At 63.0% G+C, this 57671-nt stretch carries 44 protein-coding genes and 1 tRNA gene (2 of these 45 cut by a window edge); 30 read left to right on the top strand and 15 right to left on the bottom strand.

Annotated features, from left to right (window positions below; genetic code table 11):
* The 3 genes in view from OKA05_RS22285 to OKA05_RS22275 are tightly spaced (at most 17 nt apart) and all read left to right on the top strand, a layout consistent with a single transcriptional unit that may run on beyond the window.
* A protein-coding gene (locus OKA05_RS22285; RefSeq protein WP_264489409.1) for a hypothetical protein crosses the window boundary here: on the top strand, positions 1 to 478 show its 3' end. Its footprint begins 1082 nt before the window's first position; only the last 478 of its 1560 coding nucleotides appear in the window; the start codon falls outside the window, past its left edge; its stop codon occupies positions 476 to 478.
* Positions 479 to 495: 17 nt separating this feature from the next.
* Positions 496 to 1845 (top strand): hypothetical protein, encoded by a 1350-nt coding sequence (locus tag OKA05_RS22280; RefSeq protein ID WP_264489408.1) that lies wholly within the window; start codon positions 496 to 498, stop codon positions 1843 to 1845.
* A 4-nt stretch (positions 1846 to 1849) separates the two neighbouring features.
* Positions 1850 to 3247: a hypothetical protein gene (locus OKA05_RS22275; protein WP_264489407.1), complete on the top strand. Its 1398-nt coding sequence runs from the start codon at positions 1850 to 1852 to the stop codon at positions 3245 to 3247.
* A gap of 13 nt (positions 3248 to 3260) precedes the next feature.
* On the opposite strand, the gene OKA05_RS22270 is transcribed toward OKA05_RS22275, so the two are convergent.
* Genes OKA05_RS22270 through OKA05_RS22260 form a run of 3 tightly spaced genes read right to left on the bottom strand, consistent with a single transcriptional unit; the run spans position 3261 to position 9165 of the window.
* Positions 3261 to 5534, bottom strand: a complete 2274-nt coding sequence (locus OKA05_RS22270; protein WP_264489406.1) for an FAD-dependent oxidoreductase — start codon at positions 5532 to 5534, stop codon at positions 3261 to 3263.
* Positions 5535 to 5542: 8 nt separating this feature from the next.
* On the bottom strand, positions 5543 to 6919 hold the full coding sequence (locus OKA05_RS22265) for an MFS transporter (RefSeq protein ID WP_264489405.1): 1377 nt from the start codon (positions 6917 to 6919) through the stop codon (positions 5543 to 5545).
* Positions 6916 to 9165 carry a discoidin domain-containing protein gene (locus OKA05_RS22260; protein ID WP_264489404.1) on the bottom strand — a complete coding sequence of 750 codons (2250 nt, stop codon included), beginning with the start codon at positions 9163 to 9165 and terminating at the stop codon, positions 6916 to 6918. The genes OKA05_RS22265 and OKA05_RS22260 overlap by 4 nt, the downstream gene beginning before the upstream one ends.
* 97 nt (positions 9166 to 9262) lie before the next feature.
* Between OKA05_RS22260 and OKA05_RS22255 the strand changes: the two genes are divergently transcribed.
* The 3 genes from OKA05_RS22255 (at position 9263) to OKA05_RS22245 (ending at position 14352) form a co-directional block, all read left to right on the top strand.
* Entirely contained in the window at positions 9263 to 10393 is a 1131-nt protein-coding gene (locus OKA05_RS22255) for an AraC family transcriptional regulator (protein WP_264489403.1), read from the top strand.
* A 279-nt stretch (positions 10394 to 10672) separates the two neighbouring features.
* A complete protein-coding gene (locus OKA05_RS22250) occupies positions 10673 to 13324 on the top strand; it encodes a beta strand repeat-containing protein (RefSeq protein ID WP_264489402.1) in 2652 nt (883 codons plus the stop codon).
* A gap of 125 nt (positions 13325 to 13449) precedes the next feature.
* Positions 13450 to 14352 carry a YceI family protein gene (locus OKA05_RS22245; protein WP_264489401.1) on the top strand — a complete coding sequence of 301 codons (903 nt, stop codon included), beginning with the start codon at positions 13450 to 13452 and terminating at the stop codon, positions 14350 to 14352.
* On the opposite strand, the gene OKA05_RS22240 is transcribed toward OKA05_RS22245, so the two are convergent.
* The 3 genes from OKA05_RS22240 to OKA05_RS22230 all read right to left on the bottom strand — a co-directional run bounded on the left by OKA05_RS22240 (position 14353) and on the right by OKA05_RS22230 (position 19427).
* Positions 14353 to 14994, bottom strand: a complete 642-nt coding sequence (locus OKA05_RS22240) for a response regulator (RefSeq protein ID WP_264489400.1) — start codon at positions 14992 to 14994, stop codon at positions 14353 to 14355. It lies immediately after the preceding gene.
* 4 nt (positions 14995 to 14998) lie between these two features.
* A complete protein-coding gene (locus tag OKA05_RS22235; protein ID WP_264489399.1) occupies positions 14999 to 17506 on the bottom strand; it encodes a histidine kinase in 2508 nt (835 codons plus the stop codon).
* Positions 17507 to 17642: 136 nt separating this feature from the next.
* A complete protein-coding gene (locus OKA05_RS22230) occupies positions 17643 to 19427 on the bottom strand; it encodes a family 78 glycoside hydrolase catalytic domain (protein WP_264489398.1) in 1785 nt (594 codons plus the stop codon).
* A gap of 248 nt (positions 19428 to 19675) precedes the next feature.
* Here OKA05_RS22230 and OKA05_RS22225 point away from each other — a divergent pair.
* Both OKA05_RS22225 and OKA05_RS22220 read left to right on the top strand, forming a co-directional pair.
* Positions 19676 to 19751, top strand: a tRNA-Thr gene (locus OKA05_RS22225).
* A gap of 562 nt (positions 19752 to 20313) precedes the next feature.
* Positions 20314 to 21012: an OmpA family protein gene (locus OKA05_RS22220; protein ID WP_264489397.1), complete on the top strand. Its 699-nt coding sequence runs from the start codon at positions 20314 to 20316 to the stop codon at positions 21010 to 21012.
* A gap of 69 nt (positions 21013 to 21081) precedes the next feature.
* On the opposite strand, the gene OKA05_RS22215 is transcribed toward OKA05_RS22220, so the two are convergent.
* Positions 21082 to 21477 (bottom strand): hypothetical protein, encoded by a 396-nt coding sequence (locus OKA05_RS22215; protein ID WP_264489396.1) that lies wholly within the window; start codon positions 21475 to 21477, stop codon positions 21082 to 21084.
* Between the two features lie 557 nt (positions 21478 to 22034).
* On the opposite strand from OKA05_RS22215, the gene OKA05_RS22210 reads away from it, so the two are divergent.
* The 3 genes from OKA05_RS22210 to OKA05_RS22200 all read left to right on the top strand — a co-directional run bounded on the left by OKA05_RS22210 (position 22035) and on the right by OKA05_RS22200 (position 24181).
* Complete coding sequence (locus OKA05_RS22210; protein WP_264489395.1) at positions 22035 to 22826, top strand: nuclear transport factor 2 family protein; 792 nt, start codon at positions 22035 to 22037, stop codon at positions 22824 to 22826.
* A 321-nt stretch (positions 22827 to 23147) separates the two neighbouring features.
* On the top strand, positions 23148 to 23738 hold the full coding sequence (locus tag OKA05_RS22205) for a lipid-binding SYLF domain-containing protein (RefSeq protein ID WP_264489394.1): 591 nt from the start codon (positions 23148 to 23150) through the stop codon (positions 23736 to 23738).
* A 29-nt stretch (positions 23739 to 23767) separates the two neighbouring features.
* On the top strand, positions 23768 to 24181 hold the full coding sequence (locus OKA05_RS22200) for a hypothetical protein (protein ID WP_264489393.1): 414 nt from the start codon (positions 23768 to 23770) through the stop codon (positions 24179 to 24181).
* A 20-nt stretch (positions 24182 to 24201) separates the two neighbouring features.
* Here OKA05_RS22200 and OKA05_RS22195 read toward each other — a convergent pair whose 3' ends face one another.
* Positions 24202 to 24579 carry a VOC family protein gene (locus tag OKA05_RS22195; protein ID WP_264489392.1) on the bottom strand — a complete coding sequence of 126 codons (378 nt, stop codon included), beginning with the start codon at positions 24577 to 24579 and terminating at the stop codon, positions 24202 to 24204.
* A 238-nt stretch (positions 24580 to 24817) separates the two neighbouring features.
* On the opposite strand from OKA05_RS22195, the gene OKA05_RS22190 reads away from it, so the two are divergent.
* Positions 24818 to 25384 (top strand): hypothetical protein, encoded by a 567-nt coding sequence (locus OKA05_RS22190; protein WP_264489391.1) that lies wholly within the window; start codon positions 24818 to 24820, stop codon positions 25382 to 25384.
* Between the two features lie 270 nt (positions 25385 to 25654).
* Here the strand turns inward: OKA05_RS22190 and OKA05_RS22185 are convergent, their stop codons facing one another.
* Entirely contained in the window at positions 25655 to 25828 is a 174-nt protein-coding gene (locus OKA05_RS22185; protein ID WP_264489390.1) for a hypothetical protein, read from the bottom strand.
* Positions 25829 to 25971: 143 nt separating this feature from the next.
* Here OKA05_RS22185 and OKA05_RS22180 point away from each other — a divergent pair, with 143 nt between their 5' ends.
* Positions 25972 to 26301, top strand: a complete 330-nt coding sequence (locus OKA05_RS22180; protein WP_264489389.1) for a hypothetical protein — start codon at positions 25972 to 25974, stop codon at positions 26299 to 26301.
* Positions 26302 to 26401: 100 nt separating this feature from the next.
* Here the strand turns inward: OKA05_RS22180 and OKA05_RS22175 are convergent, their stop codons facing one another.
* Complete coding sequence (locus OKA05_RS22175) at positions 26402 to 27616, bottom strand: App1 family protein phosphatidate phosphatase (protein ID WP_264489388.1); 1215 nt, start codon at positions 27614 to 27616, stop codon at positions 26402 to 26404.
* Positions 27617 to 27938: 322 nt separating this feature from the next.
* On the opposite strand from OKA05_RS22175, the gene OKA05_RS22170 reads away from it, so the two are divergent.
* From OKA05_RS22170 to OKA05_RS22160, 3 genes are all read left to right on the top strand, one after another.
* Positions 27939 to 28208, top strand: a complete 270-nt coding sequence (locus OKA05_RS22170; RefSeq protein WP_264489387.1) for a hypothetical protein — start codon at positions 27939 to 27941, stop codon at positions 28206 to 28208.
* A gap of 155 nt (positions 28209 to 28363) precedes the next feature.
* Complete coding sequence (locus OKA05_RS22165) at positions 28364 to 29833, top strand: hypothetical protein (RefSeq protein ID WP_264489386.1); 1470 nt, start codon at positions 28364 to 28366, stop codon at positions 29831 to 29833.
* Positions 29830 to 31197, top strand: coding sequence for a hypothetical protein (locus OKA05_RS22160; protein WP_264489385.1), 1368 nt, complete (start codon positions 29830 to 29832; stop codon positions 31195 to 31197). Before OKA05_RS22165 ends, OKA05_RS22160 begins: the two co-directional genes overlap by 4 nt.
* Positions 31198 to 31305: 108 nt before the next feature.
* Here the strand turns inward: OKA05_RS22160 and sucB are convergent, their stop codons facing one another.
* Together sucB and OKA05_RS22150 are read right to left on the bottom strand one after the other, a co-directional pair.
* Positions 31306 to 32784, bottom strand: a complete 1479-nt coding sequence (gene sucB, locus OKA05_RS22155) for a dihydrolipoyllysine-residue succinyltransferase (protein WP_264489384.1) — start codon at positions 32782 to 32784, stop codon at positions 31306 to 31308.
* 93 nt (positions 32785 to 32877) lie between these two features.
* Positions 32878 to 35658, bottom strand: coding sequence for a 2-oxoglutarate dehydrogenase E1 component (locus OKA05_RS22150; RefSeq protein WP_264489383.1), 2781 nt, complete (start codon positions 35656 to 35658; stop codon positions 32878 to 32880).
* 139 nt (positions 35659 to 35797) lie between these two features.
* Here OKA05_RS22150 and OKA05_RS22145 point away from each other — a divergent pair, with 139 nt between their 5' ends.
* Positions 35798 to 36730 carry an ABC transporter ATP-binding protein gene (locus OKA05_RS22145; protein WP_264489382.1) on the top strand — a complete coding sequence of 311 codons (933 nt, stop codon included), beginning with the start codon at positions 35798 to 35800 and terminating at the stop codon, positions 36728 to 36730.
* 270 nt (positions 36731 to 37000) lie between these two features.
* Positions 37001 to 40324: a PVC-type heme-binding CxxCH protein gene (locus tag OKA05_RS22140; protein WP_264489381.1), complete on the top strand. Its 3324-nt coding sequence runs from the start codon at positions 37001 to 37003 to the stop codon at positions 40322 to 40324.
* A gap of 100 nt (positions 40325 to 40424) precedes the next feature.
* Here the strand turns inward: OKA05_RS22140 and OKA05_RS22135 are convergent, their stop codons facing one another.
* Together OKA05_RS22135 and OKA05_RS22130 are read right to left on the bottom strand one after the other, a co-directional pair.
* Positions 40425 to 42617, bottom strand: a complete 2193-nt coding sequence (locus OKA05_RS22135; RefSeq protein WP_264489380.1) for a sulfatase family protein — start codon at positions 42615 to 42617, stop codon at positions 40425 to 40427.
* A gap of 34 nt (positions 42618 to 42651) precedes the next feature.
* Positions 42652 to 43752, bottom strand: a complete 1101-nt coding sequence (locus tag OKA05_RS22130; protein WP_264489379.1) for a DUF1206 domain-containing protein — start codon at positions 43750 to 43752, stop codon at positions 42652 to 42654.
* A 77-nt stretch (positions 43753 to 43829) separates the two neighbouring features.
* On the opposite strand from OKA05_RS22130, the gene OKA05_RS22125 reads away from it, so the two are divergent.
* The 11 genes from OKA05_RS22125 (at position 43830) to secA (ending at position 56033) form a co-directional block, all read left to right on the top strand.
* Positions 43830 to 44945 carry an MGDG synthase family glycosyltransferase gene (locus tag OKA05_RS22125; protein ID WP_264489378.1) on the top strand — a complete coding sequence of 372 codons (1116 nt, stop codon included), beginning with the start codon at positions 43830 to 43832 and terminating at the stop codon, positions 44943 to 44945.
* 225 nt (positions 44946 to 45170) lie between these two features.
* Complete coding sequence (locus tag OKA05_RS22120; protein ID WP_264489377.1) at positions 45171 to 45992, top strand: methyltransferase, TIGR04325 family; 822 nt, start codon at positions 45171 to 45173, stop codon at positions 45990 to 45992.
* Between the two features lie 156 nt (positions 45993 to 46148).
* Positions 46149 to 46748, top strand: a complete 600-nt coding sequence (locus tag OKA05_RS22115) for an HAD family hydrolase (RefSeq protein ID WP_264489376.1) — start codon at positions 46149 to 46151, stop codon at positions 46746 to 46748.
* Positions 46749 to 46835: 87 nt separating this feature from the next.
* Positions 46836 to 47594: a transporter gene (locus OKA05_RS22110; protein WP_264489375.1), complete on the top strand. Its 759-nt coding sequence runs from the start codon at positions 46836 to 46838 to the stop codon at positions 47592 to 47594.
* A gap of 36 nt (positions 47595 to 47630) precedes the next feature.
* The gene (locus OKA05_RS22105; RefSeq protein WP_319800662.1) at positions 47631 to 48575 is read left to right on the top strand and encodes a metal ABC transporter substrate-binding protein; all 945 of its coding nucleotides are present in this window, start codon (positions 47631 to 47633) and stop codon (positions 48573 to 48575) included.
* Positions 48572 to 49465 carry an ATP-binding cassette domain-containing protein gene (locus tag OKA05_RS22100; protein WP_264489374.1) on the top strand — a complete coding sequence of 298 codons (894 nt, stop codon included), beginning with the start codon at positions 48572 to 48574 and terminating at the stop codon, positions 49463 to 49465. The genes OKA05_RS22105 and OKA05_RS22100 overlap by 4 nt, the downstream gene beginning before the upstream one ends.
* Complete coding sequence (locus OKA05_RS22095; protein ID WP_264489373.1) at positions 49462 to 50331, top strand: metal ABC transporter permease; 870 nt, start codon at positions 49462 to 49464, stop codon at positions 50329 to 50331. Before OKA05_RS22100 ends, OKA05_RS22095 begins: the two co-directional genes overlap by 4 nt.
* The gene (locus OKA05_RS22090) at positions 50318 to 51157 is read left to right on the top strand and encodes a metal ABC transporter permease (RefSeq protein ID WP_264489372.1); all 840 of its coding nucleotides are present in this window, start codon (positions 50318 to 50320) and stop codon (positions 51155 to 51157) included. Before OKA05_RS22095 ends, OKA05_RS22090 begins: the two co-directional genes overlap by 14 nt.
* A 284-nt stretch (positions 51158 to 51441) precedes the next feature.
* Positions 51442 to 51855, top strand: a complete 414-nt coding sequence (locus OKA05_RS22085) for a PIN domain-containing protein (RefSeq protein ID WP_264489371.1) — start codon at positions 51442 to 51444, stop codon at positions 51853 to 51855.
* 64 nt (positions 51856 to 51919) lie between these two features.
* On the top strand, positions 51920 to 52708 hold the full coding sequence (locus OKA05_RS22080) for an SDR family oxidoreductase (RefSeq protein WP_264489370.1): 789 nt from the start codon (positions 51920 to 51922) through the stop codon (positions 52706 to 52708).
* A gap of 151 nt (positions 52709 to 52859) precedes the next feature.
* A complete protein-coding gene (gene secA / locus OKA05_RS22075; RefSeq protein ID WP_264489369.1) occupies positions 52860 to 56033 on the top strand; it encodes a preprotein translocase subunit SecA in 3174 nt (1057 codons plus the stop codon).
* A gap of 227 nt (positions 56034 to 56260) precedes the next feature.
* Here secA and OKA05_RS22070 read toward each other — a convergent pair whose 3' ends face one another.
* The gene (locus OKA05_RS22070; protein ID WP_264489368.1) at positions 56261 to 57514 is read right to left on the bottom strand and encodes an NAD(P)/FAD-dependent oxidoreductase; all 1254 of its coding nucleotides are present in this window, start codon (positions 57512 to 57514) and stop codon (positions 56261 to 56263) included.
* Between the two features lie 112 nt (positions 57515 to 57626).
* Here OKA05_RS22070 and OKA05_RS22065 point away from each other — a divergent pair, with 112 nt between their 5' ends.
* Positions 57627 to 57671, top strand: partial view of an OmpH/Skp family outer membrane protein gene (locus OKA05_RS22065; protein ID WP_264489367.1) — the 5' end (the start) only. 597 nt of this gene lie beyond the right edge of the window; only the first 45 of its 642 coding nucleotides appear in the window; the start codon lies at positions 57627 to 57629; its stop codon lies off the right edge, out of view.

The raw sequence follows: 57671 nt of genomic DNA, 5'->3' as shown, positions 1-57671 counted from the left end.
CAGCGGCATCGGCTTCATCGCCCAAGGAAACTCCGCGCCCGTCCGCATCTCCGACATCATCGTGGCCGAATGGAATGGCCTGACCGACTCCGCCCGCAGCATGGAAAGCGATCACCGGGACATTGCGCTGCTGGCCAATGGCACCGACCGCTTCTCCGGTCGCGTGCTGGCGATCCGCGGCGGCATGGCCGAGATCGACGCCAGTTACGGTCCGCTGAAGGTGCCGATGGCCGACATCGCCGAAATCCACTTCGCCCGCGATCGCCGCCGCAAAACCAACGAAGCTCCAGCCTCGGAAATCGCCGTCCACCTGCAACCGGTTGGTCGGATCAGCGGCACCCCGCTTGCCTCCGCCAACGGCCGCATCCAGCTTGAATCAGCGCTGGCAGGAAAGATCGACCTCGATCTCGCCCCTGCCGTCATCCTCGAGTTCCAGGCCGGCGGCGGTTTTCTCGACGAGTGGGACGACGAACAGTGACTACCCCTCTTCTTCCCGTGATCCGCTCCGCATCCATCCTCGCGCTCCTGCTCCTGCCCGCCGCTGCGGACGAGGTGATCCTTTCCGACAACTCGCGGTTGAATGGCACCGTCACCGCCCTCGCCGACAGCGGTCAGGTGCTGCTCCAGAGCGACCTCGCCTTCGAGCCTTTCCAAGTCCGCGCCGATCATCTGCGGAAAGTGGTATTCTCCGCTGGCAGTGAGAAGGACGACCAGCACGACTGCATGGTCACCCTCGCCAATGGCGATCAATTTCCCGCCGATCTCAGCGGAATCGACGATAGCGCGGTGACGGTTCGCACCGATTTCGCCGGCGAAATCCGCATCCCGCGTGAATCCGTCGGCACCGTCCAACTCGGCGTCCGCCCTCGCAAGACCATCTATCGCGGACCCGACAACGACACCGGCTGGACCATCAAGAACGGCTGGCGCTACGACACGCGCCGCTTTTCCGCGGACAGCACCGGCACCCTCTCCCGCGAGTTCGATATCCCCGGCTCGTTCGCCCTGAAGTTCCGCCTTACCTGGCGGAACTCGCCGAACATCCAGGCCTACTTCGCCTCCGATTCCTTCGAGACGACCGGCAAGGCGAACCGCTATTACATCCAGCTCAATGCCTCCGGCTTCGAGCTCAAGCGCCAGGATTCCAGCGGCAACAACGGCGCATATTACTCGATGGCGACCATCCCGCGCGACGCGACGGACTTTGAAAAGTCCGCCGTCGAGGTCGAGCTGCTGGTCGATCGCCATCTGGGAAAGGTCTACGTCCTGCTCGATGGCGAGGAGGCCGGCCAATATCCCGATCCCGCAAAGTCCGCCCCCACCGGCCAAGGCATCATGTTCCGGAGCCTGATCGGCGGGGATGACCTGCAAACCGTTTCCCGCATTGAAGTCCGCGAATGGGATGCCTCGGCGGCCCGCCATGGCAATGAGGAGCGCGGCGACACCACCCGCGACGTGGTTATCACCCGCAGTTCCGACCGCGGCACCGGCAAGATTCTCTCCATGACCGCCGCTGCCGAAGGTGCCACCCTCCGCTACAAGGGCCCGCACCATCCGGAACCGGTGGAGCTGCCGCTTTCGGAGATCTCCACCATGTTTTTCACGAAGCCCGGCAACACCGAAAGCCCGGCCGCCACCGACCCGCCCCTCACGCTCGGCCTGCGTGGCCGCGGCTCGCTCGGCGTCAGCGGCTGCGCTTTCAACGGCGAACAGATCGTGACCAAGCATCCCCTGCTCGGCGAACTCGCCGTCCGCCGCGATGCCGTGGCCAGCTTGCAGCGCGACCCTGAGAAACCCGGGAAAAAGGAAGTCGAGGAACCCGAAGAAGAGGAAGAGGAGGAATGACGCCATGAAAATTCCCTCCGCTCTTCTGCTTCTCGCCGGTTGCTTCCCGCTCACCGCACAGGAAACGGAAATCCTTTGTGTCGACGGCAGCCGCATCCGCGGCTCGCTGCTCGGCGTCGAAGTCGATCGACTGCAATTCGAGGCCGCCTTTCTTGCCGCGCCCGTCCCTCTGCGACTGGAAAAGGTTCTGGAAGTCAGCTTGCCCATCCATCGCGGCGATTCCAAGGGCGACCACGTCGCCACCATCACCCTGACGAATGGTGATGTGCTGCGGGGTGAACTCATCGGCATCGACAAGGATTCCATCAAGCTCCGCACCTGGTATGCCGGTGAACTGACTTTCCGCCGCGCCATGGTGGACAACCTGGAAATCCAGGATCGCCCGGATCTCATCTACAGCGGGCCCGACGGAATCGACGGCTGGACCCAGAGCGAACCCGGCACCTGGCAATTCGAGCACGGCTGGCTGCGGGCGAAAGGGGCCGGAAGCATCGCCCGGAATTTCGAGCTCCCGGCCAAGGCGCGCTTCGCCTTCGACCTCTCGTGGCGTTCGAATCCGCGCTTTAACTTCCTGTTCTATACCGACGACATCACCAAAGCTCACCCCGAAAACGCCTACGAGCTGATCATCCAGGGCGGCCGCTACGTGCAACTCCACAAGCGCTGGTCCAAGGGCGACAAATCGGGTAGCAACACGCTCGGCAATTTCGCCAACGTGCCCGAACTCGTGAACAAGGAGCGGTGCCGCATCGAAATGCTGGTGGACCGCAAGACCGGCCTCATCCGCATGCTCGTCAACGGGCGCGTCGCCCAGGATTGGACCGATCCCGATCCCGATGCCGGCCTGCATGGCGGCGGCATGCATTTCAGCACCCAGGACAATGTCCAACTGCGGGTCTCACGCATCGAGGTCACCTCATGGGATGGCGTCCTCGAGGGCAAGCCGCCGGAACAGGATGAAGGCTTCATGGATGAGGATGACACCCCGCAGCCCGAGACCGATGTCCCCGTCGATCCGACCCGCATCCGTCTCCGCAACAACGACCAGATCGCAGGAGAGATGCTCGGCATCGAGAACAGCAAGGTGAAGCTCAAGACCGCCTTCGGCGAAGTCAACCTGCCGGTCTCCCGCCTACGCACCTTTGCCCTTCACACCAAGGAGCAGCGCGAGAATTGGGACCTCTATCAGATTCCCAAGCGCTACAATGGCGATGTCCGCGCATGGTTCCCCGACGGTGGCTGCATCACCTTCAAGCTGGAGGATGCCGGCGGCGGCAAGCTGGAAGGCAGCGCACAGAGCTTCGGCAAGGCGAGCTTCGAGCAGAAGGCCTTCGCCCGCATCGAATTCAATCTCTACGCGCCGGAACTCGACGAGCTTCGCAATCGCGGCGACGCGTGGTGAACCGCCGCGGGGCTTATCGTCCGAAGCAACGCACCCGAAACACTGCCGCGGGCGCGCCATGAGTGGCGAGGATGCGCAGCGTGAGACCTTTCGTGGCAACGCTCCCCCGCCATTCAAAGCGGGCGCCGTGATGATCACGGGCGGCATGAAGGACCTTCCCCTGCCCGTCTAACAAGTCGAAGTCCTTCGCCATAAAAGGCACCACTTCCTCCGGATGGGTCATGAGCACCGACTCCATGGGATGATCCCAGTCGGGATCCAGCTCCACGATCACGTGGTCGAGTTGGACCGCTTCATTCCACTCGAGGTGGAGCTCGGGTTGCGGGTCGGCGGGATCAGCGACCCAGGCATTCGGCATCTCGACCGGCCTCGAATGACCGGCCACGACATTGGCCGGAGAAAACACATCCAGCGGAGGTTCGAAGCTCATCGCCAGGTTCCGCCCCTCGGGTCGGCGCTTTGGAAGCCAGAACTCGAAGGTGTCGATGCCGATCCCCGGCGGTGGGCTTTGCACGTTCGAGCTGGCGACAGCCTTGTTGAAGGCATTCGTCACCGCGAGCACGCCTGTCACGCGATCGTCGCTGACCCGCACCCGCACGGCGGAATCCTCGCAGAGCTTGATGAAATGATAGCCCTCGCGCTCGACCGGTTGCGCGAACACGGCGGTGACCAGAGACTGGCCGGCGCTGAAGGGAGCTTCCAGCGCCTCGATCTCTTCGTCGGGGGTGAAATTTCCGGGCTTCGCTGAGCGGCGCAGTTCGATCCTCAAGGCTCCCGCCTGCTCGGCTGAAACCTCAAGCGTGATAGTGGGGCGCGTTCCTTGTCGGAGCGGAACCAGCATCGCCCAGCCGCTATCGAGGCGGACCCAAGCCATGTTAGAATGAAGCTCGGAAAGGATGAACTGAGAACTGGCGGTCACGATCGCCTTCGGCGCCAGATCGGTGGAATCCTCCAGCACCTTGCCCGGCAGGAATTGGCCGCCGCGTTGGAGCCGGACTTGGAGTTCCCGGAGCTTCTCACCCGACGACAAGTCCGCAGGCAGGCTGCCGGTCTCGCGGCACAGCGCTGCCGCGGTGCCAACTGCCTGTCCGCCGGCCGCGCAGGTGGCCATCACGCGGGTCGAGCCAAAGGCCACGTGACTCGCACTGATAATGCGTCCGGCAAGGAAGAGGTTCTTGATATTACGACTGTAGTAGCAGCGCCACGGGATGCCGTAGACCCCCTTGGCATGCCATTGGGTGCAGCCGTTGAGCTCGGAGTAAACGCCATCGGCCGGATGAAGATCGACCGCCCAGCCACCGTGGGCGACCACGTCCTCGAACTCCCGTTGCTTCACCAGATCCTGTTGGCGGAGGAGGTAGTCCCCCTCGAATCGCCGGCTCTCGCGCTTGCCGGGGATGTGGCCGACCCATTCGAGCGTCAGCGTTTCCGCCTCGGGAAACTTACCGGAGTTCTTGATGTAGTCCCACACGCCATAGACGACCTTCCACAGTTCCCATTTGATCTCCTCGGTCTGATGGACGGTGTCGAGACGGCCGCCGTACTCGATCCACCAGAAGTTGCAGCCCTGCAGGTTGGTGTGGAATTGCCGGTAGCGCGGGATGCGGGTGATGTCCTTCAGCGCCCAGCTCGGTGCGGTGAACTTGACCGGCGTGCCCGTGTCCTTGCTGTAAAAGTAGATCGAGTGCCCGAGCATCTCGCCGTAGCTGGCGTCCGGTGCGAAGCCTTCGCCGAATTCGTCCTTCGACTCGGCACCCATGCGGAACGCGGCACCCGCCATGAAGCCGACCAAGCCGTCCCCGGATGCATCGCAAAACAACGGAGCACTCAGCAGGTAGCGCGTCGAGTTCTGCGAGCAAAAGGCGTGGACCGCGGAGATCGTGTCGGCGTCGCTCTTCTCAAGGTCGAAGACGGCGGTGTTGAGCAGCAGCGTGAGGTTCGCCTCCTCGCGGCATTTCTCTAACAAGATGGTGTCGAAGATCAACGCATTGCCCTGGCGGTTGCGGAAGAGGTTCTCCTCGAGGATCTCGTTGATGATGCCGCCCTCGCGCGCCCAGCGGTTGTTGTTCCCCATGTGCGAGGTCGCGCCGAGCACCCACAGGCGGACTTCGCTGGAGGCATTACCGCCAAGCACCGGGCGATCCTGGACGAGCACGACCTCTGACCCACTGCGTGCGGCTGCGATGGCCGCACAAACCCCGGCGAGGCCTCCGCCGACGACAACAAGATCGGAGTCGAGGGTGTCGGTGCGGAGCGGGCGCTTGTCGGATGGCGGTTGGAGCAGCATGAAGAAAGTCAGATTTTCGCCGGGCGCAGGCGATGGATGCCACCGGCCCACAGCAGCAGCAGCGCGAGCGGATGAAGGAAGGCCATGGCAAGGAACCACGGCTCGTAGCCCTTGCCCTCCACCGCACCGATCAGCGGTCCGAAGAGAGCTTTGAAGCCTTGGTCGAGGAAGCCGGCCGGCTTTGACGACGGGCCGGACACCATGGCGGCGACGATCATATTCATCGCGATGCCGCCGAGCGTGCTGCCCGCGGCGACGACGCTGAACACCGTGCCGATGGAGTGCTTCGGCACCACATCGACGACGATGGCGCTGATGTTGATCAACCAGGCAAGCGCGGCAAACACGGCGCAGACGGTGAGGGTCATCGTAACACTCAGCCCGGCGGCCTTCGCGATGAACGGCGACACCGGCATCAGGCAGGCGCAGCCGAGCATGATCCACAGGCGGGCTTGCACGGGAGCACAGCCATTCTTCACGAGGACGCCCGATCCCCAACCGCCCACCAGGGAACCCACGCCCGCAGCCGCATAGACGACCCAGGTGATCGTCAGCGAGCCTTGGTCAAGACCGCGGCCGGTGTTGAGGTACTTGGCAAACCAGAACTGATAGAAATACCAGACTGGATCGGTGAGCAGACGGCCGAACAACAGCAGCCACACCGGACGGAACGTGAGCACTTGTCTCCAGGTCCAGCCCTTCTCCCCTGCCTCCGTGGGCGCTTCGCCGTCTTCGATCAGGGCGAGTTCCCCGGCTGAGATCAGCTTGCTTTCACGAGGCCGGCGATACAGGGCGAACCAAGGAATCAGCCATAGGATGCCCGCAAGGCCGGTGATCACGAACGCGACGCGCCAGCCGGCACCGTGACCGAAGAGCCCTTCGATGAAGGGCAGCTTGCCGGCGTAGTCATAGGTCGCCAGTGGGATGACGAGATACGGCGCCACCGTGGCGCCGATGGTCGCGCCCATCGTGTAGAGACCGATCGCCAACGCGCGCTCGCGGGCCGGGAACCACTCGGACACGGCCTTCGATGCCGCGGGCCAAACGCCGGCCTCGCCCAGTCCTAACAGAAATCGACACGCCCCCATCGAGCGAAGTCCTTGCGCCCACGCGGTGACGATATTGGCCAGTGACCACCAAACCACGAAGATCGCGGTGCCGGACCGGGTTCCAAGCCGGTCCACCAGCTTGCCCGAGATAAGATAAGCCACGGTGTAGGCGACCAGGAACAGGTTGACGATGTTCGCGTAGTCGCGGTCGTCCATCCCGAGGTCGGCCTGGATGGTCGGTGCCAGCGCCGACAGCGTTTGCCGGTCGATGTAGTTCAGCACCGCCGCCAGGAATACTAGGACAACGATCCACCAACGTAGTCCCCGGATGGTCATGGCTTGGAGTTCGTGCGATCGAACTCAAGGTAGGCGAGACTGATGCACCACGTCGCGCCATAGTTCACCCAGCCTTCGGCATGGCGATAGGAGCCCTCGGGATTGAAGGGATACATCTCGCTGCCGGGCCCGGAGGAGATCGATCCGCGGCAGAGTTCAAGGCGCGCGCAGTGGTTGTTCGGGAACTTCTTCGGCCACGGGCGATCGATCCCCGTGAACCCATCGAGGAGCTGGGGAGCCGCCGCCAAGCGCGGGTTGCGGCCGAAAACGGCGTCGGCATGAGTGACCGCGAGTTCCTGCATCCGCGCCTTGAGTCTCGGATCGTCGATCACCCATGAGGCGGACAGCGCGATGGCGGGCGTGCCGAGCCAGTTGCCCACGTCGTTGAGCTTGGGGATCGTCCAATGCTTGCCGTCATCGAAGCGGCGGAAGTCCCACAGATTGTCCGAGCGCTTGGCAGCAACCTCCGCCCACGCGGTGATCTTCTCCTTCAAGCCGGCCGGCGCGTGGTTAGGATAGCGTTGTAGGAGCCAGACGAGATTCGGGATTGTCCGGTGCTCGCTCATTCGGTGCCCCTTGGTGGTACGGGGATCGTTCCAGTCGAGCTTCTTCACGATCCACTCAGCCTGCTTCACCGCGGCATCCAGATAGCGGTCGGGCTCGGGAAGCTTGTCGCGCTTGGCGATCTCATGCATCAGCAGGTTCGGCACGATCGAGTGCCCGGGCGCGTGGCGGCCCTTGTAAGGATGAAGCAGGCCCGCATGCGGATTGTCGCCGACGAGCTGCTCGGGAGTCAGATAGGTCTCGGGATTCCACCATTTCGGAATCTCCAGCGAGCGACTCCAGTTCTCGACGCAAAAGGTACGACACTTCTCGTAGAAGGTGCGCGGCAACCACTTCTCCAACTGCGGCCACGCCCACACCACATAGGCGACCTGCTCGACCGTTTGCGGGTGGATCTGCCGTGGATCCGGATCACCGCTCGGGTCCTTGGTGGCCGGATTGACGAGATAGTAGCCGGCACCCCAGTGGATGAGCTTCACCACATCGGGCGCGTCGGGCTTCGGCGGCTCCAGTTCGGTGAAGTACTTGCGGACGGCATCCATGACGCCCTCGCTGCACGGGTTCTTCGCGTCGAACTTGAAGGCCGCGTCGAGCACCCGGCGCTTGTCGGCGTCCCAATCCATCTGCCGCGGCATCGCTTCAATGCGGGCGGGAGCGGCACGGTGCAGCAAGACCAGCGACGGGACGATGGCGTCGTAGTTGGTGCCATCACGCCACGGACAACCGCCGTAGGCGCTCGGATGGGTGCCAACGACGCTCCGTGAATCGATGAGGAAATCGACCGCCGGCTGCCAGAAGAGATCCTGATAGAGATCGGGCTGGATCAGGAAGCGATCACTGGTGCCGGAGCGCAGGCTGCCGCCCCTGACTTCGATCACGTATTCGGTGGCCGAACCGGCGGGCTTGAAGACGGAGAAATCACCGACGTTTCCGCGGATCTCGGCTTGATAAAGCGGATCGCCGCCGTCCGCAGCGCGCACGACGAACCTCGAACCATCCGGAGACAGGGGCGCGGTGAAACGCTTCGTCCTCGCGGTCTCGAACCCCACTTCATTGAGCGCGATCTGATGCACGCCACGATCCACGGCGCGGGTGCCGAGACGCTCCCCGGTCAAGCCGACGCCCATGGCGGTCTTCGCGTCTGCATACACGGCGATCTCGCGGAGCCGCGCGGGGGACTTCTCCGGCACCACCAGCTTCAACGCGGTCACCCGGTTCAGAGACACCAGCAGACGCTTCGCGGGATCGATATTGCCCCGGACCTTTCCCGTTTCGGGATGCTGCCAGCGCCCGTCGGTTTCAAAAGACACGTCGAAGCCCGCAAGCCCCGGTTGATCTTCCCAGCCCGTATAGACATCTATCGCGCCGATCGACACCGGCCGGGCGAAGCGGATCTCGATGGAGGGCTGCTTGTCCGTCTCGGAGGCGAGCCAGCGAGAACGGTCATCCACCACACCGTCGATCGCATAGGAGGCCGGATTCAAAGGGCGCACGCTGCTGGAGGTCGCCTCGGCACCCACGGCCAGGTTCGGGCTCTGCGCGACTGCGCTTGCGAGCGAGATCGCCGCAAAAGCGGCGGCGACCAGCGAACTTGGGATTCGGCACTCCATGGCCGCGACCATGCCACGGGCTGCCGGGCAGGCAAACCTTTCCTGCGCATTCGTGTAATTTTCTTTCGTCATTTAACAATCTGTAGTGCGTCAGTGCAATTTCATGAGACCGCAGGTGATTTTATCCTTACGCATTTACAACAGGTGAGTTCGCGCAATGCTCGGGCGCGTGAACCCTCCCTTTCGCATCGGCCTGATGGTCGAGCCCCTGAGTGGCTATGGCAGCAAGATTCTCGACGGAATCAGCCGGTACGTGCAGCAGAAACATAACTGGCGGGTCGCCTTCTTCGACCGCGAGCGCCGCGAGCTCGCGGAACTGGTCGAGACATGGGAAGGCGATGCGATCATCTGCACCGTGGTCGACCAGCGCTTCCACGACGCGGCGGCAAGCCGCAAGATCCCGGTGGTGAACGTCGCCGGCCTGCTGGACGAATCGGACGTAATGAGCGTGCTGAGCGACGACGACGCGATCGGCAAAATGGCCGCCGAGCACCTGCTCGACCGCGGCTTTGCCAACTTCGCCTTCGTCCGCCGTCGCGACGGCACCCGTTACTCGCAGGACCGCGGCGAGGGTTTTCGCAAGCGGATCGAGGAAGCCGGCTGGAAGGTGAACATGATCAACATCACTTCCGCCCACGGCGACGACGAGCTCATCGGCAAGCTCGCGAACTTACCCCGACCGCTGGCCATCTTCACTTCGCTCGACCGGGTCGGCGCGATGGTGCTCGAGGCGTGCTGGAAGGCCGACATCAAGGTGCCAGAGGAGATCGCCCTCGTCGGTGCAGGCAATCACAAGCAGCTCTGCGAACTATGCTCCCCCACCCTGTCGAGCGTGGAGGTGGATTTCGAACGGCGCGGCTACGAGGCGGCGGCCTTGCTCGACCGCATCCTGGAGGGAGGAAAACGCCCGAAGGAACCGCTGCGCATTCCTCCAGCCCACGTGATCGAGCGGCGTTCCACGGATGTCTTCGCCTTCGACGATGCCGACGTGGTGGCCGCGCTGCGTTTCATCCGCGAGCACGCCGACACCACCATCAAGGTTCGCGACGTGGTGGCCTCGACCACCATCTCGCGGCGTTCGCTGGAAGGTCGCTTCAATACGTTGATCGGCCGCACCCTCCATGACGAGATCTGGCGGGCACACTTCGACCTCGCCATGCGATTGCTGTCGTCGTCCGATCTGTCACTCCAGGAGGTGGCGGAGCGCTCCGGCTTCCGTACCGCCAGCGCACTGGTGAATCTCTTCCGCCAGCGGCTCGGGATCACGCCGAAGGAATTTCGCGTGGCGAACCGGAGATAACCCACCGCAACGAGGTCGCGGCGCAATGCTGCGCGATATTCGCTGGAGGGTGCCCTCGTGGAAACACCCGCGAAGTCCCTTTGTGATTTGTTAGAAAGGGGTTCGGGGCGGGCTGGAAATCCTTTTGTCACGGGGAATCTTGCGCTCCTCCACACCGGCCTTGAACACCTCGCAGGCGGAGCGTGGAAAAATCCATATTGCTTTTTCACGTTACTATTTTTAATCAGTGCGCAACCAAGAATGACCCCGCTTGGTTTTCAACGCTCCTTCCAACCCATCATGAAACCCCATCGTTTCGTCCCTATCCTTGCCCTGTCCGGCTTCACCACGCTTGCCGGTCACGCCGCCGTCCACACCTTCACCGGCAGTGACGGAGATTGGAACAATGCCGCCAGCTGGAACGCCAATGGAATAGCCCCTACCACCGGCAACCATCTGCTCCGGCTCAACGTCAACGGTACCGCCAACTTCAACCATGGCACGACCATCACCTTCACCGGCACCCCCTCCCCTTCAGCGGAAGATCGCGGCCTGGTGATCGGCGCCGGAAGCGACGCCGCCAACTCCTACACGCTCACGATCTCGAGTGGCACGGTGATCGTCACCAACCCGAGCGGCTCCTTGATCGGAGCCGGCAATGGCAACTCCTTCAATGGCCAGGCCAGTCTTGTCCTGAGCGGCGGAAACCTCCAGGCCAACGGAGAAGTCGGTGTCCTGGCGCGCGGCATGTCGACTGCATCCGGTACGCTCACCATCAACAGCGGCTCAACGCTCACCGCGGATATCGTTTCCTTCGGCACCCTCGCCAGCACCACCGGGGCCGCCACCGTCAACGTCAACACCGGCGGCACGCTCAAAGCGCGGGCCATTCTCGATCGCTTCACGGCGGCGAACTCCACGCTGAACATCGACGGCGGCACCATCGTTGCGAATGACACCAACCACGACGAGAAGTGGCTCCGCGACGACAACGGCGGCATGACCGTAAAGCTGCTCGCCGGTGGCGCGACCTTCGATACGAATGGACAAAGGAACCAGCGCATCGCCGTCCCTCTGAGCGGTGCCGGAGCCCTCACCAAGGCGGGCGAAGGCGAGCTGGTCCTCGCCACTGACAACACCTACCTCGGCACCACCCAGGTCCTGGCCGGAACGCTCCAGCTTGGCGACAATGGCACCATCGGCAGCATCGGAGCCGGGGCCTTGACGCTGGCCGAGGGCACCACCCTCGCGATCAGCCGCTCCGACAACCAATCGCAGAGCACCTTCACCGGCGCGGGAGCCAGCTTACCCTCCGGACTCTCTGGAAACGTCGCCTTCTCCAAGCGCGGCAATGGCATTCTCTGGATGGACGTCGCCAATAGCCACACCGGCGCGACCACGATCACCGGCGGGGCATTGAAGATCACCGATGCTTCGTTTCTTCCGGCATCCTCACCGATCGCCGCCTCCGCGACAGGATCGCTCGCCCTCGCCGGACTCACCCTGAATCGCGACCTCACCCTTGGTGGCACCGGCATGACGATCACCCATGCCGGGACCGAATTCCTCGCCGTGCAACGGGGCGCACTCCAAGGAGCCAGCGGCACCAGCACGCTCAATGGAAACATCACGCTCTCCGAGGCCTTCACCCGCATCGGCGTGCAGGACGGGGCCACCTTGGTCATCAATGGCGACATCAGCGGCACCTCCACCCAAGCCCTGATCCTGCGCGGTGGCACGACGAATCCCGGCCTTGTGGAAATCCATGGCACCGCCAGCGGCTACGGCGACACCCACATCTACGGCCGCACCATTCGCCTCGGCACCGTGGACGCGCTTCCAGAACAAGCCATCCTCACGGTCGGCACCATCAACGTGGGCACCAGTATCCTCGACCTGAATGGCCTTTCCCCTGCCATCAATGGCCTCCGCTCGGAATCAAATTCGCCCAGCGGCGTGATCACCAACGATGGCATCGCTGACAGCTTGCTCACGATTCACAACACCATCGCCGACCGCAGCTACTTCGGCGTCATCCAGGACGGCATTACCCACAAGGTCGCCGTGGTGACCGACGGCCCCTTCCGCCAGACCTTCGCGGGGAACAACACCTACTCGGGAAGTACGACCGTCAACGGCGGGACGCTCTCCATCATTGGCGACCTGCCTAACAGCCCCGTCACTGTAAGTGCAGCCGGCACACTGAGAGGCACCGGGAATCTCGGCGCTCCACTCACCGTCGCAGGCACCGTCGCTCCCGGTCTTTCTGCAGGCACGCTGCTCCTCGCGGATACCTCTCTCACCGGCACCTATGCCTGTGAGATCGATGGAACCGAAAACGACGTACTCGATGTCGATGGCGACCTCAATCTCACCGGTGCCTCGCTCGCGGTATCCATGCTGGACGGAGGCTTCCCCGAAAGCGAATACGTCATCGCGGTCTACACCGGCGAACTCACCGGCACCTTTGCCACGGTGACTCCCGGCTATGAAGTGGACTACGACACGCCCGGTCAAATCAAGCTCACCTCCACCGCGAACCCCTACGACACATGGGCCGCGACAACCGGCGTGACTGCCGGCACGCCGGATACCGACTCGGACGGTGACGGCATTCCCAATGGCATCGAATTCGTCATCGGCGGCACTCCCGCTCCCGGTGCCGGTTCGGACTCCAGCGCCTTGCTTCCCACATTCACCACCGATGCCACGCACTTGATCTTCACCTTCCGTCGTAGCGTTGCCTCCGTCTCATTCGCGCCGTATGTCCAGTATGGATCCACCCTCTCTGGCTGGACTCCGGCGGTCCACAATGCACCGGAGGAAACTCCGGTGATCGTCTCGACGGAAAGCAACGTCGCTCCCGGCATCGACCGTATCACGGTCAGGATTCCGCGTGCGCTGGCCAGCGGCAACCGGTTCTTCGCCCGCCTCGCGGTGGACATCCCCTGATCCCGCTCATTCCATTTCCTTGGGGCCTTGGGGAGCCGGCATCCGCGATCCATGCGGCTGCCGGCTTTGCCGTTCCGATCACGGCCCGTTGCTTTCCAGCCCGGGTATTGTAACTCGTATGGGTAATGACGACTCCCCTGCTCACTCCGGCCACTCTCGTGGAACTCCTCAAGGGAATCCGCCCTCCTATGCTGATCGACGTGCGATTGGACGAAGACTACAAGTGCTGCCGCATTCCCGGTGCCGCAAACAACTGCGTCTTCGAAGTCGCGTTCACGGACCGCATGCCTGCCGTGGCACCGGATCTGACCGCCCCGGTCTGTCTCTACGGTGCGGATGAGACCAGCATCGAAAGTCACATGGCCGCGGAGAAACTCCTCCGGCTCGGCTACACTGCGGTCCATGAACTGGATGGCGGGATCAAGGCATGGCGTGAAGCCGGGATGCCGGTGGAGGAAAGCCCTGCGGCTCCCAAGCCCGCACTGTATGACGGGCGCTATCGCATCGACCTCGGAGAGAGCCGCATCCAATGGATTGGCCGTAATCTTCTCAACCATCACAGAGGGCGCATCGCATTGAAGTCGGGAGAGCTCATCATTGCCCATGGCCGCCTCACCGGTGGCAGCTTCGTCATCGACATGACGAACATCAATTGTGACGACCTCGCGGGGGATGCCCTGCACGACGTGCTCATCCACCACCTCTGCGACCACGATTTCTTCGATACCGAGCTCTATCCTGAAGCGCGCTTCGAAATCACGCATGCCGAGCCCGTCGAAGATGCCACGCCTGGAGCGCCCAATCTGCACGTCTCGGGAACGCTCACCTTGAAGGACGTCACCGCCCCGCTCGACTTCCTCGCGAGTGCGGGGATCACCCCTGAGGGCAAGCCCGCAGCTCAGGCTACGCTCGCCTTCGACCGCACGCTCTGGAATGTCCTCTACGGCTCCGGCAAGTGGTTCCACCACTTGGGCGGGCACTTGGTGAATGACCTCATCGAGCTGCAGCTCCGCATCATCCCGGAGTGATCAAGTCCCTTTGCCGAGATACTTCACCACCGCCTCGGTGCGGGTGCGGACGTGGAGCTTGGCGTAGATGTTGTGGAGGTGGGTGCGCACCGTTTCCACGCCGATTCCCAGGTCCCAGGCGATCTCCTTGTAGAGCCCGCCCTTCACGAGCAGTTCCAGGATCTGCTTCTCCCGTGGAGTCAGGTTGTGGTCCTCATTCTTCGATGGCGGCGTGGCTTGGAAGTGCTGCACCACCTTGCGGGCAATCGCTCCGGACATCGGCGAGCCGCCGGTCAGCAATTCATCCAGCGACTCCAACAGCTTCGCCGGTGCGTCGCGCTTGAGCAGATAGCCGGAGGCTCCGGCGGCGAGCGCGTTGAAGATGCGGTCGTTGTTGTCGTAAACGGTGACCATCAGCACCTGGGCCTCGGGATGGAGTTCCTTGAGCTTGGCCACGCACTCGATGCCGGACATTCCCGGCAGCTGGATGTCCATCAGCACGACTTCCGGGCAAGCGGTCTTCATTCCCTGGAGCGCGGCTTCGGCGTCCGGATAGGTGCTGGTCAGGGTCCACTTCGTGGAGGCGGCGATGATCTCGGCGAGGGTTTCGCGCAGCAGTTCGTCGTCCTCCACGAGAGCGACGGTGTGGATGTCGTTGGCCATGGGTTCAGGTCGGGGTTTGGGGAAGCCGGCAGATGATCACGATACAGGTTCCGCGACCGGGAGACGAGTCAATCGCGTAGCTGCCACCGATTTCGCGGATGCGAGCCGGAGCGTTGGAGAGGCCGTGGCCATTGCCGTGGGCCTTGGGATCGAAGCCGCGGCCGGTGTCGCGGATGGTGACCGTGATCTTTTCGCCGTCGAACTCGAGCGAAAGGAAGACCTCGCACGGCCCGGCATGCTGCAGGACATTGTGGAGGGATTCCTTCACCGCGAGCGAGAGGTGGTGGCGGAACTCCGCACCCAGCGGCCGGGCTGGCAGCACCGCGGGGATGTCGAGCCGGCACCGCACCTGGGAATCACGGAACATTTCCTCCGCCAGCCGCGTGAGGTGGGATGCGAGGTGGTCGAGCGTGTCGTGCGCCGGATCGACGGCCCACACGAGATCATCCATGGCGACCACCAGCTCCCGGGCGGCATCCGTCATCTTGTCGAGATGGCGGTGAGCCTTTCCAGGATCGCTGTCGAGATCGCGCTTTGCCAGCGCTGCGGTCACGTTTAGTACGGTGACTCTCGTACCCAGGTCATCGTGCAGGTCGCGGGCGATGCGGGTGCGATCCAGTTCGAGGGCATTCTGGAAGCGCAAGATTTCGAGACGCCTTTTCGCCCGGCGACGCAGGCGCACGACGATGCCAGCGGCGACCAAAGCCACGGAGCCGGCAGCGAGCATCGGCCCGAACCACGGACGCTGCCAGAATGGCGGTTCGATCACGATCGGCAGCGAAATGCCATCGCCGAGCGGATCACTCTCCCCAGCCAGGCCCACGGCGCGAAAGGTGTAGTTCCCCGGCGGGACATTCACGTAGGTTGCCCGATGGAGGCTGCCACTGCTCACGTTATACGCTTCTTCCCACGACAGGACGAAGACGCCGCCGTGGCCGGGCGCGATCGACTGCACCGACGACCACTCGCCGTGATGCTGCTGGTCGCCATCGACCAAGGCGAGAAATCCCCCTCCCCCACGAAAGACAACGCGGGCGATGGCCGGGTCGCTGCCGTCGCGCCGCCACCCTTCCGGAGCACCGGCGGCCCGAGCGGTCGTCTCGCTGAGCGCGATGCTGCCGTCTTTCCACATCGATGTCTCGGACTTGCCTGGAACGGTGATCGCGAGGTGATCCACCGTCACGAAGCCCGTGGTATCCGGCGACCCTGAGCTCAGGGAAAGCCGTAGCGCCGCGGTTTCCGCCGGCACGTAAACCGGCTCCACCCGGCGGGTCATCGAGGAATCCTCAAGTGCGGTTTCCCAGCCATTGCTGGTGCCGATGAAGGGAAAGCGGCTCTGCGAGATCACGCGGTTTTCGCGATCGAGCGCCTGGCACACCAGACTCATGCCCCGCTCGGTCTCCTGCCAGCGATCGTCGATCCCTTCGAGCTGACAACGCAGCTTGATCGATCCGCCGGGATTGTCCGGCTCAAAGCCAAAATCGAAGTCGAGCCGGTGCAACCCGGAACCCAGCCTCAAGACGCCGGAGGGAGCGCTGGGAAGCACCGCGGACGAAGCATTGACGAGGACGTTCTCCAAACGAAGCCGGAAGTCCGGGCTCCCTGCCCCATTGCTTCGGCGCGCAGCCACTTGCTCCGGACTGGCGCGGCGAGCCGGGGGCACGAAAAAGAAGTCGCTGGGATGCCGGGCCACGCCGCTGATGCGGACTTCATCGATCAAGCCGGGAAACGGCTCGGCCTCGGCATTGGCGGCAAAGGTGCGGGCCTCATTGCCGATCGCGAAGTCACCGCTCGCCCCTGAAAAGTCGGACGACAAGATGCCGCTGCCGATCCGGTTGGCTTCCGTTAGGCCGGGCCCCAGCTTGGTCCAGTAGAGCTTCAGGTTATTGGCCACGCCCTCGTTGCCATCGTAGGATACCGCGGCGTGGAACCAGTGGGTGGTGTCGATCGCGTGCGGGCCGTTGGTGGGAATGGTCGCCAGTGCGAGACCGCCGGCCCCGCCATCGGGAAGCGGGATGAATGAAAGGAAGCCTTCCTTCTCGATACGGAAATTGAAGACGCGGTCTTGGCCGTCCCCATCCATCGACATCAGCCCGCAGGCAGCCACGCCGGCGTCCTTGGGCAGGATGTCGAACTTCAACACCACCTCGTAGGTAAAAGCACCGCCCGCTCCGAAGTAGCGGAAGCCGCCGGGCACATTGTCCTGTGGACCGCTGACGGTCTTGGGCAGGGCGAGCAAGATCGCGCCGCGCAAATCCGACGTGCTCGGTGCCCCGCCGGCGTTGGCATTGAAAGAGATGGCCGAGCCCAGCCCCGGTAGTGACGGTTGGCCGGCGGAAGCTCCGTTGAGCAAGCCCTCAAGATTCTGCGGTGGCACTCCGAGATCGGCAAAGGGTGCCTCCAGCTCATCCAAGTGCCACAGGTGCAGGGTGTGCCCGTCCGGCACATTCGACGCAAGATCCGCCGCCAAGGCGGGAACCGCCAGGCAGGGAACAAGCAGTGGGCGGAGCATCACAGGATCGGTCTATCAAAAAGGCCGCTCTCTTGCGAGGTGCCGGCTTGGGAAAAACCAGATAAGCCCCGGAGAACGCTGCCGTCTCAATCCGAATCCCTCTCTCCCACGTTATGGGGATGAGCGCGAAGCCTCGCTATTTCAACGAGACCACCCAGTTCCCGGGCCCGAGCCCCAGGACCTTTCGCCCCTTTTCCTCACGCAGGATGCGCGGTGTCGCGGACTTGCCGGCGGAGGACACCGTCGCCTCTCCCGGATGGGGAAGATGAAACTCCGCCTCCGTGCCGGCCGGCACGATCAGCTTGGCCGACCACGACGACGCATCCTTGCCCTTCAGTTCCAGCACCACCGGTCCCTTCGGTGTTGGCAGCTTCAGCTTCGCCTGCTCCAGAGCACCGGTCTGCGGTCGCACCCGGAATCGCTTGAAGCCGGCCTCCAGCGGCTCGATGCCCATCAGCCCGCGCGGGATCAGATTCGCCGGAGCGGCCCCCCACGCGTGATTCCAGTCAAGATTCGGCTTCAGCGACGGGTCCCACGCTTCGAGCGTGATGGTCGAGCCAACCTTCTCGCTCATGTTCCGCCATGAGCGCAGGTCACCCGAGGAAAGCAGGGACAGCGCATGCTCCCCTTCCCCGGCTTCGTAGAGTGCCTCCAGCAGGAACTGCGAGCCATAGACGCTGCACGCCATCCCCTTTGGCTTGATAAAGGCCGCCACACGGGCGACGCGATCGTCCGGCACCAGACCCAGCGCCAGTGGGAAGAAATTCGCATGGGCGGAGGCGTGGCTACTACGGTTGCCGGACTTCGGGTCCAGTCCATCGACATAGCAGCCGCGGCTTTCATCCCATAGCTTCTCGTTCACCGCCTTGCGGGTCGCCTCGGCCATCGCGGCGAATTCCGTGGCATCCCCGGTCTTGCCCAGATGGGTCGCCATCTTCTCCAACAGCACCAAAGCCCGGTAGTGAAAGGCGGTGACCACGGTCTTCACCGCCGGCTTCATGTCATAGCCATCGCGCTCGCCAGCCGGCCAATCGACGATGTCGGTGATGTTCCCTTGGTTCCAGCCTTCGAAGAATCCATCGGGGGTTCGGCGCTCGATCATCGCGCGGCCCTTCAGCGTGGCGTAGTGCTTTCGCAACGAGCGGTCGTCGCCCGACCACAGGAAATCGTGCCACGCCAGGATCACCGACTGCAGCCGCCATTCGGTCGGCCAGGTCGGCTTCTCTAACAAATACTCATGGGTCAGCCGCGCGGTGTCGTAGCGGGCATCCACGCAGTAGTGGCCGAGCTGGTTGATCAGCACGTCCGCCTCATAGGGTTTCCGTTCGCGGTCACCATCGACGTACAGGCCCATGAAGGTGGTCGCCTTGATGCTGTGCTTGCACAGGTCCCACACGGCATCGAGATCCGGGCTGGAAGACTGGAACGCCGAAGCGCTGTCATCGAAGGGCACCGTCCACGAGACCCTGCGGATCTGGTCGGCGGAGAATGACGGCGGCGCGCCCTCGATCTCCACGTAGCGGAAAGGCATCATCTCCGGGCAGCCTTTCGGCAGGGACAGCCAGCCCTCCTTCATCCAGCCCGGCGGCTTCCAGGAAAGCTCCGGACTCACCGGTGTCCGCGCTTTCAGTGTCACCTCGCCGCCCTGATAGCGGACCGTGCCGGATGGCTTGCGGTTCACCGCGGTGGGACCCGCCAACGCCTCTCCCAGATGCACCGTCATCTTGCTACCCGCCTTCGCGTCCGGCGAGGTGATCTCCACGGTTCCGAAAGTCGCCTTGCCGAAGTCAATGAACCAGCGGCCGTCCGCCTGCTTCTCCGCCTTCACCGGCGCCTCCTTCGACGCCACCACCGGGCTCCGCTCTTGCGCCGGAAGGCAGGAGCACGACATCGCGACAACACAGGCAAGGGAACGCAGCATGGAGGGTCAAAAATGGATTCGAAACGCGGAGGATCGCCAGCACGAAGTCCGGCAGATCAAAACGGGTTTGCCAACTCTGACATCCCAGACTGCCAGCGTCTGCCACGAACTTCCCAGCCCCCCGAAAAGGGGGAGCCTCCACGACTTTTCACCGCACCGAAATTTCAGCTTTGCCCACGCCTCAAATGCACGCTACACCGCCCCCGGCCGGCGCGCTCCTCGCGCCTCCGGCCGACGCCCTCGGTGCCGCCGGCTTAGCTCAGTTGGTAGAGCAGTTGATTTGTAATCATCAGGTCACCAGTTCGAGTCTGGTAGCCGGCTCCAGGGCGACCGAGGGGAATTCCCACGTGGGAACGGCTGCCCGGATCGGCCTGACGATTCCCCCTGATCCCGTTGGCACACCACCTGCGAGAAGGCGCTTCAATGAATAGCATCTTCTACATTATCGGCGTGGTGGTCGTCATCGTCATCGTCCTCAAGTTGCTCGGGTTGTTTTGAACCGGCGTACCTTCAGGGCTCCTCCCCTGATGATTCGCTCGATCCCCTCGGGTTGCTCCTTGACTGGCCGCAGCGGGGGCTTTTGCCCGGTTCTTGATGCAGGGATTGTAGCGGCCAGCCACTGCGTGTTCAAAGGAGCCGGCCTGACTTGACTTGGTGATTTGGGCAACGAGACGTTGTCCCCGCCTGGAGATCCGTCGTGAGTTTTTCGAGTCCCCCATCGTGCAAAGTCGTGTCTCCTGCCTTTGCAGATTGCCCGCGCTGCGCCTTGGGGACAGCCCGCTCCCCTGCTGGAGGCTACGCACGCCCTCGCGAAGGTTAGGTCCAAGACATGGGCACGCCTACTGCGAAGAAGCCCTCTCCGCAGACAATCTCAAATTCCAGACTCATGAAACCACGTCACTGCATCGCACTCGCTCTCGTCGCCCACGCTGTTGCCCAAGAGCCCGCTCCACCGGTGGTGGTCCGGGAAGAAGTCGTCGTCCCGGCCACACCACCAGTCGTCATCGAGCGCGTCGTGCCCAGGGCGATCCCGCTTGATCCCGCCCTCGTCCGCCGTCAACTGGCTATTGCGCCCAAGATCATCGAGGTCCGCGAGGAACCGGCCGTGGTGATTCCGCCCGGAGCCAAGGTTGAGACCACCGAGACCCGCACCATTGTCGAGGAACCCGGCCTGCCACCAAGGGTCTACAATGTGGAGCGCAATGTCGTCATTGTCGAAGGCCGTGAGCTTCCTTATGTCACCATCCCGGTGTTGTTCGTGAAGGAAACGGCCGAGCTTCTCGACTCTGAGTCGCGTGTCGCGCTGGAGGAAACCGCCAAGGCCATTCTCGAGGTGCTCGCGACCAGCCCCGACGCCGGCTTTGATGTCGAAGGGCATACCAGCATCGAAGGCACGGAAGACTTCAATTTGAAGCTCTCGGCCGACCGCGCCCGCCGGGTGTACGACGAGCTGACCAAACGCTACGGCGTGCCCGTCTCCGCGATCGGCGCCCACGGCTTTGGCGAAAAGTATCCGAACTACCCCAATGGCAACGAAGCCGAATGGGCCCTCGACCGCCGGGTGCTGGTGGCCCGGGTGAAGTGAAGTCGTCCCAGTGCATTCGTCGATGATCTCCCATAAAGGATCATCGACGACTGCAGTCTCAGTAGCGCGCTAGGACACCCAGTATTTCTTCAGCGGCCTCCAGCGGACGTAGCCAAAGGTCCATAGCACCAAGCGGCGTCCCCCAAACCCGGATAGCGGGTATTGCTGCCAGGCCGCTTGATCCACGATGACAAACGGGGCGACCGCCAGCCCCGCGGACCTGCACTTCCAAGGTTGGTCGGACACGCGACCTTCAAGATCCTCGGGATTGGAGATGTTGAAAAATTCGATGCGCCTCACCGGAACCTCGGCGATCCCAGTGTCCGCAAACTCGAAAGATCCCATCGCCAACTCCCGCTCAAAAGCCTGATCCACCTGCGGCAATCCCACCAAAGCCGTAATCGACCAGAGGAAGAGATAGATCGATGCTCCGATGAGCACCTGCTTCCGGCGTCGTGGCTTCATGGCTCTGTCGCGTCCTCCCTTCCGTCCGACTTCGCGGATCCGGCGTCTCGTCCTCTGACCCAAGCAACCCCTATCAAAACGATCATGCCGCTGATCAAAGCGAGGTTGGCGATCCACATGGTCATAGTAGGTTCGCGCCCTCCATTCATGAGCACGACCGAAACATAGATCTCCGAAGCTCCTGCGCATGCCACCCATCCCAGCGCCGCTGTCGATCCGCCAAAGATCAGTGACGACACCGGAGGAGCCGTTCGTCGGGTCACTTGCCAGTAGAGGCATCCAACAAGCACCGGCACGATGAATGGCGTCAAACCGAGTGGAGCAACCGCAAGGATCGTCTTTGAAAAGACGTTTGTCCCCTTGAGTGGCAGACCATCGTGGTAGGCCTCGGAAAAGAGGGACCACACGTACAAAGCCTCGAACGACAGGAGCACCGCAACGACGACTCCACCGGCTCGCAACAGCGCCTGTGAGGTCATCGTCGTCCGATCCGGGGAATGGTTAATAGGCCACATGCATTGATTCCTTTTCCAAGCGTTGCTGGAACATCTCACGAAATGGTGCGAGGATTCAAGATGGACCTCTATCGCGTGCTGATCTGCGCTTATCTGGCGGCTTATGAAAAGAAGGACCGGGCGGCCTTGGAAAACCTGCTGACCGACGACTTCACCTTCAGCAGTCCGGTGGACGACCGCATCGACCGCGAGCGATACTTCGAACGTTGCTGGCCCTTCAGCCAGCGGGTGGAGACGTTCCGGATCGAGAAATTGTTAGCCGACGATGAAGAAGCCTTCGTGCGCTACGAGGCGTTGACGAAGGATGGATCCGCCTTCCGCAACTTGGAAACTTTCACCGTCCGCGAGGGCAAGATCCAACACGTGGAGGTTTACTTCGGCAGCGACACGGCGGACTCCGTTCGTGAGAGCGAGATCACAGCCCTGGTGGATTCATGGGCAGAAGGAATTCGGACCAAAGACGTCGAGGCGGTGGCGAATTTCTTCACGGACGATCCGGTGGGCTTCTATCTGGCCCCGCCCTTGCAAGCGGATGAACCGTTGCGCGAGAACCTAACCGAGTGGTTCGCAACCTTCGACGGGCCGATCGGCTATGAGGTCAAGGAGCTGGCCATCTCCGCCAGCGGCGAGGTCGCATGGTGCCATGCTCTCAACCACCTAACCGGCACTAGGACGGATGGCGAGCGAACCGACCTATGGTTCCGCCTCACCCTCGGCTTCAAGCGATCCGGCGATCATTGGAAGATTGCCCACGCTCATGAGTCGGTCCCCTTCCTGATGGATGGCAGCGGCAAGGCATCGTTGGACCTGGAGCTGGCGAAAAATGACGACTGACAGAAGGTGTTAGGCAGCGGGCAGCCACCGGCTCACGCCGCACGGGTGTTGCTCAATCTGCACTTGTTAGAGAGAAATCCATGCAGCTTGCACAGGCTGACTGCATGGAGCGGCGTCCACACGGCGACACAGCCAATCACCCCGTGCCGCAAAAGCCTTTCTCCTACAGCACGTTACATTCGAGGCTTCGGGGGTAAATCCTCGTCCTGATTCCGGTGGCACGTCGCCTGATAGAGAGTTGAGTCCGACGTCGCGCCAAACGTCTGGATGGCGATCTCATGACGGGCGCGACGCCGGGATCTCAACCTGATTCAACTGAATATGAACACTACGATTCCACTCTTCTGCCGCGTGGCCCTTGCCTTGGCAGCACCAGCCTTCCTTACCCAATGCGCGTATGAGCCCGTGACCCGCGCCAATGCCGCGAATGCGAGCCGTGCGGACATCTCGGGCGACGCTCGCGCCGCTTTGGAAGACCTCTATTCTCGCGATCCGGGTGCGCGCAAGCTGGGTCGCTCGGCTGCTGGCATCCTCGTCTTCCCGCACATCACCAAGGGTGGTCTCATGGTCGGAGCGGAAGCGGGCAACGGCGTTCTCTTCGGTCGTGATGGGGCGACCAAAGGTTACTACCAGACTGCCGGCGCTTCTTACGGCCTGCAAGCCGGCGTACAAAAGTATGGCTACGTGCTCTTCCTGATGAGCTCTTCGGAAGTGTCTCAACTCAACCGCGCCGCCGGCTGGGAAGTCGGCAGCAGCCCCGGCCTCGTCGTCGTGGATCGCGGCATCGCCGGTACCATCACCTCGCGCACCGCGGACCGGGGAGTGTATGCGTATGTCTTCAACCAAAAAGGCTTGATGGCCGGGCTTAGCTTCAAGGGCACCAAGATCACCCGCATCCAGCCCGGCCGCTAATTGTTCCCCGTGCTCCCCTCTTACCCTAGATGAATCCGACCTTGATTGGCGCTTCCAAGGCAAGCATCTCGCGAGCCGCTGACTTATTGGAACTCGGCATGTATCGCGAGGCCATTGCCGTTGTCGAAAGCCTGCCGGACGACTTGCGCAATGTTTCCGCCGCGCGGCGAATCTTTGTCCGCGCGGCGACCGGACTAGGTCGTTGGAGGGAAGCCTTGGAGGAGGCCAAGATGTTGCTCGACGGAAATGAGGCAGACCGTGCAGCGGCTGCCTCAGCTTTCCAATCTCTTGCTGCGGAAGCCTTTAATCGCGGCAGGGAAGATGACGCCAATCGCTTGCTGCGAGCCGCCATCCGCACCCGGCTGGAACAGGTCGACGAGATTCTGGTGGACCAGCGGTTCCCGGAGAAATTCCGTGAGAAGCTGGCTCAGAAGTGGCGGTAAAGCGAAGCCTTCTAGGGGAACTAAACCACTACCCGGTGGCACACCTCGAAACGGTTGCCGAAGGGATCCTCGAAGAAGACCGCATAATAACCGGCTTCGTAGGGCATGGGGCCCTCGACATTCCGGGCACCGGCGCGCAAGGCGACCTCGGCAAGGCGATCCACCTCGCCATCGCTTTCCGCCCAGAAGGCGATGCGATTCTCGTTGGCGACGTGGGTCGGTGATTCGGTAACACCAAAAAAGGCACCCGCCGGTTCACCTGTGCTTTCGTATTGCAGCCAGTCTTCCACGTCCACGAGGCGAGTGAAGCCGAGCGCGGGAAGCAAAGCTTCATAAAAGGACGCCGCATCTCGAAGTGAAGGCACGCGCAGGTCGATGTGATCGTAGAGGCGAGGCATTGCCTTACGATCGCGGCATAGCTTCGCGGGAGCAAATGAAGAAGTTCGGCCTACGGATCCAGACGGCGATATCTTTGGGAATGGCCTGTTAACGGCATGACCGGCTAGCATCCAAACCGTGCACCGGATCCCTCTATACATTCAAGGACTTCCCGGCCTCCAAGTTCCCCATATCTCGTCGTGGAAGGTCTTGAGATGGCTGATACCCGATGGAGGAAGGATCGATGGGCCAGTGATCGTGGCCGAGCTTGAGTGCGACGTTGCGGTCGTTGATTACGAAGTCTTTTGCTCCGGAAACTTGAAGCATCAGGTTGCGGCGGGAGAATGGTTCACCAGCACTCATCGCATTGGAGAGATCGAGTGCACGGAGGCCGAGTATGAGTCGTACCTGCAGTTGGAGCACGCGAGGCGAATATGTATCAGGCTAGCTCCCGCGAAGCTTGGGCTCGTCGAAAACCTCAAGGCAGGAGAAACGAATGAAGATTTCGTCCTGGCTCTCGTCCGCAAGGAACTCCGGCGTCTTGAGACCGAGCGGAAAGACTCGGGTGCGGCGATCCAGCCCATTGTTTGGCAGGGTAATTTGGACGACGACTGCACGGCCATTTGGATGGGCCTGATGCTTCGCGCCGAAGCGATGGATGATCATTGCTGGTGGTGGGCCGTGTCCCGCAACGATGGCACGTCCGATCAACTCGCTTCTTCGAATGACAGCAAAGACCCCTGTCGATCGGGTGCGATCGCTCGTCAGCGGGCGGAAGCAAGTGCCCGAAGTTATCTGACAATTTCTCGGGGCTCTTGCGACTAGACTCAGTCCGACTCTTCTTCCCCATTCAAGACATCTGAGCCGGCTTTCGTTCCACCAGCCCGCTGCCGTTCAAGCCAAGAATGAGCCGCTCTGCGACTGCCCCGGGGGGAAGGATCCGGGGCAGCCGCGTCGAGGTCTGGTGGGAGGACCCACCCTCGGTAGCTCATGACCAACTACGGAATGTGCCCTGCCCGAGGGCGGTTTAAGAAAATCCCGGAGAATTTTTCGCGGGCAGATCCGGGAGGTGCCCCGGTCAGCCAGCGGGCGGGATCACTCTCCCGACTGCCACGGCGTCCATTGCCAGCGGCGGTAGAGGAGGAGCTTCGCCGCGAGCCGGGCGATCAAGCGGTCAGCTTCGTCTTCGGAGATGCAGGTGCCGAAGATCTGGGCGCGATTGTCCGGGCCAATGGCGGAAACCACGAAAACGGATGTCGTTGAGGTCATTGCTCGGGAGGTGCAGCGGAGTGAAACCTTTCAGAACGTACGCAGGATGTCCGATTTCCAGCACCTTTCGAATTACGCGATCACGTGAGAAGTCGTCCCTTCGGCTTGCACGGGTTTGCCCCGCTTGTTAGGCGAGCAGCGTCATGAGCACATCAAAAGTCAACGCATCGAAAGGTCGTCGCTACACTACCAAGGAAAAGGCCGAAATCCTGGCCTTCGTGGACAAGGTGAATGCGGAAAAAGGCCGCGGTGGTCAGATCGCCGCCACCAAGAAGTTCAAGCTATCCCCGCTGACGATCGCCTCGTGGATCCGCAGCGGAATCACGGCCAATGGCGAAACGCCGGTGGTCGCCACGGGCCCGATTGGCAAGAAGCTCGCCGAGCTCCAGTCCCTGCACAGCCAGATCATCAAAGCCGAGAAGGAGCTGGCAAAGATGCAGAGTCAATTCGCAGCCCTGAAGTCGGGTCTGTAACCAGGGCCGCCTTCGTAGCACACCGCAGGCGTGGTGGTGAGGATGCAGGCACTCCCCTTCCCTCACCGCCACGTGCCGCGCATCGTATCGTATGCCGCGGTCAACCGCCGCCGGGATCCTCGAGCAAGGACTGTAGCGCCTGCTGCATCGCTTCCTCACCCGTCCCGGGACGCTGGCGATCTGCTTCGACTTCCTGGACGACGGCAGACACGGGAGCCAGCGGCATGAGGCCGCTGCGGCTGGCATGCTCGGCGATCATCAGGCTATCGCGGGCCAGCACCATCGGCACGTTCACCGCGGCAGCGCGGTCGACCGCGCGATGAACCGCCGTGTCCAGAAGCGAGTCGGCCTCTGGATCAACATCGCGGATATAAATCGCACGGACCCGCCCCGGCCGCTGCTCGGCCACAGCCGCATAGATGGCGGGATCCTCCTGGCCGGAATCGCCGATGAGCACGAAGGGCAAGTCCGGATAGGCATCCAGCAAGCGCAGGGCCTTCGCCTCCTTGTGACCGTGTCCCGCTTCCTTGATGAACTTGGTGCGATCAAGACCCACATCGCGCAAGAACAGCGGCCCCGGCGGGACCTCGTTCAGACGCAGGAAATCCACCAGCAGGTCGTGCAGGTTCCATGGCGAACTGGAAATGTAGAACAGCGGATTGACCAGTCGCCCGGCATGGCCGTGTTGGAGCGCTTGATAGAGCGAGGCAACGCCATCGAGCGGTTTGCGGGTCTTGGCATTCTCCAGGAAGGTCAGCTTGGCCGCCAACAGCAGACTGGTGATCCCGGTATGGATGACCGTGTCATCGAGATCGCTGATGATCCCGAAGGCGGCATCGGCCGGCGGCACCATCAGATCGTGGGTGGCCAGGATTTCTTCTCCGCCGCCTGGAGTTGTCGCCGTCGCGGTGAACCACATCAGTCCCTCGTGATCCGACTCGGGCAGGGAAAACTCCGCTTCATAGTATCCCTCCTCATCGGCGATGACCGTCTGCTCTTGATCCTGGAAGCGCAGGGCCACGCAGGCCCCCGGGACCTCATCGCTTTCCCAACGTCGCCACGTATTGACCAGATTGTCCCACCAGCCGTGATCGTCGAGTGGACCGCCAGCGGGCCGGTTGGCCAGGACCCGGCCACTTACATGCACTGTCTTCGCGTCCGCCCAGCCTTGGTAGGCAACGATGTGGCGAGCCTGACGGCGGCCGGTGGCTCGCCAAAGATCGCGGCGAGCCTGATCCACGGTTTCCTCCCCGGAGGCGGCGGCCCGGTGAAGCAGACGAAGGAAATCCCCGGAGGTCATTCGCGAAGCTGCCATGAATCGGCGGCGAAGTCCCGCGACGATTGAGCCGCGCCTCGGAGTCCACTCGTAGATTCCCTAGCCGCCACTGATTTGCGTTTTCTCCGGGGTGCTGCATTAGTTTTGCCAATCGCGGAAACGCGTCGGTGCCCGTGGTCCTCGGGGGGGGAGCTGCGGGCACCTCCACTTTCCAGGCAGAACGTGTAATTCATGGTAGCTGGTGCCCGCGGCCGGGAATTCAAACCTCCCTGCCGCGGGTATCCTGCCTCCTTCCAAAAGATTCACGAGGGAGCACGCCGATCGTTCGTTGCACCCTTGCCACCTCGGACGATATTCCCGGATGAACGTGGTCCTCAACTCAAGGGTGCTCATTGGCGAGAAACACGACGCCGCCGCGGATTTCGCCCGCCATTGGAAGTCGGACACCTCATCGCAAATCGAATGGCTGCTTAGCCCGTCGGACCTCTGCGTCCTCGACATCACGGCCTCCCCCGGTGAGGTCTTACCGACCGAGGGATACTTCGGCAATGCCTCCCGGCCCACCTTCACGATGGTGAATCGCCTCGAGGATGACCTGCGCCGCCACTTGGGTATGGCGCTGCCGACCTGAAGGCTGCCATCCGTTCTGCACGTCGCTCCTCATCCGATTGTCCTCCGATTCTTCCTTCAAGACGATAAGGCGTCTCCCGCTCGACTTCTTGCTGCTCCTCGTGAAGTCCATCCATCCTTCCCAAACCCCGCGATCTTCTCCATCCTTACCAGCGCATGGCCCGCGGATGGAAGATCGACATCCTTATCACCGTCGGCGGTGTTTTACTCCTCCTTAGCCATGTCGCCGCGTGGCAGCTTGGTCGCAGGCCCCGCACTGCTGCTGCGGGCCAAGCCGAAGTTCTCTCCATCGGAACCCGCGAGTTCACCCCTGGCCCCGCCGATCTGGTCCGCCTGGGTCGCGAGCACGAGGCCGCTGTCCTGGCCGCAACCCGGGAGCAGCGAGAATTGGAAAAGCTCCCCTGGCCCGAGCAAGTTGACGCCGCCCGCGCAAAGCTCCCAACGGATGCCGATTTCGCCGCGCTTGTCAGGGAGGGCATGGCCGCCGCGAAGACCAGCCGCGGTTACGCCAGCGCGGAAACCGTCGCCGCCTTCGGCAACTGGCTCGGGCTTGATCCTGATGCCGCGCTCGATTTCATCGGCAGGGCCAGCCGCAGGCAACGAATCGACCCCTTCCGCTTCGAGATCGGGCGCTGGCTCGGCCAAGGAAACGAACACCGGCTCGATGAGCTGGTGAAACGCTTCCCCCAGGCCGCCTGGCCCTTGCATCAGGGAGCACAGGAACTGTGCCACAAGCGCGGTGCGGACTTCGCGCTGGAGATGGCCGCCAGTTTGACAAAACCGCAAGACCGCCTGTGGCTGGTCGACGATTGCCTGGATGCGAAACAATGGCAGGGACACTTGGCCCGGGTTCCCGCCGTCCTCGCCGATCCGCGGGTGATACGCCGTTTTCTCTCATCGATCAGCGGGGACGAGGACGCGGCAATCCTGTTGGATGAGATCCGTGCGGCAGGTTTCCCGCCCGAAGACGTGGCCCAGGCGGAAGCCCGGATCGCTCGGAATGAGGAATATGCCAGCAACCGCAAGCGCGAGGAGGAGAAGGACCGGAAGCAGCGGGAGGAGTCCGCCTCCGCGCTGACGCGGCAGCTCGGCCTCGCCGGGACCAATCCCTTTGACCGGGACATCCCAAGCGAAGAGCAGCAGCTTGAGAAGCTGGCACCCGGCTTCACGGATGCCTTGGCGGACCTTTGCGATGGCCGGCAGTCCATGGAGGAAGTGCTGGCGCTGGTGCAGCGCTCCTGGCCGACCGCATTCTCCGATCCCACCGTGGCGGCCGACTTGCGCAGCATGCTCTTCGATGCGGCCTTCATCACGGATCCGCTGGGCACGCTTCAGGAGGCACGCGCCACCGGCCGCGACTTCAATCAGGAGGCTGAGAACCAACTGGACAGGCTTTCCCCGGAGATGACTATCCGAGTGCTCACGGCCTACCCCGAGATCATTCAGGAAAAGGAGCAAGCGGCCTTCTCACTCTACTTCCATCGCTTCAAACCATGGCAGAATATCGATCCCGAGGGCTGCCGCCATGCCCTTCTGGCGGTGCCGGATGAAGTACTACGAACACAGTTTCTGGAGAGTTACGACAGCCACGCAGAAGAGATGAGGGCGAAAGGAGGAGGCCCGTGAAAGAGAGAACCTCGCGCACTCACATCCCCGCTGCACTGCTCCTGCTTGTGGCCACGCATGCCGCCGTCTTCCTGCTGGCCCGCGCTGTCACCGGCTTCCCAGGCACTGCGAATGCCCCAAGGGATTCATTGCACTTCCGACCTACCAAGGTATCGGACCGCAGCACGGACGAGGGACCGCAGGGCATCAGTGGCTCATTCACCCGCCGGCTGCGAGAGCTGGAGGAGTCGAAGCTCCCGCGCCGCGATTTCGAACTCGCCCGGGAGGCACTCTTTCGCGAGTGGATCATCCGCGACCTGCGGGGTGCCATGGGCCAGCTCTACGCTCCGGAGCACCGGCGGCGCTACAAGTCACTGGCCGAGACCTTGCACGCGGAAGTCGTCGCGGAAATCGCCCGCCAGCCGCGCGCTGTGTGGGATTGGATCGCCTCGCACCACTTCGGGTCCGTCGGCCCGGAAGTCTTCGATCTGTGGAGCAAGACCCTCGCCACGGCCGGGCAGACGGATATCCTGTTAGAGTGCCTGAGCCAGCCGGGCGCCCCGCACTTCGTGGATCGCGATACCGTCGGCGATCTCTGCGAGTATATTCCTCCCGGTGCTGCCGCGCAACTCGCCGCCCTCCGTAAATGGATAGAGATACCTGGGAACAGCGAGGACGAGGGGCCCGCCGCCGACTTTGCGCTACGCATGGCGGAGGAAGTCGGGGCAGATCCCCTGCCCTTTCTCACTGCGGAGCCAAATGAGATGCTCCGCTCGATCTTCCTGGAGAAATGGGAGCGGCAGGAGTTGGGCTCCCTACCCGTGGTCCAGCAGGTCCAGCGCATCGCCGCCCTGCCAGAGGAATTCCGCGCTGCGGCTGCCGATGCCATGGTCCATCATGAGCGTGGTGACACCGTCGCCGCGGTGGACTTGATCAATGCGATGGAGGCCGCCGGGCTGATGGGAGATCCGGCGGGCGAAACGGCGCAGGCTCTTGCGAAGTCCGCGCTCAACTGGGTGATGGAAGACGGCTCCACCACCGCTCTGGAATCCATCCAGATCCTGCAGGCCATCCGTGCGGATCCCTTGCGTCGCCAGGCCCTTCGCGACTTCGGCTCTCTCTACAGCAACCGAGCGCCATCGCCCGTCCAGGACTGCGTAGCAGCCCTCCCCACCGGCCCGGATCGGGATGCCTTCATCAGCGGCGTCGTGTTCCACGGCGACTTCCCAAAGGAGACCCGCGCCCAGTTGCTCACTGCCATCCAGGACCCGCAGATCGCCGCGCGAGCTCGCCTCAAGGTGGAGGAACTCTATCAACGGCAGGATGAAGAGAGACGCCGCGAGAAAGCCGACGGTGAAGCGGCAGGCGATCCTTTCGCCCAATGATCCATCGAGCCCCGCGGACACGAGACTCCGCATCCAAAACAAACGGCCCGCGGGAACACCGCGGGCCGTTTGCAAAACCGGAATAATCAGGCAGTCAGGCGCACTACCTCACATCTCCAACATCAACCGCGTCGGATTCTCGATGCAGTCCTTGATGCGGATTAGGAAGGTGACGGCTTCCTTGCCATCGACCAGGCGGTGGTCGTAGCTGAGGGCCAGATACATCATCGGGCGGATGACGACCTGGTTGTTCACGGCGACCGGGCGCTGTTGGATGGTGTGCATGCCGAGGATGCCGCTCTGCGGCGGGTTAAGGATCGGCGTGCTGAGCAGCGAGCCGTAGGTGCCGCCGTTGGAGATGGTGAAGACGCCGCCTTGCAGGTCCTCGATGGCAATCTTGCCCTCCTTGGCCTTTTTGGCGTAGTCGAGGATGTCCTGCTCGATCTGGGCGAAGCTCTTCTTGTCGGCATCGCGGATGACCGGAACGATGAGACCCTTCTCGGTGCCGATGGCGACGCCGATGTCGTAGAAGTGGTTCTCGATGATGTCCTGACCATCGATCATGCCATTGACCTGCGGCACGTCCTTGAGCGCCTGGACGACGGCCTTCACGAAGAAGGACATGAAGCCGAGCTTCACACCGTGCTTCTTGAGGAAGTCTTCCTGCACCGCCTTGCGCAGGTCCATGACGGCGGACATGTCCGCTTCATTGAAGGTGGTGAGGATCGCCGCGGTCTGCTGGGCATTGACGAGGTGCGTCGCGATCTTGCGGCGCATCATGCTCATCTTCTTGCGAGTGGTACGGCCGTCGCTGGTTGCAGCAACCGGTTGAGCGGAGGCCGAAGGCGCGGCGGGCAGCTCGAAGGTGCGCGGCTTGGGAGCCTCCGCGGCCGGAGCGGGCGCGGGAGCCGGGGCGGCGGACTTCACGACTGCGGCGGTGGTTGGTGCGGGTGCCGGCGCAGCGGCAGGAGCCGGAGCAGCAGCGGCAGATCCCGCCCCGACGGTGATGCGGGCGACCACGGTACCGATTGCTACTTCGGTGCCTTCGGAGACGAGAATCTGGAGCGTGCCGGAAGCTTCGGCAGAAAGCTCATTGGAGACCTTGTCCGTTTCCAGTGTCACCAGGAGGTCACCCTTGTTCACGGCAGCACCATCGCCCTTGTGCCAGCGACCGACATTGGCTGAGGTGATGGACTCGCCCGCAGCGGGAACTTTCACGTCGATGACTTGGCCCGTAGCAGCGGCGGTCGGGGCCGGGGCCGGAGCGGGTACCGCGGCAGGCGCAGCAGCGGCGGGAGCCGGGGCTGGGGCTGGGGCGGCTGCGGGAGCGGCAGCAGCAGCCGGGGCTCCTGCGCTTTCCTCGATCTTGGCGATCAGGGTGCCGATGGCGACCTCCTCCCCTTCCCCGACGACGATTTGCAGCACGCCATCGGCGGCAGCTTCGAGTTCGCTGGAAACTTTGTCGGTTTCGAGCGTCACGAGAATCTCGCCCTTGCGGACGGTTTCACCGTTCTGCTTGTGCCAGCGGGCGACGTTGGCGGAGGTGATGGATTCGCCAGCGGCGGGGACTTTGACTTCGAGAGACATCGGGAAAGGCTTTAGTGAGGAGAAACAAATCGGGAACGTCGCGAAAGGGTGGATGGCCTTTCATCTGCCATCCACCATCTTCCACCTACCATCTCAGACATTGAACGCGGCTTCGAGCAGGGCCTTGTGCTCCTTGTAGTGCTGGGCCTTGGAACCGGCGGCGGGACTGGAAGCGCGGTTGCGACCGGCGTAGCGAACACGGCGATCCAGCACCTTTTCGAGGCGCGGGAAGATGTAGGACCAAGCCCCCATGTTCAGCGGCTCTTCCTGGCACCAGACGATCTTGTTCGCCGCGGCATACTGGCCGACCAGCGCCGAGACCAGTTCGTCGTGGAACGGGTAGAGCTGCTCCATGCGCAGGATCGCGGTGTTCTTGATCCCGTGCTCCTCGCGGTAGGCGGCGAGATCGTAGAAGACCTTGCCCGAGCAGAAAACGATGCGATCGACCGACATCGGGTCTTCGAAGTGCATCGGATCCGGCAGGACTTCCTGGAAGCAGGAGCCCTCGAGGAAATCGGCTTCCTGGGAAACCGCTTCCGGCCGCGTGAGCAAGCTCTTCGGCGTCATCAGGATGAGCGGCTTGCGGAAGGGCCGCATCTTCTGGCGACGCAGGGCGTGGAAGTACTGGGCCGGCGTGGTGAAGTTACCGACGATGATGTTCTTCCCGGCGCAGAGCTGGAGGAAGCGCTCAAGGCGGGCGCTGGAGTGTTCCGGCCCCTGGCCTTCGTAGCCGTGCGGCAGCAGCATCACGAGATCGGACGGCGTCTGCCACTTCGACTCCGCGGAGGCGATGAACTGGTCGATGATGACCTGCGCACCATTCGAGAAGTCACCAAACTGGGCCTCCCACAGGGTCAGCATGTTCGGAGCACCAAGCGAGTAACCGTAGTCGAAACCGAGCACGGCGAACTCCGAGAGGAAGGAGTTGTAAACGCAGAACTTGGCCTGCGTCGGGCTCACATGCTCCAGCGGAATGTAGCGGGCGCGCGTCTCCGAATCATAGAACACCGCGTGGCGATGCGAGAAGGTGCCGCGGCGGCAATCCTGTCCCGACAAGCGCACCTGATGACCCTCAGTCAGGAGAGCACCCCAAGCCAACGACTCGGCGAAGGCCCAGTCGATCGGCCCGCCGTTCTGCAGCGCCTCTTGGCGACGCGGAACGAAGCGCTTGGCGAGGGTCGGGTGAAGGTTGAAGCCATCCGGGACCGTCGTGAGGACCTTGCCGACGTGTTGCAGGAGATCCTGACCGATGCCGGTGGGCACCGGAGCGTGCGAGTATTCGACCTGCTCCACCGCGGTGGAACCGCTATACGCGCTGCGCTCGCCCTTTTCCTGGAGCTCCAGCATCTTCGCGTGACCAGCCTCGAAGCGAGCCCAGATGTCCTGCTCGATCTTGTCGGCCTCGGCTTGGGAAAGCGCGCCTTGGGAGACGAGCTGCTTCTTATAGATCTGGCCGATCGTCTCGCGGTTCTGGATCAGCTTGTAGATGTGCGGCTGGGTGAACGCGGCCTGGTCGGTCTCATTGTGGCCCTGCCGGCGGTAGCAATACATGTCGATCACGACGTCGCGACCGAACTGCTGGCGGAACTCAAGCGCGAACTCGGCGGCCCAGTGGAGTTCCATCGGCACCTCGCCGTTCACATGAAGGATCGGCGCCTCGATCATCTTCGCCACGTCGGTCGCGTAGGCGGACGAGCGCGCATCGGCCGGCATCGTGGTGAAGCCGATCTGGTTGTTGATGATGAGGTGGATGGTGCCTCCGGTGCGGTAGCCCGGGAGCTGGGAGAGATTGAGACACTCGGCGACCGGGCCTTGGCCGGCGAAGGCGGCGTCCCCGTGGAGCAGGATCGGCAGCACGCGTTTGCGGTCGGTAGCCGCGCCGTCGTCACCCAGGATGCGTTGGCGGGCGCGGGCCTTGCCTTCCACGACCGGGTTGACGGCTTCGAGGTGGCTCGGGTTGGCGGCGAGGCTGACGCGGACCTTGCCATCGGGCAGGTCGCGGATGCTCTCATAGCCGAGGTGGTACTTCACGTCGCCATCGCCCGCCACGAGGTCGGGCATGTAGTTCGGCGTGAATTCGAAAAGAATCGTGGTGAGCGACTTGCGGACGAAGTTCGCGAGGATGTTCAGGCGACCGCGGTGGGCCATGCCCATCTCGATCTCCAGCACCCCCGCGGACGGACACTTTTCGAGGATGGCGTTGAGAACGACCATCGCGCCTTCGCCGCCTTCCAGCGAGAAGCGCTTCTCGCCGAGGAACTTCTTGCCCAGGAAATTCTCGAAGCTGTCCGCCTCGATCAGCCAAGCGAGCGCGCGGGCCTTGCGGTCGGCGGGATCGTCACCGCGCAGGGCGTGGGCCTCGATCCGGTGGCGCACCCAGTTGCGGACGGTGGTGTTATGAATGTGGGTGAATTCGAAGCCAATGTAGCCGGAGTAGGTGGCTTCCAGTGCAGCGACCATGTCGCGCAGCTTCATCTTCGCGCCGTCGCGGAACAGCGGATTGGAGGCCTCGCGGTCCATTTCGGCCTCGCTGAAACCGAACTGGGAAATATCCAGCCGCGGATTGCGCTCCGGGCGGTCGGAGAGCGGGTTGATGTGCGCCTGGGTGTGGCCGAGGGCGCGGAAATTATACACGAGGCTGACCACCTTGCCGTAGAAGGCGAGGTCACTCTCGCTGGCGGTCGCGACCGCCGGCGCGGCAGACGGTGCCGCGGCTGCCTCTCCCCCCTTGGGCCTGAGCTGGGCGACCCCTAGCTCGAAGCCTTCAAAAAAGGCCGACCACGTGGGATCGACCGAGCTGGGATCGGCGCACCAGAGTGCGTATTGCTGCTCCAACAAGTCCGCATTCATGCGGGCGGAAACCGACGATTTCATGGGCGGTAGGTTCGGGTGCCGGCGGGAGATTGCGGAAATTCCCGCTTGGCCCCTCGCACGCAGGGCTTAGGTAAGAGGCCGCCCCGGACGCGTCAACGCACAAGGCCGCATTTCGGGGCGAATTTCCTGCATATCGCCCATGATCGAAGTCCGGCAACTCACCAAGAGCTTTGCGCGCCATCAGGCGGTCAAAGGCATCGATTTCAACGTCGCACCCGGCGAGATCGTCGGATTCCTAGGCCCGAACGGCGCCGGCAAGACCACGACCCTGCGGATGCTGACCGGCTACCTGCCCCCCACCTCCGGCAGCGCCCGGGTCGCCGGCTTCGACATTTTCCGCCAATCGCTGGAGGCCCGCCGCTGCATCGGCTACATGCCGGAAAACGTCCCGCTCTACGACGACATGCGGGTCCGCGAGTACCTGAAGTACCGCGCCACCCTCAAGGGCCTGTCCAATCGCGACGCCCGCCGCCGGGTCAATGAAGTGATCGAGATCTGCGGGCTGGAGGCAGTCCGCCGGAAGATGATCCGGGTCCTGTCTAAGGGCTACCGCCAGCGCGTGGGCCTCGCCGATGCGCTGGTCCACGAGCCCCAGCTCCTGATCCTAGACGAGCCGACCAACGGCCTCGACCCCAATCAGATCCGGCAGATCCGCGACCTGATCAAAAAGCTCTCCGAAAAGCACACGATCCTGCTTTCCACCCACATCCTGCACGAGGTGGAAATGACCTGCGGCCGGGTCATCATCATCGATGGCGGCCAGATCAAGGCGCAGGACACCCCGCAGAATCTGGTCGCCGGCATGCGTGCCGCTGGCCGGATCCACGCGGAGATTTCCGGTGACCTCGGGGTCATCGGCCCGGCGCTGCAGCGATTGGACCACGTGAAGCGGGTCACCTCCGAGCCACTGACCGACGATTGGGCCCACTACGAGATCCTCGTCGATTCCGGCACCGATGCGCGCGAGCGCATTCACGAGCTGATCAGCCAGTACGGCTGGCCGCTGCGCAGCCTCCACCGCAAGGACGCCACGCTGGAAGACGTCTTCGTGGAGCTGACCCGCCGGGATTGATTCCCGCTGGAGCGCCCCCCGCTGGGAGCGCGGGCCGCTGGCCCGCAGAACGGGCCCCGGAGATCGCTACCCGTCAACGTCCGCATCGCCAGCATCTGCCTTACCCGTGCTTCCGCCGGCCAGCAGCTCCGCGCTCCCGGCGGAACTCCGCTTACTCCGGTATCTATGGATACCGAATTAGCGGACTTCCCCGCCACCCGGCCACACGTTCGGGTGAAATGGGCCAGCATTTGACAAGCGCCCGCATTTCCCATGCGTAGTGGCACGCCCATGAAAGCCGCCTGCCTTTCCTTCCTGCCGTTGGTCGCCTCCCTCGCCGCGGCCCCGGAAAGCTACCCCTGCCAAAATGGCCTCGTGCGCTCGCTAGTCGCCCGCGAGCCGATGTTCATCAACCCCGTCGCGGTATCGGTCGATACCGACGGCACCATCTACGTCACCGAGACCACCCGGCGGAAGCAAGCCGACCTGGACATCCGCGAGGTGATGTGGTGGGTCACCGATGACCTCTCCCACACCTCGGTCGAGGAGAGGCGCGACTTTTTCCGGAGAAATGTCACCTCCGAGCGGTTCAAGAATCACGCCTCGCTGACCGACCACGACCGGAACGGCCGCATCGACTGGCAGGACCTGACGGTCCACACCGAAAAGATCCACCGGCTGGTCGATACCGATGGCGACGGCGTGGCGGACCAGCAAACGCTTTTCGCCGACGGCTTCAATACCGAGGTCACCGGCATCGCTGCCGGCGTGCTCGCCCATGGCGGCGACGTCTATGCGACCATCGCGCCCGATGTCTGGAAACTCCGCGACACGGACGGCGACGGAAAGGCCGACCAGCGCAAGGCCATCGCCAGCGGCTTCGGCGTCCACATCAACTACGCCGGCCACGACATGCACGGCCTGACGCTCGGGCCGGACGGCAGGCTCTACTGGACCATCGGCGACAAGGGCCTGAACGTGGAAAGCGGCGGCAGGCGCTGGTTTTATCCGCACGAGGGAGCCGTGCTGCGCTGCAATCCCGACGGCAGCGACTTCGAGGTCTTCGCCCGCGGCCTGCGCAACGTCCAGCAGATCGCCTTCGACGAGTATGGCTACCTCTTCGGGGTCGACAATGACTCCGACCAAAAGGGCGAAAAGGAACGCCTCGTGTACATCCCCGAGGGCTCGGACCATGGTTGGCGCTGCTACTATCAATACCGTGGCGGGAAGTACAACCCGTGGATGGCGGAGCGCATTGCCTTCCCCGAGGGCCAAGACCGCCCGGCCTCGATCGTCCCTCCGCTGGCGCTCTACCTCGATGGCCCCAGCGGCTTCGCCTACAATCCCGGCACTGCGTTGAACGACCGCTACCGCAACCATTTCTTCCTGACCCAGTTTCCCGCGGGAAAGATCAACGCCTTCCAGCTCGAACCAGACGGAGCCTCCTTCAAAATGAAGGGCGACCACCTCATGGCGAGCGGCACCGCCTTCACCGGCTGCAACTTCGGCCCGGACGGAGCCCTCTACGTCGCCGACTGGCAAGGCGGCTACCCCATGAAGGAAAAAGGAGCCGTCTGGAAGATCGACGATCCAAAGGAAGCGGGCAGCGCGATGAGAAAAGATGTCGCCACGATGCTGAAGGAAGGCCCTTCAAAGGTGGTGGACGACGAGCTCATCAAACGCCTCGGCCACGCCGACCAGCGCATCCGGCTCGATGCCCAATGGGAACTCGCCCTTCGCAAGAACTGGGATGCCTTGAAGAAAGTCGCCGCGTCGAACGAGACATCACAACTCGCCCGCGTCCACGCATTGTGGGGCCTGTCCCAAAGCAAGCAGTTCGATGAAGCGATCTTCATCACACTCGCCAGCGGGCAGGATCCGGAACTCCGCTCCCAAGCAGCGAAGTGGGCGGGTGAAACCATCAGAAAGCTTCCCCCCACGTTTCCCGCCCTGCTTGCCGACGCCTCGGCCCGGGTTCGATTTCAGGCAGCAATGGCCGTTGGAAAGAGCCACGACAGGAGCCAGATCGAGAACGTCGCCGCTATGGTCGCCGCGAACGACAACAAGGACCCATTTCTCGACCACGCCGGTTCTTTCGCCCTCCGAACAAGCACCTTTGCCGACTTGAAAACCTTCGCCCGCCATCCGGCAATGCCCGTGAGGCTGACGACGGTCGTCGCCTTGGGACGCATTCTCGACAATTTATGGCGGAGTAACGAAGCCGCAAATACGGACCCCACCTCCGAAGAGTTCTGCCTCGATGAAGACCAGATCAGGGCGTGGACGGACATGTATGACCTCGCCTCCACTTTTCTCGACGACGATTCGCCGATTATCGTGAGCGAAGCTGTGGGAATTCTTTACCCGACTGCACCCCAGCGAGTGGCGGGGTTGCTCGATCGCAAGATGGCGCCGCCCGCCCCGGCGATCCGGCGCGCGATCGCCGTCAACCGCCGCATCCGCAGCGAGGAATCGCTCGTCCGATTGGCGCGTTATGCGGCGGACCCCGGCCATCCGGTCGCCATGAGAATCCTGGCCTTGGAGGCACTCGCGAACGTGGACACCAGCGAACCTCTCGATGAGGTCACCGGGGCTTTCTTGTCGTCTTCTCGTATTGTAAAGCCGCCTCTCTTGTTCGCGACGGATCTTTGCCAAAAGCTGGATGAGATCCTCTCACCTCTCACCGCTAACGCACAGGTGATGCAGGCGGCTTCATCTGCCATGGACCGCATCGGCGTGAAGCGTGATCCCGCCGCGTTTATCCGACTGGCTTTGGACAATAGTATATCCGCAACTCGCAGGATCGACGCCATCCGCCATTTGAAATCCATTGGAGATCCTAACTGGATTGCCACGGCCAAGAGCGCCTTGGAGACGATCTCGTGGAAAGGAGTGGAAGTGGCGGCCTTGCTTGTGGAAACCGATCCCGAGTTCGTGTCACGCTACCTCCGCGGAAATGTCCTGGTGCCCGGAAACACGGGAGAAGACCAACAGCAAGCCGTGCGAATGCTGGCGGTTCTTCCCGATGCCAAGGCGAAGTTGGAGTTGCTCTTAAAGCAAATGGCAGAAAACAAGATCTCCCCCCATCTTTACCTCGAAGTTCTGGAAAGCGCGGAAGCTCTTCAATTGGACGGAGCAAAGGAAGTGCGTGCCGCGCTTGCGGCGAAAAGCCCGGATGGGCAGTGGTTCCATGTGATGAACGGAGGCAATCCCGCCACGGGAAAGAAAATCTTCGAGGAGAACCTCGCGGCGAACTGCACCGCCTGCCACCGCATCGGCGAACAGGGATCAAACGTCGGCCCGCCACTCACCAAGGTGGGAACGAACAGCCGCGATCACCTCCTGGAATCGCTCGTCAACCCGCAGGCCACGGTTGCCTCCGGCTACGGCATGATGACGGCGACGAAGAAAGATGGCACCACGCTCGCGGGAACTTTCATCGAAGAGAAAGACGGCAAGCTGATCCTCGCTCAAGCGGATGGCTCTATGCTTGAAATCCCGCTCGCCGACCTCGCCTCAAAGACCGCGCCGATCAGCACCATGCCGCCCATGGATGCGGTCCTGAAGCCCGCCGAACTGCGCGACTTGATCGAGTTCCTCTCAACGCTGAAGTGAGACCGATCCCCCGGGAGCGCCGGTCTTCAGACCGGCCCGAGTGGTCCTTCGATGCCGGCCTGAAGACCAGCGCTCCCGGACCTCGCTCCCGGCGAACCTGTTAGCCCTGCGGCTCCCCATTCGGAAAGATCACCTGAATCGGCGTCTCCACGTGATCATCGATCCACGAATCGAGCGCGGCTTTCATCACATCCAGCACCTCCGGCCTGCCGCTGGAGAGATCGCTGCGGCTATCGGGATCACGGTCGATGTGGAAGAGCCCGTAGTGACGGCCGCCATCTTTCGTCGGCGTCGCCACCAGCTTCCAATGACGCGTCCGCAGGCAGCGCTGCTTCGACGAGATCACGGCGTCGTCCCACTTTTCAGGCAAGACGAAGTGGTAATGGTAGTCCCGATCGATCGAGACCATCTCATCCATCGGCGGGATGTGCGGACGCTCGGCACCGGGGACGCGGAAGAGGATGTAGGGAAAGCTCGTCTCGCCGTAAAATGGCAGGTCCACCGGCGCTTCATCCCCTTTCATCCATCCGGCGAGACTGCGGCCTTCCCAACCGGCGGGCTTTGCCACACCAGCAAGATCGAGCAACGTCGGAGCGAGGTCGATGGTCCGGACCTGCTGCGGCAGTGACTTGCCGGTGATTCCGGGACCGCCGATCGCCAGCGGTAGGTGCGAACAGTAATCACCGCCATTGAAACCGAGGCCGTGCGTAAGCGTGACGCCGGGCTCGTAGAGATCGTCGCCATGGTCCGAGGTCACCACGACGATGGTGTTTCCGGAGAGTCCGTTCTTCTCCAGGGCGGCGTGGATCCGCTCGAAGCAGTCATCGAAGCGTCGCGTGCAACCGTCGTAGAGCGCGCGGATCTGGCGGATGTCTTCGGGCGAAAGCGCCTTGAGCTTGTCCTCCATGTCGGTGCCGCCGATGAATTTGTTGATGTCGAAATCCACCTGAGTCTTGTTATCGCCACTGTAGGCGGGATCGGTGAAATAGCGGGTGTAAGGCTCGCCGCAGCTATAGGGGAGATGATTGCAGGAGTAGAAGACGTGCCAGAAGAACGGCCGCCCGCTCGCTGCCTGGGCCACCAGCTTTTCTTCGACGCGCGTGGTCACCACGTCCGGAGTGACGAAAGTGGCGAAGGAGCTGATCTGCGGGAAGATCCGGTAGCCGATGGCATTGTCGAAATAGAGCGGCACCACCGAGTGCGCGAGCAGCACCGCTTGGCTGATGTAGACGCGGAAATTGTCGAAGCTGGATACCGAGATGTCCTCAAAGCCGAGCGGCATCTGGTTGCAGTAGTTGGCGCACCAATCGCCCAGCACCGCGGTGTCGTAGCCGCTCTCGGCGAGCACATCGGCCAGCGTGCGGATACGGCCGCGCGCGCCCTCGATCTGCTCCTTCCGCGGAAACATGTGGCGGATGCCATGGCTGTGCGGATAGCTGGAGGAAAGCATGCTCACCGCCGACTCCAGCGTTGAGCCGATGGGCGTGTAGCAATTTTCAAAGCGAGCCGCGTCCTTCGCCCACGCATCGATCCGCGGGGACACTCCTTGGGCAGCGACAGGGCCGTTCTTCCGCTCCGGCTGGTAGCCGCTGTAGCCGATGCGATCGCCGCGCAATGAGTCCGACCCGATGATGATGATGTTCGGCGGCTGCTTGCCTTCGACCACCGCCTTGGCCACCGGCGCCTCTTTCTCCTGCGGCCAAAACCAAGCGATCGCCGTCAGCGCGAGCGCCGCGGTCACCAGCGTCCACCGCACCCGGGGGCCAACCCGCCGCAGCCACCAGATCGCGACCGCCAAGCCCACCAGCCACGGGAGGCCGGTGAACAGGGCACCATTCACATACGGCCGCACCCCCACCGGCCAGAGTTCCGGGATGCGGAAGTACCAATGACCGTATTCCCCGTCGCTGAGGAAGTAGGGACGCTTGTAGGCAAGGCGGAGGATGAAATAGCTGTGGATCGCCATCCCCATCAGGAAGGCGGGCACCAACGCGGCACCGCGCCGCGACGAGGGAAAGCGCTTTCTCAACGTGGAGACCGCCGGCAGCAACACCAGCACCGCGACGATCCAGAGCAAGACGTACGCGAGCAGCACGAGCAGGTTTTGCCCGATCATGAAAGACAGGTGCTCGCTGCGGGCGATCTGGCTGAACTTGTTGTCCATCTCCCCGGTGCTGGTGGCGAGCCGCCACAGCGACCACCCGAAGAGGACGGCCAGCCACAGCCCCGAGCCAGCCGCCGTGCCTGCGACCCAGCGCTGCCAACTCTCCGGTCTATTTGTCGTTTCCGTCACGCGGGCGGGACGCTCGCAGGGCCGGACGCCGGGATCAAGGGCTGTCCTTGGAAGGGTCCGTCACATACATCCAGCGTGGCTCCACCAGTTTTTCGATCACCACCCCACGCGGCGAGCTGCTACCGGCGGGAAATCGCAGCCGGGCGATGATCGTGGCCACCCCATTGGGGACGCTTTTCAAATAATCCTCCAACTCACGGGCAACCTCGCTGTCGGCCAGCGCGTAGCCGAACAGGTGTTCTTCGGAGTCCTTCGTCGTGATCCGGTAGCAACGCCAGCGGCCGGCATCTGAAAATTCGTGGCTGTAGTAGGAATCCGGTGTCACCCAGACGCGGAAGTCCATGGCCGAGCTGGAAGGACGATCGGCAATGTAGCGCCCCCACTCCATCGGCTGATGGCAGACGTGGGTTTCCCAGTCCACCCGCACGCCGGTGTCGCCCAGTTGCTCCAGGATGAGGTTTTGCGGCTCCCCATCGCGGCTTTCCGCGCGGACGATCCAAAACTCCCCGCCGGGAATGGTCGCGGGTTGGAACGTCGTCAGCCGGGCAAATTTCATCGCCCGCTTCGGCCGGACCGTCCACTCGGCCTCGATCAAGGGCTTTACCCGTTCCGGGTGGCGAATCAACGGCACGATTTTTTCCACCGAATCGGCCGCTAGATACTCGCCGACGACCCGCTCGATCCGATCCACCAGCTCCCGGGCAGTGCGATCCTCGGCGGCGTCGTCCTCCTTCATTTCGCGCACTTCGGCCAGCCGTTGGGCGACCTCGGCCTCGCCCTTGCTCATCTGGATCACCGCCCATACGCCCGCAGCGATCACCGCGACAATGATCAGAACGAACCAGCCGTAAGGCATCCCCGCCAGCCGGCCATCGCGCATTCCCCACGGCTGTTCGACGTTTTCGACGACCTCTTCCTTGTCGAGGATCGCCTCCACGCCTGGTTCCTGGCTGCGGCCCTCGAAGAGGTCCCGGGGCTGGGATTCCAAGCGTTCCGGCGCTTCGGCCACCTTCTCGGGAGCGAGCCGCTGGACTTGCTCGAAGGACGTGCCAGCCGCCTTCAAGCGCACGACCCCGTCGTCAGCCTTTTCGGCCTCGTCATCGACGACGCGCAGCTTGGGATCGGACTCGGACATGCGGCGGCAGACGAAAACCGCAAATGCCGTTCGACGCAATGCCGCGCTTTGGCTTATGAACCCCGCGCCAACCGCCGATGCCAGCCCGGATCCTCATTTGCACTGCCGCCTTTGGCGAAGGCCACAACAGCGCCGCCCGCAATCTGGCGCTGGCGCTGCAGGAAGCCGGTGCCGAGGCGCGGGTCGCCGATCCCTGCCTGCTCGGCGCGCCGGTCAGCACCCGCTGGCTGTGCCATGGCTACCGCTTTGTCACCACCCGCTTTCCGGGGCTATGGTATCGCGTCTATCTCCGCACCGGGGATGTCGATTTTTCCAAACAGCGCATGCCGCTGATGCGCAAGCCGGAGCGCAAGCTCGGCGAACTGGTGGATACCTGGCAGCCGGACGCAGTGGTCGCCACCTACCCGCTCTACCCGTATTTCCTCGAGCGCCTGCTGGAAGGAAATCCCCGCCCCCCGAAGATCTTCACCGTCGTCACGGACTCCATCGAGATCAACGCCGCCTGGCTGAAGTGCCCGACCGGCGAGTGGCTGGTGTCGGACGCCTACACCCGCGACACGATGATCCGCGGCGGTCTGCCGGCCGAGCGGGTGATCGACACCGGCTTCCCGGTGAATCCCGCTTTTTCCCGGCTCACCCCGTTGGCCGCGGACGATGCCTGCGAGCCGTTTCGCGTGCTGTTTTTCAGCACCTCCCGCCGCCTTCAGGTCCGGCGCTTTGCCAAGGCCGTGCTCCAGGCCTCGCCGCGCACCCAGATCACCATCGTGCTGGGCAAGAACGTCCGCCACCTGTGGAAGAGGGCGAAGGAGATCCGCGACGCCTTCCCCGGCCGGGTAAAGATCAAGGGCTGGACGCGCAAGGTCCCGCAGCTCCTCAACAGCCACCACCTCGTCATCGGCAAGGCCGGTGGCGCGACGGTCCATGAAGCCATCGCCGCGCGCTGCCCGATGCTGGTGCATCACCTCGTCCCCGGCCAGGAAGAAGGCAACCTGCGCCTGCTGGAATCGATCGGCTCCGGCCGCCTCGCCGACACTCCGGAAACCATGCGTGCCGCCGTGACCGACCTGCTCGCCGATGACGCCGCCCTGTGGCGCTCGATGAAACGCAAGCTCGCCCTCCACGGCCGCAATGCCGGAGCCATCGCCTCGGCGCGACACATTCTGGAGCGATGCAAGGGCTCAGCCCAGGGATAACCCGGGCACTACGGGCCGCTGATCCGGGGCCTTCTCTCCGGCGCTTGCATAAGATTTCCCAGTCATGGGGAATATCCGAATGTTAATGATTCCCGATTGCTTGCTAATACCCCGATCAATTCGGAGATCTATCTATTCCTAGACATCCCGTCGCCATTCATTTACAGGACATGGTTCATACATAGGAGTCTTGGCTCCTTTTGTTCCCCCCACCCCCCCGTTACCATGATCCCCCCGATGGTTTCCCGAGGACTGAACCTTCGTCCCGTAAAACAAGTGATCCTCCGCGCCGGCAAGAGCCGGCGAGCAGGACAAGTATTCCAACGGCTCTCCGGAGCTTCTGGCATCTTCGAGTCGATTGACGAAGCGCGGGAAGCGGTCCGTCGCCATCGCGCGGACACCTGCGGGCACTTGGACGGCAATTTGATCGGCTCCAATTTCACGCTCTCCTCGACCATCCGGATGAGCGACTACCCGGTCCTCTTCTGGCTCCAGGAAGCCATCCGGACCGAGAAGCTCAGTGTCTTCGACTTCGGTGGCGGGGTCGGACAAACCTATGTGAACTTTTCACATCTCTTGCCGGAGGATCGTTTGGAACGCTGGATCGTCCAGGATCTACCGGATGTCATCTCCCAGGCCTCCACCAGATTCTTCCTCGATGGCGTGCCGCCGCGGCTCGTCTTTACCGACCGCATGGCCGCCGGATCGACGTGCAATGTCGCGCTCGCCGCCGGAGCGCTGCACTACTGGGAAGGATCGATGTCTGCCTTTCTCGACGCCATGGGAACCAGACCGGCGCACTTCATGGTCAATCGCAGCCCGATGCGAGCCCGCGGGAAGGCGTTCTTCACGGTCCAGCAAGGCCGCGATTGGGCGGTCCCCTGTCAGGTTCGGAGCGTTGAGCAAGTGACGGCCGAGATGGAAGCCGAAGGCTACACGCTGGTGGATAGCTGGACCGATCTGGAGAAGTCGCTCAACTTGCCGCTCTTTCCCGACTACTCGTGTCCCTATCGCGGCCTCTATTACCAGCGGCTGGAGGATTCTTGAGCTGCTCCCGCAGATCTTCGCCCAAGTCCGCCCCTCCGACGTGCCAATGCCGAGGTAGTGGCCGGGCAAGCGACATCCAGAAGCGAAGGGCCGGGAACCCAGACCTGTTCCAAGACTTGGCTCCTCCATTTCCATCGTACAGCCTCGGGCCACCGCATGACCTTTCTCTTCGACATCGGCAAGGTGCTCCTCGACTTCCATTTCGAGCCCTCGCTCGCCACGCTGCTGCCACCCGGAACGGACAATGGCCACGAGCGGCTGTCCGTCTTGTTGGAAAAGAAGGACGACTTCGAAGGCGGGCGCATCTCGGTGGCGGACTATGTCCCATGGGCCATCGAGCGGCTCGGCTCTCCTGTCAATGAGGCGGACTTCCTCCACGCCTGGCGGAACATCTTCACCCCGAACAAGGCGATGTGGCAGGTGGTCGAAAGCCTCGCGGCCGGCGGGCACCAGCTGATTTTGTTTTCGAATACCAACGGCATCCACTGCCCGTGGATCTTCGAGACCTACGAGGTCTTCCGCCACTTCGGCGGCGCGGTGCTTTCTTACGAAACCGGCTCGATCAAGCCGGAGCCGGAGATTTACCACCACGCCATCACCGCCCACGGCTTGAAGCCGGCAGAGACGCGCTACATCGATGACCTGCCGGCGAACATCGAGACTGGCAAGAAACTCGGCTTCCGGTCGTGGCAGTACGACTTGAACGATCACCCCGCCTTCGAGCGCTGGCTGGCCGCAGAGCTGATGCACGGCTGAGTCCCGCCGCCTGATTCCAAGGGCCCGGCCGATTATTAGAAATCCGCGCTTGCGCCTCGAATTTAGCCTGGGCTAATTTTATCCGCGATGACTAACTCCCCCGCCCGCTTGTTGCTGCTTTCCGCCTGTTGCACTTCGCTCTTCGGACAGGAACTCCGCCCTCTGAGCACCGATCGCCCCGACACCACCGAAAGCCCCTACACCGTCGATGCCGGGCATTTCCAATTCGAGATGGAAGCCCTCACTTGGCAACGCGACGGCGAAGACGACAGCGTTTCGCTCGGCGAAGTGAACGCGAAGGTTGGACTCAATGCCTGCACCGACCTGCAAGTGGTGATCCCCTTCTACACCCACGAAGACAGCGGCGCGGAAGGCTTCGGCGACATCGAAGTCCGCCTGAAGCGCAATATCTGGGGCAACGACGTGGGCTCCACCGCGCTGGCCGTGATGCCCTACCTCAAGCTGCCGACCGCCAACAGCGACCTCGGCAACGGCAAGCTGGAAGGCGGCGTCATCATTCCCCTCGCCTTCGACGGCCCGGGCGAATGGAACTGTGCAGTGATGACCCAGCTCGACTTCGCCGTGGACGGCGACGACAGCGGCTACCATGCGGTCTCGCTGAACTCGGCGACCGCCAGCCATGCGATCACCGACGAGTTGGCCGCGTTCTTCGAGTTGGTCGGCATTTTCAGCGCCGACTCCGATGACCACACCGAGGCCTATTTCAACACCGGCTGGACCTATGCTCTCGACAATACCACCCAGCTCGACGGCGGCGTCCGGCTTGGCCTGACCGATGCTTCGGCCGACGTGACCCCGTTCCTCGGCCTGAGCAAAAAGTTTTAACCCAAAATTTAGCCTCTTCTAAGATTCTACGTTGCGATGAACACCACTCGAAACCAAACTCAGGCCGTGACCGCCGCCCTTGTGAAACGCCGTGCCGTGCTGGCCCTCGCCCTCGGAGCGGCCTTGTTCGCCGGCTGCAAACCGGCAACCACCGCCTCGTCGGGGAAGAAGAAGGTCGTCACCAGCTTCACGATCATCGCCGACATGGCCCGCGAGGTCGCCGGCGATGCTGCCGAGGTGGAGTCGATCACCAAGCCCGGCTCGGAAATCCACGGCTACGAACCGACGCCGAAGGATATCGTGAAGGCCCAGAGCGCCGATCTTGTCCTGTGGAACGGCATGAACCTCGAGCTATGGTTCGAGAAGTTTTTCCAGAACGTGAAGGACGTGCCGAGCGCGGTGCTTACCGAGGGCGTCCTCCCCATGGGAATCAGCGAGGGCCCCTATACCGGCAAGCCCAACCCCCACGCGTGGATGTCCCCGGCCAATGCCGCCATCTACGTGGAGAACATCCGCAAGGCGCTGGTGAAAATGGATCCGGTCAATGAGTCGACCTACAACGCCAATGCCGCGGCCTACACGGCGAAGATCAAGGCGCTCGACGAACCGGTGCGGCAGAAGCTTGCCAGCATCCCGGAGGACCAGCGCTGGCTGGTCAGCAGCGAGGGCGCCTTCTCCTACCTCTGCGCGAACTACGGCCTGAAGCAGCTCTACCTGTGGCCGATCAATGCCGATGCCCAAGGCACCCCGCAGCAGGTGCAGAAGGTCATCGACGGCGTCCGCTCGAACAAGATCCCGGTGGTCTTTTCCGAAAGCACGGTGAGCGACAAGCCGGCCCGCCAGGTGTGCAAGGAAACCGGCGCGCGCTACGGCGGCGTGCTGTATGTCGATTCGCTGACCGAGGCCGATGGCCCTGCTCCGAGCTACTTGAAGTTGCTGGAGGCGAATGCCGACACGATCGTCAAAGGCTTTCACCCATGACCCCGCTGACCCTCGACGTGGAATCTGTTTCGGTGGCCTATGCAAACGGCCACCGGGCGCTCCACGACGCGAGCTTTCACCTGAAGGGCGGCACCATCTGCGCGCTGGTCGGGGTGAATGGCAGTGGGAAATCCACCCTTTTCAAGAGCATCATGGGCTTCATCCGGCCCGACCGCGGCGCGGTGCGGATCAATGGCCGGCCGGTCCGTGATGCCCTCCGTGAAAACCTCGTCGCCTACGTGCCGCAGGCCGAAGAGGTCGACTGGCAGTTCCCCGTCAATGTCACCGACGTGGCGATGATGGGCCGCTATGGCGCGATGAACTTCCTCCGCATTCCCCGCGCGGCGGACAAGGCCGCCGTGGAAGATAGCCTGCGCCGGGTGACGATGTGGGACTTCCGCGACCGTCAGATCGGCGAGCTGAGCGGCGGGCAGAAGAAGCGCGTCTTCCTCGCCCGCGCGTTGGCGCAGGGGGCGCGGATCATTCTGTTAGACGAGCCGTTCACCGGCGTCGACGTGAAGACCGAGGAAGCGATCATCACCCTGCTCCGCGAGCTACGGGAGACCGGCTGCATCATCCTCGTCTCGACCCACAACCTCGGCAGCGTGCCGGAATTTTGTGATCAGGTGGTCTTGGTCAACCGCACCATCCTGGCCTACGGACCGACCGCCGAAGTATTCACCGAACAAAATCTCACCAAGGCCTTCGGCGGTGTGCTGCGGCAATTCCACTTCGAGGAATCGACCATCCAGGACCACGACGGCCGCGCCGTCCGCGTGCTCACCGACGACGAGCGCCCGCTCATCTTCGGCAAGGACGGCCACCTCGAATACAAGGACCGCCAAGGCCGCGAAGACATCGTCAAACAGCGGGAGGAGGAGGGACAGTGATCTCCGATCTCCTCACCCCCCTCCACTACGACTACATGCTGCGCGCCATCTGGGTGAGCGCGCTGATCGGCGGGGTGTGCGGGTTTCTCTCGTCCTTCGTCACAATGAAGGGCTGGTCGCTGATGGGCGATGCACTATCCCACGCGGTCGTCCCGGGAGTGGTGCTGGCCTACATGGCCGGCCTTCCTTTTGCGCTGGGTGCCTTCGTCGCGGGACTGCTGGCGGCGGGCACGATGGCCTTCGTGAAGACCCAGAGCCGCATCCGCGAGGACGCGACGATGGGGGTCGTCTTCACGACCTATTTCGCGCTGGGCCTGCTGCTGATCTCGCTCTTCCCGGCGCGGGTCGATCTGAAGACGATCATCTTCGGCAATATCCTCGGCATTTCCGATCCAGACATCCTGCAGGTCATTGGCATCAGCGTGGTCGCGCTCGTGGTGCTGGGATTGAAATGGCGGGATCTCATGCTTTTCTGCTTCGATCCGAATCAGGCGCGGACCCTCGGACTGCCGGTGCGACGATTGCATCTGCTGCTCTTGGCGTTGCTGTCCGCCGTCACCGTTGCCGCGCTGCAAGCCGTCGGCGCCGTGCTGGTGGTGGCGATGCTCATCACACCCGGTGCCACCGCTTTCCTGCTTACCGATCGCTTCGGGAGAATGATGGGGCTTTCCTCGCTGATGGGAGCCGCCACGTCCCTGGTCGGCGCCTACGCCAGCTACTTCTTCAATGGGGCGACCGGCGGCTGCATCGTGACCTTGCAGACCCTGGTTTTCCTCGTCGTCTTCATCTTCGCGCCGAAACACGGGCTGCTCGCCTCCAAGCGCCGCGCCCAACTAACCACCCCTCCGCTGGATGGATCTGTTTGAACCCCTGCGCTTCGCCTTCATGCAGGACGCGCTGCTGGTCGGCAGCGTGATCGCGGCGATGTGCGCGGTGCTCTCGTGCTTCCTGATCCTCAAGGGCTGGTCGCTGATGGGCGACGCCATTTCCCACGCCGTGCTGCCGGGCATCGTCCTTGCCTATCTGGCGGGGCTGCCGCTGCCCCTCGGCGCCTTCGCGTCCGGACTGCTGTGCGCGGTCAGCACCGGCTTCATCAAGCAGAACAGCCGGATCAAGGAGGACACCGTCATGGGAGTGGTCTTCACCGGCCTGTTCGCCTTCGGGCTGGTGCTGTTCAGCAAGATCACTTCCGACCTCCACCTCGACCACATCCTGTTCGGGAACATCCTCGGCATCACCAAGGCGCAGCGACTGGAGTGCTTCCTGATCGGCGGCGGCATCATCGCTGTCGTCGTCCTCCTGCGGCGGGATCTGCTGCTGATATGCTTCGACCCGGCGCAGGCGAGGGTGCTCGGCCTGGGCGAGCGTTTCCTGAACTATCTGCTGCTCGCCCTGCTGTCGCTGGCCATCGTAGTTGCCCTGCAGGCGGTCGGCATCATCCTCGTGGTGGCGATGCTGGTCACCCCCGGCTGTATCGCCCAGCTCTGGACGGACCGTTTCGACCGGATGTTGCTGATCGCCGTCGGCTCGGCGGTGGGCTCGACCGCCGCCGGGATTTTTATCAGCTACCACCTGGATGGCGCGACCGGGGCCTGCATCGTACTCACGCAGGCACTGGTATTCACTGTCTCCCTGCTGTTTGCGCCCAAATACGGGATTTTCGGGGCGGCTCGGCGTCGGAATGGTGCCTGATACAGGACTCCATCTTGCCATATTCCCATATTCCCGTATCTTCGACGGGTGAAGACGACGATAGAACTCCCCGATCACTTGCTCCGCCAAGCCAAGATTTTGGCCGTCGAGCAAGGTCGGACCCTCAGGGATGTAATGACCGAGGCCCTGCAGGCTCATCTGGGCAGCGCGCCTCCTTCCCCACCGACGAAGCAAACTGGCGAAGGTTTAGACGATGACGATCCGTTCTTTGCTGCCTTGGAGCACGTCCGCGCTTGGGGGAATTCTCAAATGCCCGGCAAGCGATGAGACGGTATCTCGCGGACACCAATGTTCTGAGTGAGGTGCTCAAGAAACGGCCGAATTCGGCGGTTGTGAATCGCCTACGAACCCTTTCTCCTGCCTCGATCTTTGCGAGCGAGATTACCCGCATGGAGTTGAGGTTCGGCGCAGCCCTTCATCCCCAGGCTGAAACCCTATGGGAATCGATCGAAACCTCCATCTTGCCACTCGCCACGTGGCTGGAATTTGACCGTGAGGCTTCGACCTCGACCGCTGACCTGTTAGCCGAAATGCGGAAGGCGGGGACACCCATCGGCCCCTGGGACACCTGCCTCGCCGGTACCGCACTGGCCCGGGGGCTGGTCGTAGTGACTCGCAACGTCGCCCACTTCAACCGCATTCCCAAGCTGCGGGTGGAAAACTGGTTCGAGGAATGATCGGGGGCATGGGCGACGCTCATTCCGCTTGCCGGGGCGAGGCGAGCTGAAGAACCTTCCGGCGATGCAAACCGCCGCCTATTTCAAAGACCTGTTCGGCCTCGAGGGACAAACCGCCGTCGTCATCGGGGGCACCGGAGAGCTTTGCGGCTGCATGGCGCAGGGTCTGGCCCGCGCTGGCGCAGAGGTCGTGCTGGTCGGCCGCATCCGCGAAAAGGCCGAGCGCAACCTCGCCGAGATCGAGGAATTCGGCGGCAAGGGCTACTTCATGCCGGCCGACGTGACCTCGCGCGAGTCGCTGCAAGAGCTCGTCCACCACGTCGTCGAGCGCTCCGGCAAGGTCGATATCCTGATCAACGGCGCTGGCATCAATTCCCCCACCCCGTTCTTGGACATCCAGGAAGAGGAATTCCAGCGGATCATGGACACCAACGTGACCGCCGTCTTCCGCGCCTGCCAGGTGTTCGGGAAATACTTCATCGACGAGGGCATCCCGGCCTCGATCATCAATCTCGGCTCGATGTCCGCCCTCGTGCCGCTTTCCCGGGTCTTCACCTACTCCGCCAGCAAGGCGGCGGTGCACAATCTTTCCAAGAACCTCGCCCGCGAGTGGGCCGAGTATTCGATCCGGGTCAATACCCTGGTCCCCGGCTTCTTCCCGGCCGAGCAGAACCGCAAGGTGCTGGATGAAAGCCGCGTGCTCGACATCCTCCGCCAGACCCCGATGAGCCGCTTCGGCTCGCCCGACGACCTGATCGGCGCGACCCTGCTGCTCGCCTCGAACAAGGCCGGTGCCTTCATCACCGGCACGGAAATGGTGGTCGACGGCGGCTTCAATGCGATGAAGATCTGACCCCTTGCCGACGGCTTGGCGGCGTAAGGGAAACCCCTTACAACCGCTACAAATCGCGGCAAACCCGACCTTCCGTGCCGCTTGCACCCCGCCGCTTCCGGGTGTATGGCGTGCGCCCCGGCAGCAACCCGGCTCCTTACCTTCCCTTCAAATGATCAAGTGGATCCTTCAGAAAATCGTCGGCTCGAAGAACCAGCGCGAATTGCGCCGGATCCGCCCGACCGTCGAGCGCATCAAGGAAATCGAGGAAGCCCTGCAGCGGGAACCCGAGGAAAAGCTGCGTGAAATGACCGCCAAGTGGCAGGACTCGCTGGCCCGCTACCACGAGCTGAAAGTCGCGCCCAAGCCGGCGCTCCTGCGCATGGATGCCGACGGACTGGCCGAGGCCGCCGCCTACATGAACGGCCGCCTCCAGCGCCTGCGTGACGATTTCCCGAACCTGCCGGCCAAGGTCGAGCCGACCGCCGAATCCATTGAAGCCGCCAAGGCCGCCTTCCATGAGATCGAGGGCGACTTCATCAAGCTCCGCGCCAGCTACCTCGAGAAGATCCTGCCCGAGGCCTACGCCGTGGTGAAAAACGCCGCCCGCCGCATGTGCGGCACCGAGATCAGTGTCTGCGACCAGCCGCTGAAGTGGGAGATGGTCCATTTCGACACCCAGCTCGTCGGCGGCATCGCCCTGCACCGCGGGATGATCGCGGAAATGATGACGGGTGAAGGCAAGACCCTCGTCGCCACCCTGCCTGTTTACCTGAACGCCCTCACCGGTCTCGGCGTCCACGTCATCACGGTCAATGACTACCTCGCCCGCCGCGACTCGGATTGGATGGGCGCGTTGTTCAGATACCTCGGCCTCACCATCGGCTGTATCCAGAACCAGATGCCGCCTTGGGATCGCCGCGAGCACTACGGCTGCGACATCACCTACGGCACGAACTCCGAGTTCGGCTTCGACTACCTTCGCGACAATGGCATGGCGTCCACCAAGGACGAGCAGGTCCAGCACAGCCACTACTTCGCGATCATCGACGAAGTGGACTCGATCCTCATCGACGAAGCTCGGACGCCGCTGATCATTTCCGGCCCCTCTTCCGTCTCCAGCCACCAGTTCGACAAGTACAAACCACTGGTCGAGCAAATCGTCCGGGCCCAGACGGTGCTTTGCAACGACCTCATGACCGAGGCGAAGAAGGCCCAGGAAGCGGGCGATCTGGAGACCGCCGGCCGCGCGCTCTTCAAGGTGAAGCTCGGCCAGCCGCGCAACCGCCAGCTCATGCGCATGATGCAGGAGCCGGACATGCGCCGCCTGATCGAGAAGACCGAACTCTCCTTCTACCAGGACGCGCAGAAGAAGGAACTCTTCGCGCTCAAGGAAGAGCTGTATTTCACCATCGACGAGAAGAGCCACGACTCCGACCTGATGGAAAAGGGCCGCGACTACCTCTCGCCGGACGATCCGGAGGCCTTCGTGCTTCCCGACATCGGCACGCTCTTCGCCGACATCGAGACCGATGCCTCGCTCACCGATGAAGACCGCGTCGCCCGCAAGGAAGCAGCCCAGCAGAAGCTCGATTCTCAGGCGGAGAAGATGCACAACATCTCCCAGCTCCTGAAGGCCTACTGCGTCTATGAAAAGGACGTCCAGTACGTGGTCGAGGAAGGCAAGGTCGTCATCGTCGATGAAAACACCGGCCGTAAGATGGCCGGCCGCCGTTGGTCGGATGGCCTCCACCAGGCCGTCGAAGCCAAGGAAGGCGTCGCCATCGAAAAGGAGACCCAGACCTTCGCCACGATCACGATCCAGAATTACTTCCGCCTTTACGAAAAGCTCGCCGGCATGACCGGCACCGCGGAAACCGAAGCGGCCGAGTTCTCCGACATCTACAAGCTCGACGTGCTGCCGATCCCGGCCAACCGCCCGAACCAGCGCAAGGACGAGAACGACCAGGTCTTCAAGACCCGCCGCGAGAAATACAACGCCGTCATCAAGAAGATCGAGGACGCCCACGCCAAGGGCCAGCCAGTGCTTGTCGGCACCGCCTCGGTCGATGCCTCGGAAACGGTGTCGCGCATGCTCAAGCGCAGCAAGATCCCGCACACCGTGTTGAACGCGAAGTTCCACATGCAGGAGGCGGAGATCATCGCCAATGCCGGCCAGCGCGGCGCGGTGACCATTTCCACCAACATGGCGGGCCGCGGGACGGACATCAAACTCGGCGAAGGAGTCGCCGATCTCGGCGGCCTGTTTGTCATGGGCACCGAGCGCTACGAATCGCGCCGCGTCGACCGCCAGCTCCGCGGCCGCTGCGCCCGTCAGGGTGACCCGGGCCTCAGCCAGTTCTACATCTCGTTCGAAGACGACCTGATGCGCAACTTCGCCGCCGCCGACCGGATGACCTCCATGATGGAGCGTTTCGGCATGCAGGAAGGCGAGGCCCTCGAGCACTCATGGCTGAACAAGTCGGTGGAAACCGCCCAGAAGCGCGTCGAGCAGCGCAACTACACGTGGCGCAAGCGCGTCCTCGAGTTCGACGACGTGATGAACAAGCAGCGCGAGGTCGTTTACGGCTATCGCAACGAGGTGCTCGGCACCGAGGAGCCCCGCGATCTGGTCAATGAGATCATCGAAAAGGTCATCCCGCAGAAGGTGGAGAGCTTCCTCGCCGATCGCGACGATGCGAACCCCGACTACAACGAGCTGCTGCACTGGGTGAACACCACCCTGCCGATCCCCTTTACCGCCGAGGATCTGGAGGCTACCGCCAAGACCGCCGAAGACATCTCGAACACCCTGGTTGCCCGCGTCAAGGAAGCCTACTCCCACCGCGTGGATGGGCTCCCGCCCGAGATCCTCGATATGGAAGAGCGCCGCATGATGCTCGCGGCGATCGACCGCCAGTGGCAGGCCCACCTTTACAATATGGACGCCCTCCGCGAAGGCGTTCACCTGCGTGCCCAGGGCCAGAAGGATCCGCTCGTCGAATACAAGGTGGAAGCCTACGAGCTGTTCTCGCTGCTCATGGCGAACATCGAGCAAGAGGCGCTGCAAAACCTCTTCCGCTCCGCCGGCAATCTGGAAGCCATCCTTCGCCAACTCCACGGCATGCCGCAGGAGCTTCATGGTGGCGAGGAGTCCAGCTCCCGCGGCCCTGGCCCGGCATTGCTTCAGGAAAGCGACACCGGCGAGATCAAGATCAACCTGCCCAAGCGCCGCCCGCCGAGCTTCAACATCGGCGGCACCCCCGACAGCGAGCCGAACCGCAATGCCCCCTGCCCCTGCGGCTCCGGCAAGAAGTTCAAGCAGTGCTGCGGCAAGGAAGCCTGAGCTCTCTAACAATCCATCACAAAGAAGCCGGAGCGGAAACGCCCCGGCTTTTTCTTTACTGGAACGCGGGATTCATCCCGCCCGAAGACCAGACGAAGTCATCACCGGGCCGACTTGCCGTCCCGGGAGCGCCGGTCTACAGACCGGCCCGAATGTTCCCTCGATGCAGACCTAACAGACCGGCACGAATGTCCGGGAACCGGGCGGAATGAATTCCGCGCTCCCAGTCAAAACCTCCCCGCCGCCATCTGCTCGACCGGCCGGAATGGCTTCGTCTGGGTCAGCATGTCCGCCACCAGCCGTCCCGTCACCGGTCCCAGGCTCAGCCCCATCATCGCATGCCCCGTGGCGGCGATCAGATTCGGAAAGGCCGGCACCGGCCCGAGATAAGGCAAGCCATCCGGCGACACCGGACGCAGTCCGGCCCACGGTTTCACGCCTTCGAAATCCCGTTCCGAGAACTTCGGAAAGTAGCCATGCACCGACTTCACGATGCCGCGCACCCGCGCCGGATCGACCTTCAGGTTGAGCCCGCCGACCTCCATGGTGCCGGCGAATCTCAGGCTGCCGTCCATCGGCGTGATCGCGACCTTTGCCTCGACGAAGATCGAGCAAAGCTGGGGAAGCTCCGGCGGAGCCGGCAACGTGAGCGAGTAGCCCTTGCCGGCCTGTAGCGGCAGCTTGAGACCGGTTTGGCGCAGCAGCTCGGCACTCCACGATCCGCAGGCGAGGACAAACTGATCACCGGCGAAGCGCTGTCCCCCACCGCTCAATGCGACAACCCTTCCTCCACTTGACTCGATGGTGTCGATCACCACGCCGCTTTGAATCTCTCCACCCAGCGCGAGCACGTGGCGGCGCATCGCCGCCATGAAGCGGGCCGGATCGAGGTGGCAGTCCTGCGGAAAATGCACCGAGCCGGTCACCTCCATCGTGATGCCGGGATCGAGACGGGCCGTGGCGGCGGCATCCAGCACCTCCGCCTGAATGCCGATCTCACGGGCGGTTTTGGCGACCGACGCTTCCTCGTCGAGGCCTTTGGACGTCTTGCACAGCATCAGCATGCCGCGCTTCACCAGCCCGAAATCCTCTTCATCCGAAAGCTCTGCAAAGAGCCGGCGGCTCTCCAGATTCAAGTCACGCAGCAGCTCGCGAGATTCCGCCACATGACGTTCGGTTGAGTGGCGGTAAAACAGCCACGCCCAGCGAACCAGCCCCGGATCGAGCCGCGGTCGGATGTAAAACGGGCTCTCGGCATTGAACATCCAGCGTAGGCCCTTGGCGATCATGCCCGGCGCGGCGAGCGGGATGAAATGGCTCGGCACGATCATCCCGGCATTGCCCATCGAGCAATTGTCGCCGCCGGCCGCCTCGCGCTCGACCACCGTGACCGCCAGGCCGCGTTTCAGCGCATAGTACGCGGAACACAATCCGATCACTCCACCGCCGAGAACGATCACGCGCTGCTTGCCTTGGGTCACGCTGCCAAGATAGACCGGGCGTCTTGCCGGAGTCTTGAGGAAACGCTGCCGAAATGAGCCACCGGGGGGCACTGGACAGCCTGCCGCGGCACGTGCATGATCCGCCCAGAAGATGATGAAAGTCGCCGCCGCGTTTGCCCTCGCCCTTTCCGCCGCA

This window comes from Luteolibacter arcticus (genome assembly GCF_025950235.1).
Classification (GTDB): Bacteria; Verrucomicrobiota; Verrucomicrobiia; order Verrucomicrobiales; family Akkermansiaceae; genus Haloferula; species Haloferula arctica.
This window is presented reverse-complemented; position numbering and strand designations above follow the sequence as displayed.

Excerpts from the sequence above, each read along its gene's own strand:
- OKA05_RS22090 (WP_264489372.1), top strand. The coding sequence starts at position 50,318 with ATGGATCTGTTTGAACCCCTGCGCTTCGCCTTCATGCAGGACGCGCTG.
- OKA05_RS22115 (WP_264489376.1), top strand. The coding sequence starts at position 46,149 with ATGACCTTTCTCTTCGACATCGGCAAGGTGCTCCTCGACTTCCATTTC.
- OKA05_RS22120 (WP_264489377.1), top strand. The coding sequence starts at position 45,171 with ATGATCCCCCCGATGGTTTCCCGAGGACTGAACCTTCGTCCCGTAAAA.
- OKA05_RS22270 (WP_264489406.1), bottom strand. The coding sequence starts at position 5,534 with ATGCTGCTCCAACCGCCATCCGACAAGCGCCCGCTCCGCACCGACACC.
- OKA05_RS22130 (WP_264489379.1), bottom strand. The coding sequence starts at position 43,752 with ATGTCCGAGTCCGATCCCAAGCTGCGCGTCGTCGATGACGAGGCCGAA.
- OKA05_RS22145 (WP_264489382.1), top strand. The coding sequence starts at position 35,798 with ATGATCGAAGTCCGGCAACTCACCAAGAGCTTTGCGCGCCATCAGGCG.
- OKA05_RS22200 (WP_264489393.1), top strand. The coding sequence starts at position 23,768 with ATGAATCCGACCTTGATTGGCGCTTCCAAGGCAAGCATCTCGCGAGCC.
- OKA05_RS22100 (WP_264489374.1), top strand. The coding sequence starts at position 48,572 with ATGACCCCGCTGACCCTCGACGTGGAATCTGTTTCGGTGGCCTATGCA.
- OKA05_RS22245 (WP_264489401.1), top strand. The coding sequence starts at position 13,450 with ATGACGACTCCCCTGCTCACTCCGGCCACTCTCGTGGAACTCCTCAAG.
- OKA05_RS22175 (WP_264489388.1), bottom strand. The coding sequence starts at position 27,616 with ATGGCAGCTTCGCGAATGACCTCCGGGGATTTCCTTCGTCTGCTTCAC.
- OKA05_RS22180 (WP_264489389.1), top strand. The coding sequence starts at position 25,972 with ATGAGCACATCAAAAGTCAACGCATCGAAAGGTCGTCGCTACACTACC.
- OKA05_RS22215 (WP_264489396.1), bottom strand. The coding sequence starts at position 21,477 with ATGAAGCCACGACGCCGGAAGCAGGTGCTCATCGGAGCATCGATCTAT.
- OKA05_RS22260 (WP_264489404.1), bottom strand. The coding sequence starts at position 9,165 with ATGACGAAAGAAAATTACACGAATGCGCAGGAAAGGTTTGCCTGCCCG.
- OKA05_RS22230 (WP_264489398.1), bottom strand. The coding sequence starts at position 19,427 with ATGCTGCGTTCCCTTGCCTGTGTTGTCGCGATGTCGTGCTCCTGCCTT.
- OKA05_RS22195 (WP_264489392.1), bottom strand. The coding sequence starts at position 24,579 with ATGCCTCGCCTCTACGATCACATCGACCTGCGCGTGCCTTCACTTCGA.
- OKA05_RS22165 (WP_264489386.1), top strand. The coding sequence starts at position 28,364 with ATGGCCCGCGGATGGAAGATCGACATCCTTATCACCGTCGGCGGTGTT.
- secA (WP_264489369.1), top strand. The coding sequence starts at position 52,860 with ATGATCAAGTGGATCCTTCAGAAAATCGTCGGCTCGAAGAACCAGCGC.
- OKA05_RS22205 (WP_264489394.1), top strand. The coding sequence starts at position 23,148 with ATGAACACTACGATTCCACTCTTCTGCCGCGTGGCCCTTGCCTTGGCA.
- OKA05_RS22265 (WP_264489405.1), bottom strand. The coding sequence starts at position 6,919 with ATGACCATCCGGGGACTACGTTGGTGGATCGTTGTCCTAGTATTCCTG.
- OKA05_RS22140 (WP_264489381.1), top strand. The coding sequence starts at position 37,001 with ATGAAAGCCGCCTGCCTTTCCTTCCTGCCGTTGGTCGCCTCCCTCGCC.
- OKA05_RS22080 (WP_264489370.1), top strand. The coding sequence starts at position 51,920 with ATGCAAACCGCCGCCTATTTCAAAGACCTGTTCGGCCTCGAGGGACAA.
- OKA05_RS22150 (WP_264489383.1), bottom strand. The coding sequence starts at position 35,658 with ATGAAATCGTCGGTTTCCGCCCGCATGAATGCGGACTTGTTGGAGCAG.
- OKA05_RS22220 (WP_264489397.1), top strand. The coding sequence starts at position 20,314 with ATGAAACCACGTCACTGCATCGCACTCGCTCTCGTCGCCCACGCTGTT.
- OKA05_RS22170 (WP_264489387.1), top strand. The coding sequence starts at position 27,939 with ATGAACGTGGTCCTCAACTCAAGGGTGCTCATTGGCGAGAAACACGAC.
- sucB (WP_264489384.1), bottom strand. The coding sequence starts at position 32,784 with ATGTCTCTCGAAGTCAAAGTCCCCGCCGCTGGCGAATCCATCACCTCC.
- OKA05_RS22185 (WP_264489390.1), bottom strand. The coding sequence starts at position 25,828 with ATGACCTCAACGACATCCGTTTTCGTGGTTTCCGCCATTGGCCCGGAC.
- OKA05_RS22105 (WP_319800662.1), top strand. The coding sequence starts at position 47,631 with ATGAACACCACTCGAAACCAAACTCAGGCCGTGACCGCCGCCCTTGTG.
- OKA05_RS22085 (WP_264489371.1), top strand. The coding sequence starts at position 51,442 with ATGAGACGGTATCTCGCGGACACCAATGTTCTGAGTGAGGTGCTCAAG.
- OKA05_RS22110 (WP_264489375.1), top strand. The coding sequence starts at position 46,836 with ATGACTAACTCCCCCGCCCGCTTGTTGCTGCTTTCCGCCTGTTGCACT.
- OKA05_RS22210 (WP_264489395.1), top strand. The coding sequence starts at position 22,035 with ATGGTGCGAGGATTCAAGATGGACCTCTATCGCGTGCTGATCTGCGCT.
- OKA05_RS22125 (WP_264489378.1), top strand. The coding sequence starts at position 43,830 with ATGCCAGCCCGGATCCTCATTTGCACTGCCGCCTTTGGCGAAGGCCAC.
- OKA05_RS22240 (WP_264489400.1), bottom strand. The coding sequence starts at position 14,994 with ATGGCCAACGACATCCACACCGTCGCTCTCGTGGAGGACGACGAACTG.
- OKA05_RS22275 (WP_264489407.1), top strand. The coding sequence starts at position 1,850 with ATGAAAATTCCCTCCGCTCTTCTGCTTCTCGCCGGTTGCTTCCCGCTC.
- OKA05_RS22250 (WP_264489402.1), top strand. The coding sequence starts at position 10,673 with ATGAAACCCCATCGTTTCGTCCCTATCCTTGCCCTGTCCGGCTTCACC.
- OKA05_RS22235 (WP_264489399.1), bottom strand. The coding sequence starts at position 17,506 with ATGCTCCGCCCACTGCTTGTTCCCTGCCTGGCGGTTCCCGCCTTGGCG.